Source organism: Streptomyces sp. NPDC059524 (genome assembly GCF_042749255.1).
GTDB classification, from domain to species: domain Bacteria; phylum Actinomycetota; class Actinomycetes; order Streptomycetales; family Streptomycetaceae; genus Streptomyces; species Streptomyces xanthii.
In genome coordinates, this window is the sequence record NZ_JBHYTK010000042.1 from 1 (window position 1) to 52,502 (window position 52,502).

Annotated in this window: 42 protein-coding genes and 1 tRNA gene; 21 read left to right on the top strand and 22 right to left on the bottom strand. The window is 73.2% G+C overall.

Features of this window, described 5'->3' with window-relative positions; all coding sequences use genetic code 11:
* Positions 1 to 115: 115 nt before the first annotated feature.
* From ACFW9D_RS14660 to ACFW9D_RS14675, 4 genes are all read right to left on the bottom strand, one after another.
* Positions 116 to 586, bottom strand: coding sequence for a PPOX class F420-dependent oxidoreductase (locus ACFW9D_RS14660; protein WP_384621828.1), 471 nt, complete (start codon positions 584 to 586; stop codon positions 116 to 118).
* A gap of 91 nt (positions 587 to 677) precedes the next feature.
* Complete coding sequence (locus tag ACFW9D_RS14665; protein WP_188337861.1) at positions 678 to 1,496, bottom strand: YceI family protein; 819 nt, start codon at positions 1,494 to 1,496, stop codon at positions 678 to 680.
* 214 nt (positions 1,497 to 1,710) lie between these two features.
* Complete coding sequence (locus ACFW9D_RS14670) at positions 1,711 to 4,254, bottom strand: MFS transporter (RefSeq protein ID WP_384621831.1); 2,544 nt, start codon at positions 4,252 to 4,254, stop codon at positions 1,711 to 1,713.
* Between the two features lie 19 nt (positions 4,255 to 4,273).
* A complete protein-coding gene (locus ACFW9D_RS14675) occupies positions 4,274 to 4,780 on the bottom strand; it encodes a MarR family winged helix-turn-helix transcriptional regulator (protein ID WP_188337859.1) in 507 nt (168 codons plus the stop codon).
* Between the two features lie 198 nt (positions 4,781 to 4,978).
* Between ACFW9D_RS14675 and ACFW9D_RS14680 the strand changes: the two genes are divergently transcribed.
* Positions 4,979 to 5,188, top strand: coding sequence for a hypothetical protein (locus ACFW9D_RS14680; protein WP_384621834.1), 210 nt, complete (start codon positions 4,979 to 4,981; stop codon positions 5,186 to 5,188).
* A gap of 31 nt (positions 5,189 to 5,219) precedes the next feature.
* Here ACFW9D_RS14680 and ACFW9D_RS14685 read toward each other — a convergent pair whose 3' ends face one another.
* From ACFW9D_RS14685 to ACFW9D_RS14715, 7 genes are all read right to left on the bottom strand, one after another.
* The gene (locus tag ACFW9D_RS14685) at positions 5,220 to 6,014 is read right to left on the bottom strand and encodes a hypothetical protein (RefSeq protein ID WP_384621837.1); all 795 of its coding nucleotides are present in this window, start codon (positions 6,012 to 6,014) and stop codon (positions 5,220 to 5,222) included.
* A gap of 109 nt (positions 6,015 to 6,123) precedes the next feature.
* Positions 6,124 to 7,053, bottom strand: coding sequence for an RNA polymerase sigma factor SigF (locus ACFW9D_RS14690; RefSeq protein ID WP_188337856.1), 930 nt, complete (start codon positions 7,051 to 7,053; stop codon positions 6,124 to 6,126).
* A gap of 246 nt (positions 7,054 to 7,299) precedes the next feature.
* On the bottom strand, positions 7,300 to 8,124 hold the full coding sequence (locus ACFW9D_RS14695; RefSeq protein WP_188337855.1) for an RNA polymerase sigma factor SigF: 825 nt from the start codon (positions 8,122 to 8,124) through the stop codon (positions 7,300 to 7,302).
* Positions 8,125 to 8,339: 215 nt separating this feature from the next.
* Positions 8,340 to 8,633, bottom strand: coding sequence for a Dabb family protein (locus tag ACFW9D_RS14700; protein ID WP_188337854.1), 294 nt, complete (start codon positions 8,631 to 8,633; stop codon positions 8,340 to 8,342).
* A gap of 52 nt (positions 8,634 to 8,685) precedes the next feature.
* Positions 8,686 to 8,859, bottom strand: coding sequence for a hypothetical protein (locus tag ACFW9D_RS14705; protein WP_188337853.1), 174 nt, complete (start codon positions 8,857 to 8,859; stop codon positions 8,686 to 8,688).
* A 379-nt stretch (positions 8,860 to 9,238) separates the two neighbouring features.
* Positions 9,239 to 9,323 (bottom strand) — tRNA-Ser (locus ACFW9D_RS14710).
* 10 nt (positions 9,324 to 9,333) lie between these two features.
* Entirely contained in the window at positions 9,334 to 9,744 is a 411-nt protein-coding gene (locus ACFW9D_RS14715) for a nucleoside deaminase (protein ID WP_384621842.1), read from the bottom strand.
* Between the two features lie 304 nt (positions 9,745 to 10,048).
* Here ACFW9D_RS14715 and ACFW9D_RS14720 point away from each other — a divergent pair, with 304 nt between their 5' ends.
* The 5 genes from ACFW9D_RS14720 to ACFW9D_RS14740 all read left to right on the top strand — a co-directional run bounded on the left by ACFW9D_RS14720 (position 10,049) and on the right by ACFW9D_RS14740 (position 16,229).
* Positions 10,049 to 11,005, top strand: a complete 957-nt coding sequence (locus ACFW9D_RS14720) for a hypothetical protein (protein ID WP_384621845.1) — start codon at positions 10,049 to 10,051, stop codon at positions 11,003 to 11,005.
* Positions 11,006 to 11,074: 69 nt separating this feature from the next.
* Positions 11,075 to 12,181 carry a multiple monosaccharide ABC transporter substrate-binding protein gene (chvE, locus tag ACFW9D_RS14725; RefSeq protein ID WP_188339115.1) on the top strand — a complete coding sequence of 369 codons (1,107 nt, stop codon included), beginning with the start codon at positions 11,075 to 11,077 and terminating at the stop codon, positions 12,179 to 12,181.
* A 62-nt stretch (positions 12,182 to 12,243) separates the two neighbouring features.
* On the top strand, positions 12,244 to 13,794 hold the full coding sequence (mmsA, locus tag ACFW9D_RS14730; protein WP_384621848.1) for a multiple monosaccharide ABC transporter ATP-binding protein: 1,551 nt from the start codon (positions 12,244 to 12,246) through the stop codon (positions 13,792 to 13,794).
* Positions 13,791 to 15,023 carry a multiple monosaccharide ABC transporter permease gene (mmsB, locus tag ACFW9D_RS14735; protein ID WP_188339113.1) on the top strand — a complete coding sequence of 411 codons (1,233 nt, stop codon included), beginning with the start codon at positions 13,791 to 13,793 and terminating at the stop codon, positions 15,021 to 15,023. Before mmsA ends, mmsB begins: the two co-directional genes overlap by 4 nt.
* 51 nt (positions 15,024 to 15,074) lie before the next feature.
* On the top strand, positions 15,075 to 16,229 hold the full coding sequence (locus ACFW9D_RS14740) for an aldose epimerase family protein (protein ID WP_384621853.1): 1,155 nt from the start codon (positions 15,075 to 15,077) through the stop codon (positions 16,227 to 16,229).
* 67 nt (positions 16,230 to 16,296) lie between these two features.
* On the opposite strand, the gene ACFW9D_RS14745 is transcribed toward ACFW9D_RS14740, so the two are convergent.
* The 4 genes from ACFW9D_RS14745 to ACFW9D_RS14760 form a co-directional block, all read right to left on the bottom strand.
* Positions 16,297 to 17,142 carry an SMP-30/gluconolactonase/LRE family protein gene (locus tag ACFW9D_RS14745; protein ID WP_384621856.1) on the bottom strand — a complete coding sequence of 282 codons (846 nt, stop codon included), beginning with the start codon at positions 17,140 to 17,142 and terminating at the stop codon, positions 16,297 to 16,299.
* A complete protein-coding gene (locus ACFW9D_RS14750) occupies positions 17,139 to 17,912 on the bottom strand; it encodes an IclR family transcriptional regulator (protein WP_384621859.1) in 774 nt (257 codons plus the stop codon). Before ACFW9D_RS14750 ends, ACFW9D_RS14745 begins: the two co-directional genes overlap by 4 nt.
* A 114-nt stretch (positions 17,913 to 18,026) precedes the next feature.
* Complete coding sequence (locus ACFW9D_RS14755) at positions 18,027 to 19,268, bottom strand: helix-turn-helix domain-containing protein (protein ID WP_384621861.1); 1,242 nt, start codon at positions 19,266 to 19,268, stop codon at positions 18,027 to 18,029.
* Positions 19,269 to 19,271: 3 nt separating this feature from the next.
* Positions 19,272 to 19,424 (bottom strand): DUF2613 family protein, encoded by a 153-nt coding sequence (locus ACFW9D_RS14760; protein ID WP_384621864.1) that lies wholly within the window; start codon positions 19,422 to 19,424, stop codon positions 19,272 to 19,274.
* 182 nt (positions 19,425 to 19,606) lie between these two features.
* On the opposite strand from ACFW9D_RS14760, the gene ACFW9D_RS14765 reads away from it, so the two are divergent.
* The 10 genes from ACFW9D_RS14765 (at position 19,607) to ACFW9D_RS14810 (ending at position 31,740) form a co-directional block, all read left to right on the top strand.
* Entirely contained in the window at positions 19,607 to 20,665 is a 1,059-nt protein-coding gene (locus ACFW9D_RS14765; RefSeq protein ID WP_384621866.1) for a DUF3068 domain-containing protein, read from the top strand.
* A gap of 285 nt (positions 20,666 to 20,950) precedes the next feature.
* Positions 20,951 to 22,105: a glycosyltransferase family 4 protein gene (locus tag ACFW9D_RS14770; RefSeq protein WP_384621869.1), complete on the top strand. Its 1,155-nt coding sequence runs from the start codon at positions 20,951 to 20,953 to the stop codon at positions 22,103 to 22,105.
* On the top strand, positions 22,102 to 22,839 hold the full coding sequence (locus tag ACFW9D_RS14775; protein ID WP_188339105.1) for a class I SAM-dependent methyltransferase: 738 nt from the start codon (positions 22,102 to 22,104) through the stop codon (positions 22,837 to 22,839). The genes ACFW9D_RS14770 and ACFW9D_RS14775 overlap by 4 nt, the downstream gene beginning before the upstream one ends.
* Positions 22,836 to 26,936, top strand: a complete 4,101-nt coding sequence (locus ACFW9D_RS14780; RefSeq protein WP_384621872.1) for an alpha-(1->3)-arabinofuranosyltransferase family protein — start codon at positions 22,836 to 22,838, stop codon at positions 26,934 to 26,936. Before ACFW9D_RS14775 ends, ACFW9D_RS14780 begins: the two co-directional genes overlap by 4 nt.
* A gap of 139 nt (positions 26,937 to 27,075) precedes the next feature.
* Positions 27,076 to 28,392: a condensation protein gene (locus ACFW9D_RS14785; RefSeq protein WP_384621874.1), complete on the top strand. Its 1,317-nt coding sequence runs from the start codon at positions 27,076 to 27,078 to the stop codon at positions 28,390 to 28,392.
* Positions 28,389 to 29,159 (top strand): class I SAM-dependent methyltransferase, encoded by a 771-nt coding sequence (locus ACFW9D_RS14790; RefSeq protein WP_384621877.1) that lies wholly within the window; start codon positions 28,389 to 28,391, stop codon positions 29,157 to 29,159. Before ACFW9D_RS14785 ends, ACFW9D_RS14790 begins: the two co-directional genes overlap by 4 nt.
* A gap of 15 nt (positions 29,160 to 29,174) precedes the next feature.
* A complete protein-coding gene (locus tag ACFW9D_RS14795) occupies positions 29,175 to 30,101 on the top strand; it encodes a hypothetical protein (protein ID WP_384621915.1) in 927 nt (308 codons plus the stop codon).
* Positions 30,091 to 30,312 (top strand): Trm112 family protein, encoded by a 222-nt coding sequence (locus ACFW9D_RS14800; RefSeq protein ID WP_188339102.1) that lies wholly within the window; start codon positions 30,091 to 30,093, stop codon positions 30,310 to 30,312. Before ACFW9D_RS14795 ends, ACFW9D_RS14800 begins: the two co-directional genes overlap by 11 nt.
* On the top strand, positions 30,309 to 31,157 hold the full coding sequence (locus tag ACFW9D_RS14805) for an FkbM family methyltransferase (protein ID WP_384621880.1): 849 nt from the start codon (positions 30,309 to 30,311) through the stop codon (positions 31,155 to 31,157). The genes ACFW9D_RS14800 and ACFW9D_RS14805 overlap by 4 nt, the downstream gene beginning before the upstream one ends.
* The gene (locus tag ACFW9D_RS14810; RefSeq protein ID WP_384621883.1) at positions 31,117 to 31,740 is read left to right on the top strand and encodes a hypothetical protein; all 624 of its coding nucleotides are present in this window, start codon (positions 31,117 to 31,119) and stop codon (positions 31,738 to 31,740) included. Before ACFW9D_RS14805 ends, ACFW9D_RS14810 begins: the two co-directional genes overlap by 41 nt.
* A 300-nt stretch (positions 31,741 to 32,040) precedes the next feature.
* Here the strand turns inward: ACFW9D_RS14810 and ACFW9D_RS14815 are convergent, their stop codons facing one another.
* Together ACFW9D_RS14815 and ACFW9D_RS14820 are read right to left on the bottom strand one after the other, a co-directional pair.
* Positions 32,041 to 32,916: a RimK family alpha-L-glutamate ligase gene (locus tag ACFW9D_RS14815; protein ID WP_384621886.1), complete on the bottom strand. Its 876-nt coding sequence runs from the start codon at positions 32,914 to 32,916 to the stop codon at positions 32,041 to 32,043.
* A gap of 39 nt (positions 32,917 to 32,955) precedes the next feature.
* Positions 32,956 to 34,425 (bottom strand): hypothetical protein, encoded by a 1,470-nt coding sequence (locus ACFW9D_RS14820; protein WP_384621889.1) that lies wholly within the window; start codon positions 34,423 to 34,425, stop codon positions 32,956 to 32,958.
* Between the two features lie 192 nt (positions 34,426 to 34,617).
* Between ACFW9D_RS14820 and ACFW9D_RS14825 the strand changes: the two genes are divergently transcribed.
* Positions 34,618 to 35,979: a carboxyl transferase domain-containing protein gene (locus ACFW9D_RS14825; protein ID WP_384621893.1), complete on the top strand. Its 1,362-nt coding sequence runs from the start codon at positions 34,618 to 34,620 to the stop codon at positions 35,977 to 35,979.
* 347 nt (positions 35,980 to 36,326) lie between these two features.
* On the opposite strand, the gene ACFW9D_RS14830 is transcribed toward ACFW9D_RS14825, so the two are convergent.
* The 5 genes from ACFW9D_RS14830 to ACFW9D_RS14850 form a co-directional block, all read right to left on the bottom strand.
* Complete coding sequence (locus ACFW9D_RS14830) at positions 36,327 to 37,118, bottom strand: ABC transporter ATP-binding protein (protein WP_384621896.1); 792 nt, start codon at positions 37,116 to 37,118, stop codon at positions 36,327 to 36,329.
* Complete coding sequence (locus ACFW9D_RS14835) at positions 37,105 to 38,142, bottom strand: glycine betaine ABC transporter substrate-binding protein (protein ID WP_188339097.1); 1,038 nt, start codon at positions 38,140 to 38,142, stop codon at positions 37,105 to 37,107. Before ACFW9D_RS14835 ends, ACFW9D_RS14830 begins: the two co-directional genes overlap by 14 nt.
* Before the next feature lie 79 nt (positions 38,143 to 38,221).
* A complete protein-coding gene (locus ACFW9D_RS14840; protein ID WP_384621899.1) occupies positions 38,222 to 39,085 on the bottom strand; it encodes an ABC transporter permease in 864 nt (287 codons plus the stop codon).
* Positions 39,082 to 40,176: an LLM class flavin-dependent oxidoreductase gene (locus ACFW9D_RS14845; protein ID WP_384621902.1), complete on the bottom strand. Its 1,095-nt coding sequence runs from the start codon at positions 40,174 to 40,176 to the stop codon at positions 39,082 to 39,084. Before ACFW9D_RS14845 ends, ACFW9D_RS14840 begins: the two co-directional genes overlap by 4 nt.
* A 422-nt stretch (positions 40,177 to 40,598) precedes the next feature.
* Positions 40,599 to 44,288 (bottom strand): S8 family serine peptidase, encoded by a 3,690-nt coding sequence (locus ACFW9D_RS14850; RefSeq protein ID WP_384621905.1) that lies wholly within the window; start codon positions 44,286 to 44,288, stop codon positions 40,599 to 40,601.
* A gap of 174 nt (positions 44,289 to 44,462) precedes the next feature.
* Here ACFW9D_RS14850 and ACFW9D_RS14855 point away from each other — a divergent pair, with 174 nt between their 5' ends.
* The 4 genes from ACFW9D_RS14855 to ACFW9D_RS14870 all read left to right on the top strand — a co-directional run.
* Positions 44,463 to 44,819, top strand: a complete 357-nt coding sequence (locus tag ACFW9D_RS14855; RefSeq protein ID WP_188339093.1) for a CU044_2847 family protein — start codon at positions 44,463 to 44,465, stop codon at positions 44,817 to 44,819.
* Complete coding sequence (locus ACFW9D_RS14860) at positions 44,816 to 46,468, top strand: trypsin-like peptidase domain-containing protein (protein WP_188339092.1); 1,653 nt, start codon at positions 44,816 to 44,818, stop codon at positions 46,466 to 46,468. The genes ACFW9D_RS14855 and ACFW9D_RS14860 overlap by 4 nt, the downstream gene beginning before the upstream one ends.
* A 59-nt stretch (positions 46,469 to 46,527) precedes the next feature.
* A complete protein-coding gene (locus ACFW9D_RS14865; RefSeq protein ID WP_384621909.1) occupies positions 46,528 to 47,529 on the top strand; it encodes an AAA family ATPase in 1,002 nt (333 codons plus the stop codon).
* Positions 47,530 to 47,534: 5 nt separating this feature from the next.
* Positions 47,535 to 52,502: SAV_2336 N-terminal domain-related protein (locus ACFW9D_RS14870; protein WP_384621912.1), on the top strand; the 4,968-nt coding region annotated here is incomplete at its 3' end.

Below are 52,502 nucleotides of genomic sequence, written 5' to 3' on the forward strand. Positions count from 1 at the left end.
GTGCTCTCGGTGTGCCGGGCGCAGGCCCTCGTAGCGGAGCTACTTGGGTCTTCGCCCGGTGCGGCGAGAGTACGTGCCAGGCGCCGTGGAGCAGGCGGGAGTTTGAAGACACGGCCTAGTCCTGCTGTGCCAGCCGGGCCGGGAAGCCTCCGGTGGCCACCGGGCCCCAGCGCTCCGGCGTGACCCGGATGAGGGACTTCCCCTGCTTCACCATGGCGGCCCGGTACTCGTCCCAGTCCGGGTGCTCGCCCGAGATGTTCCGGAAGTACTCCACGAGCGGCTCGACGGACTCGGGTGCGTCGATCACCTCCGCCGTGCCGTCGATCTGCACCCAGGGCCCGTTCCAGTCGTCGCTCAGCACGACGACGCTGACCCGCGGATTCCGCTTCGCGTTACGGGTCTTGGCCCGCTCGGGATAGGTGGACACGACGATCCGCCTCGAGTCGTCGACCCCACAGGTCAGCGGGGAGGCCTGCGGGCTGCCGTCGGCGCGGGCGGTGATGAGCAGGGCCCGGTGCCGGGGCCGCACGAAGTCGAGCAGCTCGTCGCGGCTGACCCGGTCATTGGACGCGATGTTCGAAGCCATACGGCCACCGTATGACCTGGAGGGCGCTCGAACCCCGGCGCACGCCCGACCGCGAGCGAGGGGGCGCGGGGCCGACAGGGAAGGGCCCGGATCAGGCGGCGGGGAGGGTGTCGCCCTGGACGGCCTGGATGTCGAGTTCGACCTTCAGGGTCGCACCGATGGCCGCGATGCCGGCCTGCACGACCTGGTTGTAGTTCATGGCGAAGTCCTCCCGCTTGAGCTCGGCGGTCGCCTTGAACGCGGCCCGGGTGCCACCCCACGGATCGGCCCCGGTACCGAGATAGCTGAGCTCCAGGTCGACCGGCCGCGAGACCCCGCGCATGGTCAGCTCCCCGTGCACGGTCCAGCGATCGGTCCCGGCGGGCTCCAGCCCCGTCGACCGGTACGTGATCTCCGGGTACGCCTCGACGTCCAGGAAGTCCGGCGACTTGAGGTGACCGTCCCGCATGCCGTTGCCGGTGTCGATGGACGCGGCCTTGATGACGGCCTCGACCCGCGACTTCTCGACGTCCTGCGCGATCTCGACGCGCGCGCCGAAGTCCGTGAACCGCCCGTGCACGGACGTGATCCCGAGGTGCTGCGCGGTCGCCGCGACCGTGGAGTGCGCGGGGTCGACGGTCCACGGGCCGGGCGGCGGCAGCTCGGCGCCGCCCTGCCGGGCCAGGACGACGGTGCCGACCTCGGCCCGCCCCGTGGCCGTCACCAGCGCGGTGGAGGCGGCCGGCGCGTACCCCACGGCGGTGACGATCACGGTGTACGGGCCGGGCGTCAGCGGGCTCGCGTCGTGCACGGCGCCCTCGTCGTCGGCCTCGGCCCGCAGCACCTGCGCACCGGTCATGTCGGTCACGGTGACGACGGCGTGCGGCAGAGCCCACCCGTCCCGCGTACGGATCCGCGCACTGAGTCCCATCGTTCACATCTCCTAGCTCAAGCTCACGTTCTCGCCTCCGTGCGGGAGTCGGTCGTCTCCCGCACGGGAAAGGGCCCCGGACCGTGGCGTCTCCGGCCGTCCCCTGCCGTTCAACGACGCCGCACCGTCCGGGGCCCCTTTCCCACATCCGGGCCGGCACGGCGCGCGTCTCCGCTCGAAGCGCGCGCCGGCCTTCAGGTGGCCCGGGGTCTCGCTACTCGCCCGGGTGGGCGAGTTCGATGTCGTGGCCGTCGACGCCACTGCCCTGCACCGAGAGGTGCGTGGCCACCGGCGGGTACCCGGTCGCGATGACCGTGTAGTCGCCGCCGTCCAGGTCGGTGAAGGCGTACGCGCCGTCCTCACCGGTGGTCGAGGTCGCGACCACGTTGCCCGCGGCGTCGATCAGCGTGACCCGGGCGTCGTTCAGCGTCCGGCCCCCGGCGCGCACCGTGCCCTGCACCTGCGAGCCGGAGTTCAGCTCGATCTCGACCCGGGTGACGCCCGTGCCTCCGACCTCGACGGGCAGCGCCATCGGACGGTGGCCCGCGGCGTTCACCGCGACGGTCACCGTGCCGGGCACCAGCTCGGCGAAGGTGAACTCGCCCTCCTGGCCGGACAGTCCGGTGGCGAGCACGTCACCGCGCACGTCCGTGACGATGACCATGGCGCCGGTGACCGGGGCCTTGGTCTCGGCCGCCTTGACGACACCGCTGAGACCGCTGGTGCCGCTGAGGAGGATGTCGTACGTGACGGGCTCCTCGCCGACGACCACCGTGGAGGCCTGCGGCTGGTAGCCGTCGGCCGAGGCGATCAGCACGTACGAACCGGCGCCGGGGGCGTCGACCGCGTAGGCACCGTCGCCCTGGGCGACCGCGCGGCCCAGCTGCCGTCCGCCGAGGGAGATCAGCGTGACCGCGGCGCGGGCGACCGGGGCGGACTCGGCGCCGCGGACGAAACCGCGGACCGGGGTGCCGCCGCCCGTCGCACCGGCGGCCTGCGCCGGAGCGTCACCGGCGACCGAGGCCACCGCGGCGAGCTGCTGCGTCTGCGTGTCGGCGACGGGAGCGGAGGAGGCGGCGACCAGGCTGGGCACCTTCTCCTCGGCGGCCGGGGCGACCGGGGCGGAAGCCGCGGCGGCGGGGGCCGGGGCGGACTCGCCCTGGGCGGCCTGCTCGAGGGCACCGGACGTACGCAGCGGAACCTCCTTGATGAAGAGCGTCACGATGAACGCCAGCAGGGCGATCGGGGCGACGTACAGGAAGATGTCGGCGATGCCGTGCCCGTACGCGCTCTCCAGCCAGTTGCGGACCGGGGCGGGCAGCAGGTCCATGTCCGGGATCTGACCGGAACCGGCGGCCTTGCCGGCCGCGGCCTGCGCCTGCGGGTCGAGCTGGCCGATGGTGTCCTTCGCGTAGTGCGAGATACGCGTGGTCATCACGGAGCCGAGCGCGGAGACGCCGATCGCGCCACCGAGGGACCGGAAGAAGGTCACGACGGAGGAGGCGGAACCGAGGTCCTGGGGGGCGACCTGGTTCTGGGTGCAGAGCACGAGGTTCTGCATCATCATGCCGACGCCGAGGCCCATCAGCGCCATGAAGATGGCGAGGTGCCAGTACGGGGTGTCGTAGCGCATCGTGCCGAGCAGGCCGAGACCCGCGGTCAGCAGGACGCCGCCGGAGACCAGCCACGCCTTCCACTTGCCGGTCTTGGTGATGACCTGGCCGGACACGGTGGAGGAGACGAACAGACCCGCGATCATCGGGATCGTCATGACGCCGGACATCGTCGGCGACTTGTCCCGGGCGAGCTGGAAGTACTGCGAGAAGAACACGGTGCCGGCGAACATCGCGACACCCACGAGCAGCGAGGCCAGCGAGGCCAGCGTGATCGTGCGGTTCTTGAACAGGCGCAGCGGGATGATCGGCTCGCTGGCCTTGGACTCGACGAACAGGAAGACCAGCGCCAGGACGAGCGCGCCGCCGACCATCGAGTAGGTCTGCCACGACAGCCAGTCGTACTTGTCGTCGGCGAAGGTGACCCAGACGAGCAGCAGGCAGACGGCCGCGGTGACGAAGAAGGCGCCGGCCCAGTCGACCTTGACCTTCCGCTTGACCACCGGGAGGTGCAGCGTCTTCTGCAGCACGAACAGCGCGATCAGCGCGAAGGGCACACCGACGTACAGGCACCAGCGCCAGCCGAGCCACGAGGTGTCGGTGATGACGCCGCCGAGCAGCGGACCGCCGACGGTCGCGACGGCGAAGGTGGCGCCCAGGTAGCCGGAGTAACGGCCACGCTCACGCGGGGAGATCATCGCGGCCATGATGATCTGCGCCAGGGCGGACAGACCGCCGGCGCCGATGCCCTGGATGGCGCGGGCGCTGATCAGCATCCCCGGGTTCTGCGCGAGACCGGCGATGACGGAGCCCACGACGTAGACGACGAGGGCTATCTGGACGAGGGCCTTCTTGCTGACGAGGTCGGCCATCTTGCCCCACAGGGGCGTGGTGGCGGTCATAGCGAGCAGCGAGGCGGTGACGACCCAGGTGTAGGCGGACTGGCCGCCGCCCAGGTCGCCGATGATCTCCGGCAGCGCGTTGGAGACGATCGTCGAGGAGATGATGGCGGCGAACATGCCGAGCAGCAGCCCGGACAGCGCCTCCATGATCTGACGGTGCGTCATCGGAGCGCCGGAGTCGGGGGCGGCGCCTCCGTGCTTGGCATGGCTGCCCCGCACACCGGCCGGTGTGGATGTTGCCATGGGATTCCTTTTCTTACGTCTATGCGGGTGTACGGGTGGGGGACTGCGCCGGGACGGCGTCGGCGGCCGGGACGTGGGCTCGTGCGGAGCCCGTGGTCCGGCAGTCGCCGAAGCTGTCGCGCAGCCGGGTCATGAGGGTGATCAACTGGTCGACCTCGTCGTCGGACCAGTCGCTCAGCCGGTCGGCGAGCAGCTGAGTGGTGCGCTCGTTGAGCACTTCCAGCTGCTTCGAGCCCATGTCGGTGAGGCTGAGGATGCGCGAGCGCTTGTCGGCCGGGTCGGCGTTCCGCTCGATCCAGCCGCGGTCGGCGGCGTGCGCGACGTGCCGGCTGGCGACCGACACGTCGACGGCGAGCAGCTCGGCCATGCGGCTCATCCGCATGGCGCCGTAGCGCGAGAGCAGGGTGAGCACGGCGGCGGTGCCGGCCGGGCAGTCGTGCGGCAGGATGCGCGCCATGTCCCGCTTGACGGCGCCGAAGGCGCTGAACTGTCGCGTGAGCTCGTCGTAACGACGCTGTGCGGCCACAGCTGCTCCTCCTGACCAAAACCTTATTCGTTGCTTAGGGCAACCATAGAAGCAGTTGGTTGCCGCAGGCAAACGAAATGGGGGTGCGGAAGCCTAAAATCACGGCAAAGGGGAAGTGTGAAGGGGTAAAGCTGCAGCTCAAGTGGCGTTTGTGCAGGCTGTGGCGCCTGTCGCGCCGATTCGCTAGGGTCCTGCCCCATGGCACACAACCCCCAGGGCCCGGGCCCCGAAGGCAACTACGACCCGGCGGGCAGCACCCAGATGTTCCGCGCATTCGTCGACGAGCAGCCCCAGGGCGCGGCCCGGCAGGCGGCCCCGGCGAAGTCCGGCCCCGGTGCGGGCCTGATCATCGGCATCGTGGTCGCCGTCGCGGTGATCGCGGCGGTCGCGTGGCTGGCGCTCGGCTAGTGCCGGCTGCGTGAGCTCCGGTTCCCGGGGCTCAGCCGGCGTCCACGGTGACGTCGCGCGTCTCCAGGTGCATGCCCAGCGGTACGCGCCAGGAGTCGACGCACACCTTCCACGTCTTCTCCTTCTTCTCCCCGGCCTCGATCGGCACGGGGAGCTTCTCCGTGTTCTCGATCGTGGCCCAGTCGACCCCGAGCGCGCCGATGATGTGCGTCTCGAAGGTCACAGTGCCCGAACGGACCGCGCTGCCGCCGGAGTTGAGCAGCGTCAGGGTGACGTCCTGGCACCAGCGCCGGTCGGTGTCGTCGAGTTCGGGATCGCCGACGAGCTTGAGCAGCGCGGGGCCGCCAGTGGACGGCTCGTCCGAGGGATCCGGCGTCGGCGTACCGGGCGCGCCCGGGCTCGTACCCGTACCGCTGCCCGTACCTGATCCTGTACCCGTGCCGCTGCCGGAACCCGAGCCCGATCCGGAGCCTGTGCCACCGGCCCCCGGAGTGTGCGCGCCCGGCGATGCCGAGCCTTCGCCGCCCGCCGCGCCGCCTCCGTCCGGGGCGCCCGGCGCTGCCGGTCCGCCGTCCCCGGAGCCGCCCGAACCGCCGCCGGACGCGGATCCGGCGGAGCCGTCCGCGTCCCGGGCCGCGCCGGACGGGCCGGGTGGGTCCAGCGGGACCAGTTCGACCTTGCCGCGGGGAGCCGTGCCGCGGACCGAGGCGCCGGCGGGGCCGCCCGCCGCGCCCACCGCCACATAGCCGGCCCGTGGAGCGTCACCGCCGAGTGTGAACGCGGCGGTTCCTCCCAGGCAGACGGCGGCGACCGAAGCAGCCGCCACAGTCGCCCCTCTACGACCTCGCACCCATGCGCGCACCATCGCGCCAGTGTGTCTGACGGGTCGTCAATTAGGAACCCCGCGACGGGAATCCCGGCGCGGGGCCGCGGGGTCAGTCGGCGATCAGGCCTTCCCTGAGCTGGGCGAGCGTGCGGGTGAGCAGCCGGGAGACGTGCATCTGCGAGATGCCGACCTCCTCGCCGATCTGGGACTGCGTCATGTTCCCGAAGAAGCGGAGCATGATGATGCGGCGCTCGCGCGGCGGCAGCTTGGCCAGCAGCGGCTTGAGCGACTCCCGGTACTCGACGCCCTCCAGGGCCGTGTCCTCGTACCCGAGGCGGTCGGCGAGGGAGCCCTCGCCGCCGTCGTCCTCGGGGGCCGGCGAGTCGAGGGAGGACGCCGTGTACGCGTTCCCCACCGCCAGGCCGTCGACGACGTCCTCCTCGGAGACGCCGAGCACGGCGGCGAGCTCCGGGACGGTCGGCGAGCGGTCCAGCTTCTGGGAGAGCTCGTCGCTCGCCTTCGTCAGCGCGAGCCGCAGCTCCTGGAGCCGGCGCGGCACCCGCACCGACCAGGAGGTGTCCCGGAAGAAGCGCTTGATCTCGCCGACCACGGTCGGCATCGCGAAGGTCGGGAACTCCACGCCCCGCTCGCAGTCGAAGCGGTCGATCGCCTTGATCAGGCCGATCGTGCCGACCTGGACGATGTCCTCCATCGGCTCGTTGCGGCTGCGGAAGCGGGCCGCCGCGTAGCGCACCAGCGGCAGGTTCAGCTCGATGAGGGTGTCGCGCACGTAACCCCGCTCGGGGCTGTGCTCGTCGAGGGTGGCCAGGCGCAGGAACAGGGAGCGGGACAGGGTGCGGGTGTCGAGGGGCCCCGACGCCTCAGGGCTCTCCGGAGCCTGGGCCGGCACGGCGGCCGGGGCAGGAGCGGGCGGAGTGTCGATCAGCGCGGCGGTCGCGGACTCGCTCAGGTCGCCGGACGCGACGGACGCGTCGGGCGTGAGCGTGAGCACCTTCGAGCTGCCCTGGTCTGCGGACATGCCACCCCCTTGAGGTCGCGGACGGTCGCGGCGGGCGCTCCCGTCATTTAGGAGCGCAGCCTCCACCTGAATACCGGAGGGGAGGCCGCGCCAAACGCGGTTCCAGCAGAATGTCACATGTCGGCAACGCGCTGTAGTGACATGTCGACATGGATGGGGCGAAAACGCGCTGATAACAGGGGGTGTGGCCGAAGTTGGAGGGGTTTCTGTCGAGAAATCTCCGCCGAAGCGGTCTACCCGATTCAGCTATGCGTCGATCCTGTTTGCGGATCGAAGTCGCGCAAAACTACGCGCGAGGAGCCTTGACACATGCATCTGCGAGACACCGAGTTCGGCGCTGATCTGAGACTGCGTCAAGTTCGAGTAGTAGCGCAGGAGAAGGATCCGCTGCTCGCGCTCGGGGAGCTGGACGAGGAGGTGCCGGACGAGGTCGCGGTGTTCCACGCCGTCGAGTTCGGGGTCCTCGTAGCCGAGCCGGTCGAGCAGCCCGGGCATCCCGTCGCCCTCCTGTGCGGCCTCCAGCGAGGTCGCGTGGTACGAGCGTCCGGCCTCGATGCAGGCGAGCACCTCGTCCTCGCCGATGCGCAGGCGCTCGGCGATCTCGCCGGTCGTGGGCGAGCGCCCGAAGGCGGTGGTGAGGTCCTCGGTGGCGCTGGTGACCTGCACCCACAGTTCGTGCAGGCGCCGGGGCACGTGCACGGTCCGCACGTTGTCGCGGAAGTAGCGCTTGATCTCGCCGACGACGGTCGGCATCGCGAAGGTGGGGAACTGGACGCCCCGGTCCGGGTCGAACCGGTCGATGGCGTTGATGAGCCCGATCGTGCCGACCTGGACGACGTCCTCCATCGGCTCGTTGCGGCTGCGGAAGCGGGCCGCCGCGTACCGCACGAGCGGCAGGTTCGCCTCGACGAGCGCCGAGCGCACGCGGGTGTGCTCGGGGCTGCCCGGCGGCAGGTCCTTGAGTTCGGCGAACAGCACCTGGGTGAGCGCTCGGGTGTCGGCCCCGCGGGTCTTCGCGGTCGGTGCTTGCGGCGCCTGAGGCGCAGTACTGGCCGGCACGGTCAACCCCACCTCTATCCGTCAACTGTTTGCGTCAACTCATCGGTCAAAAGCGGTCATAGCATCACAAGACATGTGCACTGTGTGCAAGCACCGCATCACTACGTGTTGAAGGGTGAGTTGGGGTGTTAAACCTGGCGCCGGACATGGAAAGGCCCCTCACCGTTCCCGGTGAAGGGCCGTTCGGTCGTGCGAGAGGAGGCCGCCGCACGGCGGCCCCGGCCGGCTCAGAACTCGTAGTCGGCGATCACCCAAGTGGCGAACTCGCGCCACTGCGCCACGCCCGCCTGGTGGGCCGGGTGCTCCAGGTAGCGCTTGAGGGCGTCGGCGTCGTCGACCGCCGAGTTGATCGCGAAGTCGTACGCGATCGGCCGGTCGGTGATGTTCCAGTCGCACTCCCAGAAGCGCAGCTCGGGGATCTGCTCGCCCAGCGCGCGGAAGGCCTTCACGCCCTCGGCCACGCGGGGTTCGTCGCGGCTGACGCCGTCGTTGAGCTTGAAGAGGACCAGATGGCGGATCACAGGTGCTCCAGGCGGTGCCGTACGCGCGCGCGGGACGCACGCGTGGATGAACTCACTGGCCGCCGTTGGCGACCCATGTCATGAAGTCACCGACCGCCTGGGCGGCGGAGGATATGCCCTCGAAGCCTATCTGGACGTAGTCCGCGGCCTTGGCGGGGTCCGTGATGACCACGTAGAGGACGAAGACCACCGCGACGTACAGACCCACCTTTTTCGCCTGCACCACGCTCGGCCTCCCCTGTACCTGTAGCCCCTGATCGCCGGCGGCGAGTGTATCCCGGACATCTGTTCACCCGGCCTTTAAGGACCAACGGCCCTGCGGTACGGGCCGTTTGCCGCGCTCGCGGGCGGATCCGGTGGCGCAGGATGGATGACGAGCCCGGAGGGTCTGGCAGGAATCCGAAGGGCAGGGACGAGCCCCGACTGCGGGGTCCGCGCCGCGCTTTCCCCCCGAGAAAGCGGCGCGGGCTACGGGGATCGTCCTCACCGGGGGGAGCGGCTTGTCCCCCCGATGCCGCACCCCCCGACCTGCTTTTTCCTTGGTGCGCGGAGATGCAGAACGCCCCCTCTTCCTGGGAGAACCCGGGAAGAGGGGGCGTTGTCAGCGGTAGCGGAGGGATTTGAACCCTCGGTGACTTGCGCCACACTCGCTTTCGAGGCGAGCTCCTTCGGCCGCTCGGACACGCTACCGAGAGGAACTCTAGCCCAAAGATGGCCGAGGTCTGAAATCCGTATCCCTGAAGAAGTGGATCAGGGGCTGTGCGCACTCCTCGGCGAGCACGTCCGCGATGACCTCGGGGCGGTGGTTGAGGCGCCGGTCGCGGATCACGTCCCACAGCGAACCGGCCGCGCCGGCCTTCTCGTCACGGGCTCCGTAGACGACCCGGTCGAGACGGGACTGCACGATGGCGCCCGCGCACATCGTGCACGGCTCCAGCGTGACGACGAGGGTGCAGCCGGTCAGCCGCCACTCGCCGAACGCCTCGGCGGCCCGGCGGATCGCCAGGACCTCGGCGTGCGCGGTGGGGTCGCCGGTCAGCTCGCGCTCGTTGTGCGCGACGGCCAGCACGGTGGTGCCGTCCGGCGCCAGTACGACGGCGCCGACCGGCACGTCACCGGCCGGCCGGGGCGGCCCCGCCGCCGCCCGGGCCCCCCGCGGGCGGCGGGGCCGCCGCGGGAGGCCCCGGCCCCCGCCCCCTGGTGACCCATGAACTCCCCCTGGACGGCTTCGAGAAGGCGATGGACCTGACCGTCTCCGGCGATCCGAAGGTGGGCAAGGTGCTGCTGCGCCCCTAGCGGGGGCGCCCCGCGCCGCGGCTGCGGGCCCCACCCGGGCCCGCGTCCCGCCCACCGATCCGAACCACGTTCGAGATACCGAACAACGGAAACACCGAACCGCACAAGAAGGGCCCCGCGTGACCGACACACCCCGCCGCCCCGGCGAACCCGCACTGTCCGCCCTGGGCCTGCACGCCCCACCCGCCGACCCCGGCGACACCAGCCCCCACACCTTCCCCGACGGCGGCACCTGGCGCGTCGAGATACCGTCCGTGGAGGGCCCGGAGGCCCTCGCCGCCGTACTGGCCGAGTCGGCCCGCCTCGACGTGCCCGTGCACCGCGTCAGCCAGGGCAGCGGCGTCTGGATGCTGCGGGACGCCGAGATCACCGAGATGGCCGAGGCGACCGCCGCACGCGGCATCGAGCTCTGCCTGTTCACCGGCCCCCGCGGCACCTGGGACACCGGCGGTTCCGTGCGCACCGACTCGGGCGGCGCGGGTCTGCGCTCCCGGGGCCACGACGCCGTCGCCGGCTGCGTCGAGGACGCCGTCCGCGCCACCGAACTGGGTGTGAAGTGCCTGCTCGTCGCGGACGAGGGCGTGCTGTGGACCCTGCACCGGGCCCGTACGACGGGCGTGATCCCCGCCGACACCACGCTCAAGGTGTCCGCGCTCATCGGCCCCGTGAACCCGGCCGCGTACGCCGTCTACGAGCGCCTCGGCGCCGACTCCCTCAACGTGCCGAGCGACCTGACCCTGGCCCATCTGACCGAGATCCGCCGGGTCTCGGCCGCCCCGATGGACATGTACGTGGAGGCTCCGGACGACCTCGGCGGGTACGTCCGGATGTACGAGATCGCCGAACTGGTGCGCCGCGGCGCCCCGTTGTACCTGAAGTTCGGCCTCGCCAAGGCGCCCTCGATCTACCCGTACGGCGCCCATCTGCGCGACGTCACGCTGGCCACCGCCCGGGAGCGGGTGCGGCGCGGCCGGCTCGCGCTCGACCTGCTCGAACGGCACGGCGCCGGGGGCGGCATGTCGCCCCTGGGCACCCGGCTGCCCGGCTCCCTCCGGCGTTTCGACATGGCCTCCTGACGCCCCTCGCTCTACCCGATCGAAGCCGTACCCCGACCGAAATCCGTACCCGACCCAAGGATGATGACCATGGCACACCGCCGAGCCGCATTCGCCGCGACCGCCGCAGGAGCGGCCCTCGCCCTCACCCTCACCGCCTGCGGCCAGAGCGGCGAGGGCGGCAGCGAGGAGAAGGCGGGCGGCGCCGAGGGCGGCACGATCGGCATCGCGATGCCGACCAAGTCCTCCGAGCGCTGGATCACCGACGGCAAGAACGTGGAGAAGGACCTCAAGGCGAAGGGGTACAAGACCAAGCTCGTCTTCGGCGAGGACGACCCCGACCAGCAGGTCTCGCAGATCGAGAACCTCATCACGCAGGGCGTCAAGGCGCTGATCGTCGCCGCGATCGACAACAAGTCCCTCGGCAACGTGCTGCAGCAGGCCGCCGACGCGAAGATCCCCGTCATCTCCTACGACCGCCTGATCCTCGGCACGGAGAACGTCGACTACTACGCCTCGTTCGACAACGCGAAGGTCGGCGAGCTGCAGGCGAACTACATCGTCGACCGGCTGGGCCTGAAGAAGGGCAAGGGCCCCTTCAACATCGAGCTGTTCGCCGGGTCGAACGACGACAACAACACGCGGTACTTCTTCAACGGCGCGATGAGCGTGCTCAAGCCGTACATCGACGACAAGAAGCTCGTCGTCCGCTCCGGGCAGACCGCGCTCAACAAGGTCACCACCCTGCGCTGGGACGGCGCGACCGCGCAGAAGCGCATGGACGACATCCTCACCAAGTCGTACAAGAGCGCCAAGGTCGACGCGGTCCTGTCCCCGTACGACGGCATCTCGATCGGCATCCTGTCGGCGCTGAAGTCCGACAACTACGGCTCCTCGTCGAAGCCGCTCCCGGTGATCACGGGGCAGGACGCCGAGCTGGCCTCCGTGAAGTCGATCATCGCGGGCCAGCAGACGATGACCGTCTACAAGGACCTCCGCAAGCTCGCCGAGGTCGCCACGAACATGGTGGACGACGCCCTCAAGGGCAAGAAGCCCGAGGTCAACGACACCAAGTCGTACGACAACGGCACGAAGGTCGTCCCGGCCTATCTGCTCCAGCCGGTGAGCGTGGACAAGGCGAACTACCAGTCGGTGCTGGTGGACGGCGGCTACTACACCGAGGGCCAGCTCAAGTAGCGCGCGGCGGTCCGACCGGACCCCCCGACCGCCCCACCCCACTCTCACCGGAAGGCAGGACCATGGCGGGACCCGTCCTGGAAATGCGCTCGATCGTCAAGACCTTTCCCGGCGTCAAGGCGCTGTCGGACGTCAGCCTGACCGTCCGCAGGGGCGAGGTCCACGCCGTCTGCGGGGAGAACGGCGCCGGCAAGTCGACCCTGATGAAGGTCCTCTCCGGCGTCCACCCGCACGGCACGTACGGAGGCGAGATCCTCTTCGACGGAGAGGTCTGCCGCTTCAAGGACATCCGCGCGAGCGAACAGCACGGCGTCGTCATCATCCACCAGGAGCTGGCACTCGTGCCGTTCCTCTCCCTCGCCGAGAACATCTTCCTCGGCAACGAGCACGCCCGGCGCGGGCTCGTCGACTGGCGCGAGACGCTGCGGCACGCGAGCGCGCTGCTGCGCCGGGTCGGCCTCGACGACCACCCGGAGACCCGGGTGTGCGACATCGGGGTCGGAAAGCAGCAGCTCGTGGAGATCGCCAAGGCGCTCTCCAAGGAGGTGAAGCTGCTCATCCTCGACGAGCCGACGGCGGCGCTCAACGACGAGGACAGCGGCAAACTCCTGGACCTCATCCTGGAGTTGAAGCAGCAGGGCATCACCTCGATCATCATCTCCCACAAGCTGGGCGAGATCCGCCGGGTCGCCGACTCGGTGACGATCATCCGCGACGGCCGGTCCATCGAGACGCTCGACGTCAAGGACCCGGGGACGACCGAGGACCGGATCATCTCGGGCATGGTCGGGCGCGATCTCGACCACCGCTTCCCCGAACGCACCCCGCACCAGCCCGAGGAGGGGGTCCCGCCCGCCCTGGAGATCCGCGACTGGACCGTGCACCACCCGATCGACCAGCAGCGCAAGGTCGTCGACGACGTGTCGGTGCGGGTGCGGCGCGGGGAGATCGTCGGGATCGCCGGGCTGATGGGCGCGGGCCGCACCGAGCTCGCGATGAGCGTGTTCGGCCGCTCGTACGGGCGGCACGCGAGCGGCACCGTCCTCAAGGACGGCCGGGAGATCCGTACGCGGACCGTCGCGGAGGCGATCGGGCACGGGATCGCGTACGTCACCGAGGACCGCAAGCACTACGGCCTCAACCTCATCGACACGATCAACCGGAACATCTCGCTGACCGCGCTCGGCAAGGTGGCCCGGCGCGGGATCGTCGACGAGCACGACGAGCGGCAGGTCGCCGAGGAGTACCGCACGTCGATGAACATCAAGGCGCCGACCGTGTTCGAGCCGGTCGGCAAGTTGTCGGGCGGCAACCAGCAGAAGGTCGTCCTCAGCAAGTGGATCTTCGCGGGGCCCGACGTGCTGATCCTCGACGAGCCGACGCGCGGCATCGACGTCGGCGCCAAGTACGAGATCTACACGGTGATCGACCGGCTGGCCGCCGAGGGCAGGGCGGTCGTCTTCATCTCCTCCGAACTGCCCGAACTGCTCGGCATGTGCGACCGGATCTACACCATGGCCGCCGGGCGGCTGACCGGTGAGTTCGCGCGGGCCGAGGCCACGCAGGAAGTGCTGATGCGCCAGATGACGAAGGACAAAGAGGTAACGCGATGAGCACCGAAGTGACCGACAAGAGCCCGGCGGCCGCGCCGCCGGGGGCCTCGGCCGGCGGGCTGCTGCCTCTCGTGCTCGACGGCCTGCGCCGCAACATGCGCCAGTACGGCATGCTGATCGCGCTCGGCCTGATCATCGCGCTCTTCGCCGTGTGGACCGACGGGGACCTGCTGCTGCCGCGCAACGTCTCCAACCTGGTCCTCCAGAACAGCTACATCCTGATCCTCGCGATCGGCATGATGCTGGTGATCATCGCGGGCCACATCGACCTGTCGGTCGGCTCGCTCACCGCGTTCACCGGCGCGTTCGCGGCCGTGCTCACGGTGCAGCACGGTGTGGCGTGGCCGCTCGCGCTCGTCCTGTGCCTGCTGGTCGGCGCGGTGGCGGGGGCGCTTCAGGGCTTCCTCATCGCCCAACTGGGCATCCCCTCCTTCATCGTGACGCTCGCGGGCATGCTGCTCTTCCGCGGGCTCACGGAGATCCTGCTGAAGGGGCAGACGCTCGGCCCGTTCCCCGACGGGCTCCAGAAGATGGGCAACGGTTTCCTCCCGGAGACCGGCCCGGAGACCAACTACCACAACATCACCCTGCTGCTCGGGCTCGCCCTGATCGTGTTCGCGGTGCTCCAGGAGGTCCGCGACCGCCGGCGGGAGCAGGAGTTCTCGCTCCAGGTGCTGCCGCGCAACATCTTCCTGCTGAAGCTGGTCGCGATCGTCGCGGCGATCCTCGTCGTCACGCTGCTGCTCGCCAGCTACAAGGGCGCGCCGATCGTGCTGCTCATCCTCGGCGCGCTGATCGTCGGCTACGGCTATGTGATGCGCAACGCCGTGTTCGGCCGCCACATCTACGCGATCGGCGGCAACCTGCCCGCGGCGAAGCTGTCCGGCGTCAAGGACAAGAAGGTCACCTTCCTGGTCTTCCTGAACATGGGCGTCCTCGCGGCGCTGGCCGGTCTGGTGGTCGCGGCGCGCCTGAACGCGGCGTCGCCGAAGGCGGGCCTGAACTTCGAACTCGAGGCCATCGCCTCGTCGTTCATCGGCGGCGCGTCCATGAGCGGCGGCGTCGGCACGGTCCTCGGCGCGATCATCGGCGGCCTCGTCCTCGGCGTCCTGAACAACGGCATGAACCTGCTGAGCGTCGGCACCGACTGGCAGCAGGTCATCAAGGGCCTCGCCCTGCTGGCGGCGGTCGGCTTCGACGTGTGGAACAAGCGCCGGTCGGGCTCGTAGGCCTCCCTCACGTACGCCCTCACGATTTCTCACGAGAAAAGGGAGTCACAGATGGAACCGAGCAGACGAACGGTCATCGCGTCGGCCGCGGCGGCCGGCGTGGCCGCCACGGCCCTCGGCGGCACGGCGCACGCCTCTCCCGCCCAGGGGCGAAAGCCGGTGCGGGAGGAGTTCGGCAGGCTCGCCGACGGGACACGGATCGACCGCTGGTCCCTGGAGAACGGCGGGACCCGTCTCAAGGTTCTGTCCTACGGCGGCATCGTCCAGTCCCTCGAACTCCCGGACCGGCACGGCCGGTACGCGAACGTGTCCCTCGGCTACGACCACATCGAGGGGTACGTCACCGGGACCACCTTCTTCGGCGCCACGATCGGACGCTACGGAAACCGCATCGCGAAGGGCCGGTTCACGCTCGACGGCAGGACGTACCAGCTGTCCGTGAACGACGGGGAGAACTCCCTGCACGGCGGCGCCAGGGGCTTCAACACCCGGGTCTGGGACGTGGAGGGCTTCGTCTCCGGCTCCGACGTGGGGCTGCGGCTCCACTACACGTCGCCCGACGGCGAGATGGGCTACCCGGGCACGCTGCGGGTGCGGGTCACCTACACGCTGACCGCGCGCGGCGACTGGCGCATCGACTACGCGGCGGTGACGGACAAGGCGACCGTCGTCAACCTCACCAACCACACCTACTACAACCTCGCGGGCGAGGGCAGCGGCGGCGTCTACGACCACGAACTCACCCTGGACGCCTCCCGGTTCACACCCACCGACTCCGGGCTCATCCCGACCGGAGAGCTGGCGAAGGTCGCGGGCACGCCCTTCGACTTCCGCCGCGCCAAGCCGGTCGGCCGGGACATCCGCACCGCGCACCCGCAGCTGGTCACCGCGAAGGGCTTCGACCACAACTGGGTTCTGGACAAGGGCGTCACGGACCGGCCGGTGCCCTTCGCGACGCTGCGCGACCCGGGTTCCGGCCGCACCCTGAAGATCGCCACCGACCAGCCGGGCGTGCAGTTCTACTCCGGCAACTTCCTCGACGGCACCCTCGCCGGCCCCTCCGGCCGGACCTACCGGCAGGGCGACGGGCTCTGCCTGGAGACCCAGCACTTCCCGGACTCCCCGAACCAGCCGTCGTTCCCGTCCACGGTGCTGCGTCCCGGTGAGACGTACCGGACCACGACGGTGCACTCCTTCAGTGCCTGAGTCCCGCCCCGCGAGCCCCCGGCCCCGCCCTGTTTCCACCACGGGCGGGGCCGGAGCGCTTGACGAACTACCGCTCGCCGTAGGCCGGTTGCGGAAGGCCTTGCCCCGCGTCCGGGAGCACGAGGAGGGAGCCCTCCAGAGGGGCCGCCGCGGCGAGCCCGACGCGGGCCGTCGTCACGTACAGGTCGGTCAGGCCGGGGCCGCCGAAGGCGCAGGAGGTGGGGCGGCGGACCGGGAGCGGGACCACGCGGTCGAGGGTCCCGGACGGGGTGTAGCGGTGGAGGGCGCCGCCGTCCCACAGGGCGACCCAGACGCAGCCGTCGGCGTCCACGGTGAGCCCGTCGGGAAAGCCGGCGCCTTCCTGGATCCGCGCGAACTCCCGCCGCTCGCCGAGCTGTTCACCGCGTACGTCGAAGACGTCGACGCGGCGGGTCGGGGAATCCACGTAGTACATGAGGCGCCCGTCGGGGCTCCAGCCCGTGCCGTTGGAGACGGCGACGCCGGTGAGGATCTCGGTGGTCGTGCCGTCGGGGGCGACGCGGATCAGATGACCGCCCCCCGGCGCCTCGTCGTAGCGCATGGAACCGGCCCAGAGCGCGCCGTCGGGGGCGACGGCCGCGTCGTTGCCGCGCCGGCCCGCCACCGGGTTCCGGTGCAGCCAGGAGAAGTCACCTTCCGGGGACCAACTCCCCACGCCGTCGCGGAGGTTGAGCACGAGGCCGCCGTCGGTGCGCGGCTTGGCGGCGCCCACGTGCTGCTCGGTGACGCGGACCGTGCGGCGGCCGGTGGCGGGCTCGTAGGTGTGGACGCGGGAGCCGAGGATGTCGACCCAGATCAGCCGGCCGCCGGCCGGGTCCCAGGTGGGACCCTCGCCCAGCCCGGCGTGGGCGGCGACGGCCTGCTCGGCCCTCACGGCCGGCCCCGGTGGCCGAGCCGCTCCGACAGGTCGGCGGCGCCCTTCACGACCAGCTCGGCGAGCTCGGCCTCGCGGGCCTCGCTCCAGCGGACCATCGGTACGGAGACGGAGATCGCGGCGACGACCCGGTTGGTGCGGTCACGCACAGGGGCGGCGACGCAGGACACGTCCGGGTTGGACTCGCGGCTCTCGACGGCGACCCCGCGCGCGCGGATCGCGGCGAGGTGGGCGCGCAGGGCGGCCGGGTCGGTGATCGAGTTCTCCGTCATTCCGGCCAGCTCGGCGTCGTCCGGGATGCGGGCGTCCAGCTCCGGCTCGGGCAGCGAGGCGAGCAGCATCTTGCCGACGGACGTGCAGTGGGCGGGCAGCCGGCGGCCGGCGGCGGAGACCATGCGCACGGCGTGCGTGGAGTCGACCTTGGCGATGTAGATGACGTCGGTGTCCTCGAGGATCGCGACGTGGACGGTCTCGTCGCAGGTCTCGGCGACGGCGCGGGCCACCTCCCGCCCCTCGGCGGCGAGGTCGAGCTGCTCCGCGTAGCGGCTGCCGAGCTGGTAGGGGCGCACGCCCAGCCGGTAGCGGCCGGGCTGACCGGGCTCCTGCACGAGGTACTGCCGCGCGGCGAGCGTGGAGACCAGCTCGTGCACGGTGGTGCGGGGCAGCTGCAGCTTGCGGACGATGTCGGGGGCGGTCAGCGTGCCGTCCCCGTCCAGGAAGAGCTCGAGGATGTCCAGAGCCCGGGTCACGGCCGGCACGAGGCGTCCCATCACCGACCCCCTCCCTTGTTCGAAATTTCAACCGTCATTCGGCATCGCGAACACAGGGTACGTACAGGCTCTCCCTCGGGGCAATGGATCGTCGGCGCCGGTCCCGCGCGGGGTCTACGGCGGGCCGAGTTCTCCTCGTAAGCGGCGGGCCCTCAGGACCAGTTCGAGTTCGAAGCGGCGGTCCGGGTCGTCGACCTCGTCGCCCCAGAGTTCGCGGATCTGGCGCAGGCGGTAGCGGACGGTCTGGGGGTGGACGCCGAGGCGGGTGGCGACCTCGGGGGCGCCGCCTCGCGTCTCCAGCCAGGCGAGGAGGGTCTCGGCGAGGCGGCGGGCGTGGGCGGGGCCGCAGTGGGTGAGGGGGGCGAGGGCGCGGCGGGCGAGGTCGTCGACGAGTTCCTCGGGCTGGAGGAGGACGAGGGCCTGGGTGTGCTCGGTGCAGCGCAGGACCTCGGTGGCGGGGAGCAGGCCGCGTTCCATGAGGGCGACGGCGGACTCGGCCCAGCGCAGCGACTTCGCGGCGTCGGCCGGTGCGACGGGCGGGCCGATCGCGCCGGACCAGCCGGTGAGGGCGCGGCGCAGCAGGTCGGGCCGGCCGCCGGTGTCGGGGTCGGGGACGACAAGTCGGGGCCGTTCGGTCTCCATGTCTAGGAGGACGTCGGGGCCGACGGCGGGGGCGACGGCGTCGCGCGCGGGGCGCAGCAGGACGCCGACGGCGACCTGGTCGGGGACGGGCCAGCCGATGCGGGCGGCGCGTTCGGTGAGGGCCTTGACGGGGTCGGGCGGGGCGACGGCGTGCCCGTCGAGCAGCAGGTCCATGAGTTTGCGCTGCTGGCGCAGGCGTTCCCCGGCCTGCCGGGCGGCGGCCTCGGCGTAGCCGCGGACGGACTGGTCGACGAGGCTGTCGAGGTACTCGTAGCCGGACTCGGCGAGTTCGTACATGGCGGGGGGCGGGATGCGCAGGCGCTGGCCGATGTCGGCGAGGCGGCGCCAGGCAAGTTTGACGCCGAGCCGGTACATGGCCTGGAGGGCGTCGAGGCTCTGCCCGTGCAGACTCTGGCCGCGTCCGAACTCCTGGAACATGGACGGGAGCTGGTCGGCGCCCTGTGTGTCGCCGTCGGCGCCGGAGACGGTGGCGAGGTGGCGGACGAAGCCCTCGATGGCGCGCCGGATGCCGACGAGCGCCATGGGTTCGCCCGACGCGTCGATGACGAGGGGCAGCTGAGGGAACTCGCGGCGGATCTCCCGCAGGATGTCCTCGGCGAGCCGCGGCGCCTCCTCCAGGGAGAGCGCCGAGAACTGCCGCACCTGCGGGCGCGGCACGTCGCACCAGGCGGAGCGGGTGGTGGTCGTGGGCACGGGTCAGCGCCCCGATCCGGGTGTCTCATAGGTGAGCAGCGGCGTGTTGGGCTGCTCGGGGGTCGCGTCGATCAGCGCGAGCACGCCGAAGGCCGCGGCGACGGCGAGGGCCACACCGGCGGCCACGGACAGCGCCGCGGCAAGCAGTCGGTTCATCGCAGGGTCAGCCTCTCGTCCAAGTTCTCGGAGTTCTGAGGTCGGTCCCCACCCTGTGTGTTCCGGCAAGTCCCCAGTGTTGTCGGGAGATTGACACTGCGTCAAGAGCGGGTCTACGGTTCCCGGCCCATGACCGGCCGACCACGGCCATGCCGTGGCGCCCTACCCCCCAGGAGCGCCCCATGAGTCGCAGTGCCTCGCATGCTTCCCCGACCTCGACCCGGGCCGCGTCCCGGACGTTTCCGCTGGTGGCCATAGGTGTGGGCGCGTTCCTTCTGGTGCTCGCCGGGCTGCTCGCGTGGTACGTCGAACCGCGTGCCGAACGCACTCCGCTGAACACCGACACCACGACGGTGTTCACCGGAACCGGCAGCTATTTCGACACCGGAAAGATCCGGACCGTGCACGACAGGCGGATCACGATCACCCGCCAGGTGCGCGGTGACGTCGCGGACGGCGAGCGCGGCGATGCGGCGGTGTGGGACGTGACGACCTCGGTCGACACGGACGCCTCGCTGCCGGCCGCGGATCCCCACGACGCGCTCCAGTGGACCCAGGAACGCTGGGTCACGGACCGGAAGACGAACCTCCCGGTCCACTGCTGCGGCGAGAGCCCCGCCTTCAGGGGCGAGGCCTACCTGAAGTTCCCGTTCCGGGTGGAGCGGCGGACGTACACCTGGTGGGACAACACGCTGGGCGCGACGATCCCGCTCCGCTTCCGCGGCACGACGCGGGTCCAGGGCTACGAGGGCTACCGGTTCACCGGCATCGTCGCCCCGGCCAGGACGGGCTCCCGCCTGGTGCCCGGAAAGCTCGTCGGGCAGCCGAAGCGCGGCCAGGTCCTCGCCGAGGAGTGGTACGCCAACCACGGCGTCGAGCTGGTCGTCGACCGGCGCACGGGCCGCGTCCTGTACGCGGCGATCGGCCCGCGCAAGACGCTGCGCGCGCCCGGCACGGACCGGGACGCGGCGGTGCTCCTGGACAGCCGGAAGATCGCGTTCACCCCGGCGACGCAGCGCGCGCAGGTGGCGCTGGCGCAGGACGACAACGACCGGCTGACGCTGCTCGGCACGACGGTCCCGCTGGTCGCGGGCGGCGCCGGGCTCCTCGCCCTGGCGGCCGGCGCGGTGCTGCTCGCGGTGCGGGGCGGGCGGGGAACGGGTGGCGGGCGGCGACCCGAGGGGCTTCGGCGGCCTGATCCCGATACGTCCCCGACGGCCCTGGAAACGTCCACGATGTGACGGTACGTCAGGTCGCGAAAGCCCGAAACTTGTCACGCGGGTGAGTAGCCGCGGCGAACCCCGCGGCGAAAACTGTGCCACCCCACCCCGTGCACAGTCCCCGCACAGCCCCGGCACAGTACCCACCGGTACGGACCAGTACCGACCCGAGTACGGACCCAGCACGCACCCCGTACGGACCCAGCGCACTCCCCGTACGGACCGGTCGCGGCCCCCGACCAGCGCCGCGCACCTCTCGCAAATGCCCCCACAGAGCTCCGCACCCCGAGACGAGTTGGAGCAAGGATGCCCCAGCACGTGCCGTCCCCCCTGCGCGTCGCGTCCCCACCGGGCGCGCAGCACCCTCCGGCCGCACCGCCCGCACCACGCCGGATCGTGTTCCTCGCCCACCGCGATCTCGGCAATCCGAACGCGGGCGGCTCCGAACTGCTCATCGACCGGCTCGCCGACGGGCTCACCCGCGCGGGCCACGAGGTGACCCTGCTGTGCGGCGGCCCCGCCGCCGAGCGCGACTACCGGGTCGTCTCCGCGGGCGGCCAGACCGCCCACTACCTGCGCGCCCGCTCGGCGTTCGCCCGTCAGGTGGGCGCCTGCGACCTGCTCGTCGAGGTCTGCAACGGCATGCCGTACCTGGCACCGCTGTGGCACGACGGACCCACGCTCTGCCTCGTCAACCACGTGCACACCGACCTGTGGCGGATGCGGCTGCGCGGCCCGCTCGCGCCCGCCGCCCACCTGGGCCGCAGGCTGGAGCACTGGGCCCTGTCCGGGGTCGCCCAACGCCGCAATCTGCTCGTCGCCGTCTCGCCGTCGACGGCGCAGGCCCTGCACGGGATCGGCGTCGACCCGGCGCGGATCCGTCTCGTCCCGAACGGGGTCGAGGAGCCGGGCCCGCGCGCCGGCCGATCCCCCGAGCCGCTGTTCCTCGCGATGGGCCGGCTCGTGGAGTACAAGCGGATCGACATGCTCCTGCGCCTGTGGGAGCGGGTCCGGCCGGTGACCGGCGGCCGGCTCGTCATCGTCGGCGACGGACCCGAGGCCCCGCGCCTGCGCGAACTCGCCGGGCCCGGCGTCGAGTTCGCCGGTCATGTCTCCGAGGCGGACAAGCACCGGCTGCTGTGCGAGGCGTGGATGCTGCTGCATCCCTCGGCCGTCGAGGGCTGGGGCCTGGTGATCACCGAGGCGGCCGCGCGCGGCACGCCCGCCGTCGGCTTCGACGTGCCCGGGGTGCGCGACTCCGTCGAGGACGGGGTGACCGGGCTGCTGGCCAGCGGCCCGTCCGGGTTCGCCGCCGCCTGGTGCACGCTCGCCCTGTCCGCGCGGCGCCGCGAACTGATGGGCAAGGCCGCCGAGGAACGGGCCGCCGGCTACCGCTGGGCGCACTCCGTCCGCCGCTTCCAGTCGGTCGCGGCGGAGGCGGTGCGGGGCTGGACGCCATGACGGGTACGGGATTCAGGGACCCGTCGCCGCGCCGCTCGCTCGCCCTGTTCAAGGCGTTCATGGCCGAGCAGCGCGACCCGGAGGCCTGCTACCGGCTGCTCGCCCGGGACGCCGCCGACCAGGTCGAGGCGTACGGGAAGGTCGCGGGCAAGGTCGTCGTGGACGTGGGCGGCGGCAGCGGGCACTTCACGCGGGAGTTCCGGGCGCGCGGCGCCCAGGGCGTCCTGTTCGAGCCGGACACCCGGGAGCTGGGCGGCGCGCCGCCGAGCTCCACCGTGGTCGCCGACGGCTATCTGCTGCCGCTGCCCGACGGCTGCGCCGACGTGACGTTCACGTCGAACGTCCTGGAGCACGTCGCCGACCGCGACACGTTCCTGAGCGAGCTGGTCCGGGTCACCCGGCCCGGCGGCCTCGTCTACGTCTCGTTCACCAACTGGCTGTCCCCGTGGGGCGGTCACGAGTGGGCGCCCTGGCACTACCTGGGCGCGGGCCGCGCCCAGGAGCGCTACCGGCGGCGCACCGGCCGGCCGCCCAAGCACACCCTCGGCGAGAACCTCTTCCGGCACCACGTCGGGTCCACGCTGCGCCATGTGCGGGCCCGCGACGACGTCTCGGTCCTCACCGCGCGCTCGCGCTACTGGCCGTTCCTCACCGAGACGGTGACGCGGGTGCCGGGCCTGCGCGAGTTCGCGACGTGGAACCTTCTCCTCATCCTCAGGCGGTGTCCCCCATGACGACCACGGTCCAGGCCCCACCGGCCGCCCCGGCACCCCCCGAGCCCGAACCGGGCCCGTGCCCGCGCCGCCGGCTGCTGACCTTCTGGGCCGTGCTGTTCGTCGCGTTCTGCGCGGTGCACCCGGGCCGGGCCACGTTCGAGACGAAGCTCGGCGTGGCCCAGGACCCGTGGCAGTTCCTCGCGGACCTCGGGCAGCTGTGGCACGACCGGGCGGGCTTCGGCGGCATCGCCGACCAGTACATCGGCTACGCCTTCCCGATGCTGCCGTACTACGGCCTGACCGATCTGCTGCACGTCCCGGTGTGGCTGGCGGAACGCCTGTGGATGTCGATCGTGGTGAGCGTCGCCTTCTGGGGCGCGCTGCGGCTCGCGGAGCGGCTCGGCGTCGGCGGCCCGCGCAGCCGGCTGCTCGGCGCGGCGGCGTACGCGCTGTGGCCGACGTTCACCATCGTCGTCGGGTCGACGTCGGCGGCGGCGCTGCCCGGCGCGTTCCTGCCCTGGGTGCTGCTGCCCCTCGCCAACCCGCACACGTCGGCGCGGGTCTCGGCGATGCGCTCGGCCCTGCTGATCCCGTTCATGGGCGGCGTCAACGCGGCGTCGACGCTCGCCTCGCTGCTGCCCGTGGGCCTGTACCTGCTGTCCCGGCCGGCCGGGCCGCGCAAGCGGCGCCAGATCGTCTGGTGGATCCCCGGCGTCGTGCTGGCCACCGCCTGGTGGATCGTGCCGCTGCTCCTCCTCGGGACGTACGGCGAGAACTTCCTTCCCTACGTGGAGAGTTCACGGACCACGACCGATCCGATGGCGGCTACGGAGGTGCTGCGCGGCGCCGGGAACTGGGTCGCGTACCTGCATCTCGGCGAGGCCTGGCTGCCCGCGGGCTGGACCGTGGCGACGGCCGCGGTCGCCGTCGTCGGATCGGCGCTCGCCGCGGGGCTCGGCCTCGCGGGCCTGGCCCGGCGCGATCTGCCCGAGCGGCGCTGGCTGCTGCTCACCGTGCTCGCCGCGCTGCTCATCACCCTCGCCGGGTACGGGGGCGCGCTCGGCGCCCCCTTCGCGGGCACCGTGCAGGGCTGGCTGGACGGCGGGCTCGCCCCGTTCCGCAACATCTACAAGTTCCAGACCGGGCTCGCCCTCGCGCTCACGCTCGGCCTCACCCATCTCGTGGGCGTGGCCGCCGATCCGCGCGGCGCCCGGCCGCTGCGGGTGCGCCGGTACGCGCCGCTGCTCGCGGCCGTGCTGGTCCTGCCGGGCCTCGCCTGGCCGTATCTGAACGGGTCGATCCTCCAGCCGGGCTCCTTCCAGAAGCTGCCCACGTACTGGAAGGCGACCGCCGACTGGCTCCACAAGTACTCCCCCGACTCGCGCGCCCTCGTCGTGCCCGCGACCGCGCACGGCGTCTACACCTGGGGCTCCCCCATCGACCAGCCGCTCGACGTGCTCGCCGAGTCCCGGTGGGCGCAGCGCGACTACGTGCCGTTCGGCACCGCGGGCAACCGGCGCGCCCTCGACGCCGTCGAGCAGGCCCTCATGTCGGGCGGCCGGGTGCCGGGCCTCCAGGACTTCGTCTCCCGGGCGGGCCTGCACTACGTCGTGGTCCGCAACGACCTCGACCCCGACCAGTTCGGTTACGTACCGACCGCGACCGTGAAGCGCACGCTGACCGAGTCCGGCTTCCACCGCGTCACCGGCTTCGGCCCCGTCGTCACCGGCGGGCGCATCGCCGAGGACACCCCCATCGCCATCGAGGGCCTGTACCCGCGCCAGCGCTCCGTCGAGATCTACGCGCCGGACGACAAGGCCCGACGTCCCGGCCAGGCAGGGCTGTTGCCGGTGCGGAACACGGCCGAGGTCAGCGGCGGGCCCGAGGCGCTGCTGCGGCTGTCCGCCGATCCGGAGTTCCGCGACCGGCCCGCCGTGCTCACCGGGGACAACCATCCGGGGATCGGCGACCCGGCACTGCGGATCGCGGCGGACGGGCTGCGCCGCGCCGACACGCGCTTCGGCCTGGTCAACACCAACACCTCGTACCCGTACACGCCGACGGAGCGCAACAGTCCGAAGGCGGCGGAGAACCCGGGCGAGGAGCCCAAGCAGATCCTGCCGACGCGGGGCGTCGAGCGGCAGACCACGGCCCGGATCGAGGGAGCCCGCGCCGTCAGCGCGTCCTCCAGCGGCAACTGGCTGCTGCACCTGCCCCAGTTCGACCCCGTGAACGCCTTCGACGGCGACCCCGCCACCGCCTGGGCCGAGGGCGCCCCCGACTCGGCGCGCGGCGAGTGGCTGCGCATCGACTTCTCCGGGCCCACCGACATCCCCGGCCGGCTCAGGCTCACCCCGCTGCCGCAGGAGGGGGTGCGGGCCGCGCCCACCCGGATCCGGATCGAGACCGACCGGGGCAGCGCCACCGCCGAGATCCAGCCCGACGGCACCCGGCAGACCGTGAACGCGCCTGCGGGCGAGGCCCGTTGGCTGCGCGTCACGATCCTGGAGACGCAGCGCGCCAAGCCGGGGCTCACCGGTGCCGGGTTCCGTGACATCGACGTGCCGGGGGTGCGGGCGCACCGCGCGCTGCGGCTGCCCGCGGACTCGGCGGGCGCCGACCGGTTCAGTTTCCACCGCGCGGTCAGCGGCAGCGGGCTCACGCTCACCGACACCGAGCCCTCCCTGAACCGGGTGTTCACCAGCTCCGGCTCGGGCCGCTACACGTTCAGAGCGACCGCGACCCCCACGGCCGGTGATGCCCTCGACCGGCTCCTCTACGACGTGGCGCCCAGCCAGAAACGGAAGATCACCGCCACCGCCGACTCCACGGCGGCGCTCGGCACGAACACCTCCGCGCGCAATCTCACCGACGGTGATCTGACCACGGCCTGGATCGCGGGCGACCGTCCCACGATCCACCTCCGCTGGCCGGACAAGCAGCCCGTGTCGTCGCTCGTCCTGGCCCCCGCGGGCGGCCTGTCCACCCGGCCCGAGCAGATCGAGATCAGCAGCCCGGACGGGGCGGCAGTCGCGGGCGTCGACGTCAACGGCATGGCCCGCTTCGACACCATCACCACGGACCGCCTCGACATCACCGTCACGAAGACGGCCCCGCTGACCGTCCACAACCCGGTCGCCGACGAGGACATGCAGCTGCCGGTCGGCCTGACCGAGGCGTACGTCCCCGGACTCGACCGCTACCGCCTCCAACAGCCCGACCCCGAGTGGCAGTTCAAGCTGCCGTGCGGCAAGGGACCCTCGGTGACCGTCGACGGCACCCGTCACCGCACCTCCGTACGCGGCACGGTCGCCGACCTCACCGAGCGCCGGCCCGTGGACGTCACCCTGTGCGGCCCGCTCGACCTGGCCGCCGGCGAGCACACGCTCACCACGAGCGGCAAGGGCGCCCTGACCGTCACGGACCTCACCCTGACCCGCGCGGACACGTCCGCGACCGCCGAGACCGCCACCCGCGGCATGACCGTACGGGACTGGCTCGGCGACCGGCGCAGTGTGCGGGTCGAGGCGGGCGCGGCCGCGTACCTGACCACGTACGAGAACGCGAACGACGGCTGGCAGGCCACGCTGAACGGCAAGAAGCTCACGCCGCTGCGGCTGGACGGCTGGCAGCAGGCGTGGCTGGTCCCGCAGGGGGCGAGCGGCACGGTCGAGCTCTCCTACGAGCCGGCGACCACCTATCAGGCGGGCCTGTTCGCGGGCGGGGCGGGCATCGTGGCCCTGATCGCCCTGGCCCTGTGGCGCAGGCGCGCCCCCGACTCCGCGCCACCGTCACCGGCTCCTCCGGCCCCCGGCTGGATCCTCGGCACGCTCGCCCTGACCCTGGTCGCCGTGGTGATCGCGGGCCCCTGGGCGGCCCTGGTCCCGGCCCTGGCCCTCCTGGCCCGATGGCGCCGAGCCCTGCTGGTCCCGCTGGCGTTCCTGGCGATGGCGGCGGCGGGCGTACTCGCGGCAACGGGAGCCGGCGAACCGGTCCGCGCGGGCGAGGGCCCCTTCAGCGCCCCGGCCCAACTCCTGGCCTTGCTGGCGGTGTTCGCGGCCCTGGTGACAACCGGCGGAGAGTCCCCGGGTTCGGACGGGGAGGCGCGACGATGACTGACGTGCCCCGTAAGGGGCGCGGGGCTGTACCCATCAGCGGCTCCGCCGCGGGGCGCGACCAGCCACGACGGCGCCGCACCCGGCAGCGACGCCCCGCCCCTACGGCGGCCCCCCGCCCCCACCGGAAGGGGACCCGATGACGACAGTCGAGGGCCGACACCATGGCCAGGTCAACCCAGCGGAGCGCCACCGCATCGCGTTCCCCGTCGTCGACGAAGTCGCCCGGCACTGTCTGCAGGACGACGAGCCGGAGACCGTACACATCGAGGTGCACCTGAGCGGGCGCCTGGACAACGAGCGGCTGACCGGCGCGTTCGCGCGGGCCCTCGCCCGGCACCCCCGGATCCTGATGCGCGAAGCCCCCCGCCGCTGGTACGCACGCCGGTACGAGTGGGAGCTGACCGGCGCCCCGGACGCGCCGCCCGTCTCGTTCCCGCCCCCGGCCCCCGACGCCCTGGAGGCGGCCCGCACCCGCTCCCTCGCCCACGCCCCGGCACTGACCAGCGCACCCCCCGTCCGCCTGGAAGCCGTCCCGCACCCGGCCACGGGCGACACCGTGCTGTTCCTCACCGTCAACCACACGGCCCTGGACGGCCCGGCCTGCCTGCGGGTGCTGGCCACCGCCGCTCAGGAGTACGGCGGCCCCGACAACACCCCGTCCACCACCACGGCACCGCCCCCGCCCGCCGCACACCCCCCGGCCCACCCGCCCATGCCGTCACCTTGGCGGCCCCCCGCCCGGGTCGCGCCGGGCGCCCGCCCCGAAACGTCCCCGGGCAACGGCCTTCTGGTGTGCGAGCTGCCCGTGCCGCGCCGCCCGAAGGGCGCCCCGTACACGGTGAACGACCAGCTGATGGCCGCCACCGCTCGCACCCTCGTCGACTGGAACACGGCGCGCGGCGCGCACGATCCGCGCCGCCCGCTGCGCATCACCATGCCGGTGGACGACCGCCCCCGGGACGTCTCGATGCCGATCGGGAACGGCACGCGCCTCGTCGAAGTCGCCTTCAGTGCCACCGAGTTGTCCCGTCCCACGAGCGAGCTGCTCCAAGTGGTCGCGGCGCGCACCACCGCGCTCAAGAGCATGCCGCGTCCCCAACTCGGTCACGGTGCCGCCCTGTTGACGGCTCCGTACGCCCCCGTCGCCTGGCGGGCCGCCGCCACGAGGGTGCTGCGCCGGGCCGCCGCGCCCTGGACCTCGACGACGCTGCTGAGCAACATCGGGCGCGTCCCGTACCCGCTGGACTTCGGCGACGGGATCCGGGCGAGCGCCGTCTGGTTCTCGGCGCCCGCCCGCACCCCGCGCGGTCTGACCGTGACGACGGCGTCCACCGCGGGCCGGCTCCATCTGGCCCTGCGCTGGTCGCGGACGCTGCTGGGCCCCGGTGACGGCGTCCGGCTGCGCGACCTGTTCGAGGAACATCTGCGCGCGACCCACGAGGAGGCACGATGACGGCACCCTCCACGCCACCGAACCTCACACCTCCGCATCTCACCCCGCCGAAGGCCCGCACGCCCGGCCTGCGCGACTTCTACGAGAACCCGGACGTGCCGGTCGCCTCCGGCACCCCGCGCACCGTCCGCCAGACCCGGATCCTCGCGCGGGCCCTCGCGGACACCCCGGGCGCGACCGTCCTCGACCTGGGCTGCGGCGACGGCTCGGCCGCCGCGACGGCCGCCGCGCTGCTGCCGGGCCACCGGCTGGTCGGCGTCGACTGGTCGCAGGACGCGCTGCGGCGGGCGGCGACCCGGATCCCGTACGTGGTGCGGGGCGAACTGTCCGATCACGGGCTGCCGTTCGCGGACGGGGCCGCCGACGCGGTGCTGTTCTCCGAGGTGATCGAGCACCTCGTGGACCCCGACTCCGCGCTGGACGAGATCCGCCGGGTGCTGCGGCCCGGCGGCCATCTGATGCTGTCCACGCCGAACCTTGCCGCCTGGTACAACCGGGGGCTGCTGCTGGCCGGGGTGCAGCCGGTGTTCTCCGAGGTGAGTCTGCGCGGGGTGCACGGCAGGCCGGGCCGGGAGGTCGTGGGGCACCTGCGCCTGTACACGGCCCGTGCGCTGCGCTCGTTCGTGGCCGCGTCCGGGTACCGGGTGGTCGGTGTCTCCGGGGCGCCGTTCCACGGGGTGCCGGGCCCGCTGCGCCCGCTGGACCGGCTGGCCTGCGCGGCCCCCTCGCTCTCCTCGATCCTGCTGCTGCACGCGCGGAAGGCGTGAGGGGCGGTGCCGGCCGTGGTGTGGGGCGTGGCCTCGGCGCTGCTCGCGAACACCCTGTACAGCGTCGGCTTCGTGCTGGAGAAGCGGGCGCTGGGGCGGCTGCCGGCGATCAGCGTCCGCCGCCCCGCGCGGCTGCTGCGGCACCTGGTGGGCAGTCCGCTGTGGCTGGCGGGTTCGCTGGCGCTGGCGGGCGGGTTCGGCGCCCAGCTCGCCGTGTACCGGACGCTGCCCATCGCCGCCGCGCAGGGCATCTTCGTGTCGGGTCTCGTGCTGCTGCTCCTGCTGTCCGCGCGGCTGCTCGGCGAACGCACCTCGGGCCGCGAGCGGTACGCGATCGGCGCGATCCTGGCCGCCCTCGTCATGGTGGTGCTCTCGCTGCGCGACACCGGCCGGAACCCGGACGCGGTCGGCGGGGCCGCCCCCGCGCCGCTCATCCTCCTCGTGTGCGTGCCCTCGCTCGCCGCCGGCCTGTACCTGTACGCGGGCGCGGAGCGGCGGGCGCGGCGCCGGCACCGGATGCCGAGCGCGGGCGTCGAGTACGGCGTCGCGGTCGGCCTGCTCTACGGCGTCAGCTCACTCGCCATCAAGGGGGTGTCGGGGCTGCTGTGGGACGTGCCCCGGCTGCTCACCTCCCCGTACCCGTACCTGCTGCTGTGCACGGGCGCGTGCGGGCTCGTCATGTCGCAGGCGGCGCTGCAGCGCTGCCGGGCCTCGCTGATCGTTCCGGTGTGCACGACGGTGACCTGCCTGTTCACGGTCGTGCTCGGCACGCTCGCGTTCGGCGAGTCACTGCCCTCCGAGCCGCTGCTGCTCGCGCTGCGCGTCGCGGGCACCGCGCTCGCCGTCGCCGTCCTGCTGCTCATGCCCAAGCACGACCCGCCCCCGGCCACGACGACACCGTCCATGGAACCTCCGAAGGAGTTGCTGTCCCATGAAGCCTGACGACCCGCTGCTCACCCTGCTCGCCTGTCCGCTCGACAAGGGGCCGCTGCGCCTCCTGCCGGACGGCGACGCGCTCTACAACCCGCGTCTCCAGCGCCGCTATCCGATCGTCGACGGGGTGCCGCAACTGCTGCCCTCGTCCGGCGAGCAGCTCGCGGAGGACGAGCACGAACGCCTCCTGAAACAGTTCGAGGGAGGCGGTGTGACGTGACCACGATCGCCGCCCGCCTCGCCCCCTGGCTGCCCGCCCGCCTCACCGCGGCCACGGCCCGCGCTCTCTACCCGCGCTTCGAACCGGAGCTGGCCCGCCTGTCCGACATGGTCCCCGGCGGCTCCGGGTGCGCCACCGCGGTCGACGTCGGCGGCTGGTACGGGCCGTGGACCCACCGCCTCGCCGCCCGCGCCCGGCGCGTGGTCACCCTGGAGCCCGTACCGCACCTGGCCCGTACGCTCGCCGCGACGGCGCCCGCGAACGTACGGGTGGTGCGGGCGGCGGCCAGCGACCGGCCCGGCACCGCCCCGCTGTGGCAGCCGCCGCACGACACGCGCGGGGACCGCGGGGTGTCCTCGCTGGTCCGCCGCGACGGCCTGCACGCCACGACAGGCCAGTCCGTGGACTGTGTCACCCTCGACGAACTCGCCCTGGACGAGGTCGAGTTCGTGAAGATCGACGTGGACGGGGCGGAACTCGCCGTTCTGCGCGGCGCCGAGGCCCTCCTCGCCCGGGACCGCCCGGCGCTCTTCATCGAGCTGGAGACCCGCATCCAGCCGATCACCCCGGTGGTACGGCATCTGCGCGCTCGGGGCTACGAGGGCTGGGTGCTGCCCGGCGCCGACTGGCTGCCGCTGCCCTCGTTCGATCTGGCGGCGCACCAGCGCGGCACCGCGCACATCGCCTCGCAGGGCCTGCTGCGCCGGGCCCTGACCCCGGCGGCCCGCCGCCCGCGCTACGTCAACTCGGTGCTGTTCCTGCCGGACGGCCGCACCCCGGGCTCCGTGCGCGACCATGAAAGACATGGCACCCGCGCGACGCACCCCGCCCACCGGTCCCGCTGACCCCTTCGGCCCGCTCGAGTTCCAGCTCGTCCTGCTGCGCCGGATGGCGGACCACAATCCGGAGCTGGTCGAGACGGCCCGCGCGGACCTCGGCGTCTCGGTGGCGGACATGCGGGAGGCGAACCGGCGCTGGCAGGCGATGCTGCACGCCCCGCGCTCCCGCGCGGCGGCGTCGCGGTACCGCTCGGTCCTCGGCGCCCCCGCGTCCGAACGCCCCCGCCGGCTGGGCGACCTGACCTGCACGGCGCTCCAGTGGCCGGTGCCGCTGTGGCCCACGCTCCGGTTCGAGGTGCTCCTGGCCCCCACGGGCGCGGTCTGGAACGAATGGCTGACCCGCGCCCCCGGCGCCCCGGGCCCCGCCCTGCGCACCCTCGCCGACCTGACCCCCTGGTCCTGCACGGTCGACGAGGCGGCCCGCGCCTTCGCCCCGGCCCGCCCCCTGGAGGGCTCGGCCCCGACCCGCTGGGGCCTGGAGTTCACGGCCCCGGACGAGGACGGCACCCCGCGCCGGATCCGGGCCGAGTTCACCTGGGGCCTGCTCCAGCGCTGGACGGAGATCACGCCGGAACGTCTGCGCGGCTGAAGTCTCGTCGCCCGGTGCGGTAGGTGGGGGCTGGTCTTCGGGTGCGGGCCCGGTGAGGGCTGGTCGCGCAGTTCCCCGCGCCCCTGAAATGCAGGCGCTACGCGCCGCATTTCCCCGATAGAGGTACGGGGGCCTGATTCCCCCGATCAAGGTGCGGGGTGCCTGTGATCTGGGGAAGGCGCGGCGAAGCCGCATACCTTCCAGGGGCGCGGGGAACTGCGCGACCAGCCCCCACGCACCCGCACCCGGCGACGAGACCGCAGCCACGCAGACGCCCCCCGGTTCAAGCTCAGCGCAGCGCTACGCCGACTTCACGATCGCCTCGGCGACCGCGTCCACGGACCCCGGATGCACCGCGCTCAGGAACAGGTTCGGCTCGACGAGCTCCAGCTCCATGACACACGGCCGCCCATCGGCCCCGTCGACAAGATCCACGCGCGCGTAGAGCAACTGCTCGGGCCCACCGGGCACGGCCGCGAGGGCCCGCTCGGCGACGGCGAACTCGGCCTCGGTCGGCTCCCACGGTTCGAGGGAGGGGTGCGGGACCTTGCGCGCGTCGAACGCGACCCCGGCGGAGAGCACCGCGCCCTTGCGGATCGCGTGCAGGAACCGGCCGCCGTAGAAGAGCACGGCGCGCTCCCCGCTGACGTCGATCCCGTCGACGTAGGGCTGCACCATGGCGGTCAGCCCCTCGTCGTGCATCCGCGCCAACTGCCGCAGCGCGACGTCCTGTTCGGCCGGGGCGTAGCGGGCCGCGTAGCGGGCGCCGGCGCTGGAGGTCGGCTTGATCACGAAGGCGCGGTCGGCGGGCAGCTCGGGGGCGGCGCCCGGCGGCACGTACGCCGTCGGGACGATGGGCACGCCGGCCTCGGCGAGTTCGCCGAGGTAGCGCTTGTCGGTGCTCCAGCGGATCACGCCGGGCGGGTTGGCGAGGCGGGTCGCGGCGGCGCAGCGCTCGGTCCAGGCGAGGAACTCGTCGCGGCGCCAGCTGTAGTCCCAGGTCGAGCGGACGACAGCGAGGTCGTACGCGCTCCAGTCGACGTCGGGGTCGTCCCACACGACGACGTCGGCGCGGGCGCCGAGCCGCTCGATCCCCTCGACGAGCAGCGGCAGGTCCGCGTCCACGGGCCCGCCGTCCTCGCCGACCCGATACGTGACCAGTGCTATCCGTGCCAACGCCTTCTCCTCACCTTGTCCGCCCAGGCCGGTCCGGGCTCATCCTCTCAAGGTGACCCCGAGGCGGTCGAAGGTCATCGTCTCGTCGGTGACCCGCACGTCGGTGCCGGTGAACCGGTCGGCCCCGAGCCGGTCCCGGACGAACGCCCGCAGTTCAGGCCCGTAGGAGTCGAGCCGGTCGAGCACGGCCCGGGGCACCTCGATCGTTCCGTAGAAGAGGCGCGGACTTGAGGTGAGGCCGGGGCTCTGGACACTCTGTCGCAGACCGTCGACGGTGTGCAGGGTGAGCCGGAGCTCCTCTCCCCCGGCACGCAGGACCAGCGGGGTGGCCTCGACGGCCACGGCGAACGGGCCGACCTCGGCCGTCACGTCGCCGATCGCACCGGTGTAGCGGTAGGGCGACGGTGCGGCGAGGGTGTCGTCGGAGCGGTCCTCGGGGGTGTTCTGGAGGGTACGGCCGGTGACCGGCTCGTCGGTGGGCTCGAAGGTCCACTCGGTCGCGGTGAGGGCCTTCTTCCAGTAGCCGGTGCGGCCGTGATCCTTGCCCTCGACGCGCAGTTCGCGGGCGTCCGACCCGGTGCCGGTCTTGTGGATCGAGATGCGGTCGGTGACCTGGCCGGGGATCTTGGGCTGATGGATCCAGTCGGGGGCGGGCAGCTGGATCTTGGGGACCGCGGCCCCGCGCTGGTCCTCGTAGGAGTAGGAGAAGAAGACCTTGTCGGAGCCGGAGATGTCGAAGTCGTACAGGCGCGTGTACATGTCGCCGTAGCGGTTGACGACGAACGAGGTGGACGCGGCGGTCGACAGGGCGCGCGCCTGGAAGCGGCCGCGGAGCGGGGTCGCCATCTCGTAGCTGTGGTCGGCGGGGAGCCAGGGGTCGACGTAGGTGATGCGGCTGCCGTCCTCGTTGAGGGCGAAGACGTGCGACACCTTGGCCAGGCCGACGGGGTGGTCGTTGCCCGCGGTGTCGCGCCACACCTTGTCCTCGCCGAGGGAGAGGACGGACCAGGTCCAGCGGTCGGTGCCGTACGGGACGGTGTTGCCCTCGCCTAGCCAGAGCGGGGCGCCGTAGCGGTAGGTCCAGTTCCAGGCCCAGGGCGCGTTGAGGGCGTGGTCCATCGTGTAGATGCGGTGGCTCTCGTCGACGGCGACCATCTCGTCGTCGTCGACGGAGATCCCGGTGACGTGCCCGGCGAGGCAGCCGGGCAGCACCATCTCCCGCCAGCCGCCCCGCTTCGCCGCTTCCTTGACGTAGACCAGGCCGTCGCGCAGGACGAAGGACCAGCGCCGGTTGAACGTCCCGGTGGTGCCGCGCAGATGGATCTGTGGGGGCAGGTCGACGGTCGCGGGCTTGAGTGCGGACAGGCCCAGGGTGCTGTCGCCGGGGGCGAGATCGGCGAGCCCGGCGGTGCCGACCGGCCGGCAGTCGGTACCGGCCGCGGCGGGTGCGGCCGGGGCGAGTGCGGCGGCCGTGAGGAGGGCGGCGGCGGCCAGCGAGCGTCTCAGCATGTCAGTTCCGTCCAGGGAGGGGAGCTGGAGTCTGACACCGGCGGGGTGGCGACAGCAGCAGCCGCCTTATTACTGTTAGGTAACAGGTTACCGGCGGTTACCCGAGGCTCCGCGCGGCGCCCGTCCACCGCCCCGCGACCGGCGCCCCGCATGCTGGACCGGGACCGGCCCCGTCACCCCTCAGGAGCGCACGTGCCCACCCTTCCGAAGTCCGATCCGCGGGGCGCCGCGCACCCCGAGCTGGTGTGCGACCCCGGTATCTTCCGGCCGCTGCCGGACCCCGCGCCGCCCGCCGAACCGAATCCGCTGGGCTGGCCCGGGTACGAGGAGTCGAAGGCGCGGGCCGTCGCGCGCAGTGGTGCGTCCGAGTCGGTGGTGGCCGGCACGGCGACGGTGTGCGGTGTCCCGGCGGTCGTCGTGGCCTTCGCCTTCGGGCACCTGGGCGGTTCGCTCGGCCGGGCCACCGGCGACCGGATCGAGGCCGCGCACGCGCACGCCCGCGCGCACGGCCTGCCGGTCGTCTCCCTGGTCGCCACGGGCGGCAGCCGGATGCAGGAGGGCATGCTCGCGCTGACCCAGCTTCAGCGCGCTGCCCGGCAGTGCGCGCTGACCCGGGCCGCCGGGCTGCCGCAGATCGCGGTGGCCTGCGACCCGACGACCGGGGGCGGCTGGGCGACGCTCGGCGCGGGCGCGGACGTCACCCTGGCGCTGCCCGGCGCGCAGATCGGCTTCGCGGGGTCCCGGGTGCGCCCGGCGGACGCGGACCCGGCGGCGTACACGGCGGAGGGGCAGCGGGCGGCGGGCGCGGTCGACGCGGTCGTGGCGCCGGACGTGCTGCGTGAGGACGTCGGGCGCCGGCTGCGGCTGCTCACGGCCCGCACCCCGGACCCGGAACCGGCCCCGGTGCCCGCCGCGCTGGGCCGCACCGACCTGCCGGCCACCGGCTGGGACGCGGTGCTGCGTGCGCGAGCCCCCGAACGGCCGCACGCTCCCGCCTACTTGGACGCCTGCTTCACGTACCGCGAGGAACTGCGCGGCGACCGGGCGGGCGGCGTGGACGACGGCATCCTGTGCGGCTTCGGGGCGCCCCGGCCCGCGTACGGGGATCCGGGGCGGACGGTCGCGTACGTGGCGCAGTGCGGCACGGCGACGACCCCGGCGGGCTACCGGACCGCGACGCGGCTGATCCGGCTCGCGGGCCGGCTCGGCATCCCGGTGCTGACCCTGGTCGACACCCCGGGCGCCGCGAACGGCGCGGAGGCGGAGCGGGCGGGCGCGGGTCCCGCGATCGCGGAGCTGTTCGTCGCGGTCGCGGAGTGTCCGGTGCCGGTGACGACGCTGGTGATCGGAGAGGGCGGTTCGGGCGGGGCGCTGGCGCTCGCGGCGCCGGGGAACACCTGGGTGACCCCGGACGCGCACTTCTCGGTGATCGCCCCCGAGCTCGCGGCCGCGATCCTCAAGCGGCCGGCCGACCAGGTCCACGAGACCGCCGCTCAACTGCGGCTTCGTCCACAGGACTTGGTGGATCTGGGGGTGGTGCGGGGCATCGCCTGACATGACCCCGCAACCGAACAGGCGAGCAGTTGTTCCCTTGAACAGGTGATCGTCGCCTCAGAGTTTGCATGTGACCCAGGTGAACAACGATGCTTACGGAGCGCAAGCAACGGGCTGCAGACCGTAGCGAAACGCATCGCGATGCACGTGCAAGTCCCACACACATGCAACACCTCTAGGAGAACGCGACACCATGAACCTGCTTACCGACATCCTCGCCGGCGTCTTCAACTTCGTCGGCTGGCTCGTGTAACACGCCTGTCGGGCGCACGCATGCGGCGCCGTCTCCCCCGGTCCCACGGGGAGGCGGCGCCTTCCGCGTTCTTCGGGTGTCTCCTCGGGGCCGGTCAGCCCTGCGCCGCCGCGCGCATCACCTCCGCCAACTCGCCCCGCAACCGGGAGAATTCGGGGGTCGTGCGCAGGCTCGCCACATCGGCGGCGCCGCGCGCGAGCGCGACCGGGACCTCCGCGACGACCCGGCCCGGACCCGCGGCCATGACGAGGACCCGCGAGCCGAGCAGCACCGCCTCGTCGACGGAGTGCGTGACGAACAGGACGGTCGTGCCCGTGGTGTCGGCCAGGTCCCGCACCTCCTCCTGGAGCCGTTCCCGGGTCAGCGCGTCCAGCGCGGCGAACGGCTCGTCCATCAGCAGGACTTGGGGCTCGGCCGCGAGCGCCCGCGCGAGGGCGACCCGCTGCTGCTGACCGCCGGACAGCTGCCAGGTGCGCCGCCGTGCCGTACCGGCGAGGCCGACCCGCTCCAGCAACTCCGCGACCCGCTCCGCCCGTTGCCCCCGGGGCACCCCGTGCCGGGCCAGCGCGAACGCGATGTTCCCGCCGACGGTGCGCCAGGGGAACAGACGGGGCTGCTGGAAGACGACCCCGACCGTGCGCCGCACGTCGACGCCGCCCGTCGCGGGCCGTTCGAAGCCCGCGACCAGGCGCAGCAGCGTCGTCTTGCCGCAGCCCGAGGGGCCGACCAGGACCACGAACTCGCCCGCGCCGACGCTCAGGGACACCTCGCAGACGGCGGTCACGGCGTCGGAGCCCTTGCCGCCGTACCGGACGCCGACCCCGTCGAGCACGATGTCCGCGAGGTCGCGGCCGGCGTCCTTCTCCGCCGTCTCACTTCGCGGCACGGTTCAGCTCCTTCACGGCGAGGGCCCGCTCGAACACCGGGCGTCCCGGCACCGCGTCCACGGCCTTCTGCCCCTTGAGGAACACGGCGGCGTCCCGCAGGTTCGCGGCGAGGGCGCCGGGTGCGCCCGGCCGTCCCAGGTACTGTGCGCCCCGCTGCTCCTCGGCGCTGAGCAGCACGAGCTGCCTCAGCTGGCGCTTCGCCTCGCCGGCGGGGATGCCGAGCTCGGCGCCGATCGACGCGGCGGCCTTGTCCGGCTGGTTCTTCGCGCGGGCGACGGCCCGGTCCTCGGCCTTCAGCCAGGCGGTGACGATCTCCGGGTGCTCGGCCGCGAAGTCGTCGGTGACGACGCCCAGGTCGGCGGTGGGCTTGCCGGCCGCCGCGATCTTCCGGCTGGTGGTGAGGACGGTGCCGTCCTTCTCCAGTTCGCCGAGCGTCGGCGTCCACACGTACGCGGCGTCGATGTCGCCGCGCTGCCAGGCGGCGAGCGCGTCCTGCGGCTGGAGGTCGACGAGCGTCACGTCGGAGGTCTTCAGCCCGGCGTCGTCGAGCGCGGCGAGCAGCGAGTAGTGCGAGGTGGAGCCGAACGGCGCGGCGATTTTCTTCCCCTTGAGGTCCTTCACCGCCTTGACGCCCGTGCCCTTCTTCGCGACGAGGGCCTCGTTGTCGCCGATGACGTCGTGGATCCAGAGCACCTTGTACGGGATGTCGAGCGGGGCGGACAGGCCCTTGGCGACGGGGCTGGAGCCGGCGAGTCCGAGGTCGACCGCGCCGGAGATCACGGCGGTGTTCACGTCGCCGCCCGAGTCGAACCTCACCCACTTCACGTCGGCGTCGGGCAGCGCCTTCTCGAGGAGCCGCTCGTGCTTGACGACGAGGTCGGCGTTGGGGATCGCCTGGTAGGCGATGCGCACCTGGGTCCGGCCCGAGGCGCTGTCGGAACCGCCGGTGCCGCAGGCGGTCGCGGTGGCGGCGAGGGTGAGCGCGGCGGCGGCCGCGAGGAGCGTACGGCGGTGGGAGGGCATGACGGATCTCCAGAAGCAGACAGGACAGGGGCGGCAACAGGCGGGAAAGGGGGGCCGGAAGCAGAAGGGGCAGGCGAGTTCAGGCGCGTCCGCGCCAGGGGACGGCGGCCCGTTCGACGGCCTTCAGCAGTGCGTCGAGCACGATGCCGGAGACGCCGATGGCGAGGATGCCCGCGATGACGACGGCGGTCTGGTTGTAGCGCTGGGCGTCACGGATCATGCCGCCGATGCCGGGCACGCCGTTGACGGTCTCGGCGGCGACGACGGAGGTGTAGGCGACGCCGACCGCGATCCGGACGCCGGTGAGGATCTCGGGCAGCGCCGCGGGCAGCCGCACGGCGAGCAGCAGGGTCGCCGGCCCGGAGCCGAGGGCCCGCGCGGCCTCGACGAGATCGCCGGGCACGTCACGGACGGCGGCTGCGGTCGCGGCGGCGATCGGCGGCAGCGCGGCGACGACCAGGAGCCAGATCTTCGGCGACTCGTCGATGCCGAACCAGATGACGAGCAGGGACAGGTACGCGAGCGGCGGCAGCGTCCGCAGGAAGGTGACCGCCGGTTCGAGGACGACGGCGACGGGCCGCACCGCGCCGATGACCAGGCCGAGCGGGACGCCGACCAGGGCCGCGTAACCGGTGCCGATGCCGATCCGGCGCAGGCTGACGGCCAGGTGCTCGGTGAGGAGGTGGCCACTGTAGCCGTCGGTCATCCCGACGGCGAAGGCGTGCCCGACGTCGCCGGGGGACGGTACGAGGACGCGGGGCCACAGTTCGGCGGCGACGGCCGCCTGCCAGGCGGCGAGCAGGACGGCGAGGGCGATCAGCCGCAGGGCCAGCCACTGTGCGGCCTCCCGGCCGGGTCGTGCGGGGCGCGGGACACGCGCGGCGGCCGGGCGCGTCCCTGGCCCGGTGTCCGGGGACCGGGTCTTCAGCTGTGCGGTGCTCATGCCTGGGCACCCACCAGGCGCCGCAGCCGCGGGGCGACCTCCTCGCCGACGCGGAACGCCTCCTCCAGGTGCGGGTAGCCGGAGAGGATGAACTCGGAGATGCCGAGTTCGGTGTACTCGTGGAGGCGTCGGGCCACCTCGTCGTGGCTGCCGACGAGGGCGGTGCCGGCGCCCTCGCGGACCAGGCCGATGCCCGCCCAGAGGTTGGGCGCGACGGTGAGGCCGTCGGCGCTGCCGCCGTGCAGGGCCGTCATCCGGGCCTGGCCGGTGGAGTCCATGCGGGCGAAGCGTTCCTGGCTGGCGCGGATCGCCTCGGGATCCATCGCGGCGAGGATCCGGTCGGCCTCGGCCCAGGCCTCGGCGGCGGTGTCGCGGCTGATGACGTGCAGGCGCAGGCCGAAGCGCAGCGACGGGTTGCGGCCGCGGAGCCGCTCGACGCGCTCGGCGACGGCGGCGGGCGGTTCGCCCCACAGGAGCTGGACGTCGGCGCGGCGCGCGGCGACGGCCTCGGCGGCGTCGGACGCCCCGCCGAAGTACAGCGGGACCTTGAACTCGACGGCGGGGTCGGTCAGTTGGGCGCCCTCGACCTGGACATGCTGGCCCTGGAAGTCGATGCGCTTGCCGTCGAGGAGGTCGCGGAGCACGGCCATGACCTCGTCGGTGCGGCCGTACCGCTGGTCGTGCGCCAACTGGTCCCCGTAGGAGCGCTGTTCGACGGAGTCGCCGCCGGTGACGACGTTCAGGCGCAGGCGTCCTCCGGTGAATCTGCGGAAGGCGTCGGCCTGTTGGGCGAGCAGGGTGGGGCTGCTGAAGCCGGCCCGGAAGGCGACGAGGAAGCCGATGCGTTCGGTGTGCTGGGAGAGGGCCGAGGTGAGGATCCACGGGTCCACACAGCCGAGCCCGACCGGGGTGAGCAGGGAGGTGAAACCGGCCTGCTCGGCGGCGCGCGCCACCTGCGCGAGGTAGCCGATGTCGGCCCGCCGCCGGGTCGCGGCGCCGGTCCTGCCCTGCACGGACGTGACGCCGCCGGGGTCGCGTCCGTCGCCTCCGGTGGGCAGGAACCAGTGCAGCAGCGGGCGGTTTTCGGGCATGGGGCACCTCGGGCTCATGGCGTGATGACGTGCCGGCGGCGCAGGCCGCCGGACGGCCCGGGACGCGGGCACGGACACGGGCGGGGCGGCGCGCGGGAGCACGTCGGACAGGTGAGAACAGGGAAGAAGAAGGGGCCTTCAGCGAGGGAAGGCCCGGCGACGCCGCCTACGGGGCTGCTTCAGCAGCCGGACGGAGCGCGCAGACAGATGGCCCGACACAGCATCGTGGAGACACGCAGCAGATCCACGTGACGACGCGAGACGAGTACAGGGGCCATGCACGCATCCTTGCCGCGAACACGCCGCCGCGACAAGACATGTCCACATGGCGGGCGGTTGCGTACCGGCATACGAAACAGCCGGGGCCCGGCGCGGAGGTGCTCCGCGCCGGGCCCCGGCCTCGAACTCCCTTTTTCAGACGGTCACTTCACGCCGATCGCCCGCACGATCTCCTGCGTGACGGTCGCGCCCTTGTCGTCGTGGGCGGAGGCCCGCAGCGAGACGGACGCCGCGTCCTCGGGGATCCGCAGCTCGCCGGTCCAGGACGCCCCGGTGCCGTCGAGGGCGACGGACTTCCAGGTCTTGCCGTCGTCGTAGGAGACCTCCAGCCTGCCGCCGCCCAGGGTGCCGGTGCCGGTCGCGCCCTTGATGTACTCGGCGTACAGGCCGACGGGCAGCGAGGCGCCCGCGCGGACCTTTCCGGTGAGGTCGGTGTCGACGTCGAAGCCGAGGTTGATCATCGGAAGGAAGTGCCACTCGTCGTCGGCCGGCCGCGCCGAGCGGACCGTCCACTCGGTGTGCCCGGTGGTGCCGAGGCTCCACTTCTCGGGGTCGAGCGCCGTGTCGGTGACGACCTTGTACGTCTTCTCTTCCGGGGCCGCGTTCCACACGTACCCTGCGGAGCTGATCCTGCGGCCCTGGCTGACGCCGTCGGCGAACACCTCGGTGTACTGCTTCATCCCGCTCTCGGGGTCGTACGCGTCACCGAACCCCGTGTGGTCGGGACCCGAGTCGCCCCAGCCCGGCACGTTGAACTGGATCTGGTCGGCGGCGCGCTCCTGGCCCCAGCCGAGCCCGGTGCCGAGCCACGGGTGCCAGACCGGCTTGAACCAGTTGAGCTCCGTGTGCCGGCCGGCCTTGTAGGTGACCAGTCCGGAGCGCTCCTCCAGGCCCGGCACGATGACGGACTCGTGCCACTTCTGGCCCGGCTCCATGGACACGTAGTCGGTGCGCCGGTCAGGGAAGGTGTGGCGCTCCAGGAATCCGACGCCGACCTTGAAGGTGTCGGTGATCGAGAAGCGGAACTCACCGCCGTCGGCCTTCCGGTCGCCGCCGTAGTACGTGGTGTCGACGGTGGCGAGGTCCTTGCCGTCCGGGGCGTAGAGGAGGCCGCGGTCGGGCACGGCGCCCGTGTAGCCGTTCGACACGTCATACATGTACGAGGCGTCCTTGGTGCCGGTCATGTCGAGCGGGCGGCCGTCGCGGGCGCGGGTCTGGAGCCGGGCGAAGTCCTCCTTGTTCACGCTCGCGATCTGCAGCGGGCGGTCCTCGTAGTTCTCGTCGTAGAAGACGGTGTTGAGGCGGCCGGGCGCGTCGTCGCCGATGAACAGGGCCTTGGCGCCCGCGTCCTGGGCGGCCTGCGCGATCTGCGCCGGGGTGAGGGTGCCGTCGGCGTGCACGAGGACGGCCTTGCCCCGCACGTCCTTGTCCGCGTACGCGCCGGGCGCGCCGTTGCCCGCGTCGACGAGGCCGAGCCTGGTGCGGCCCTGGAGCAGCGTGGAGCCGGGCTGCTCGAAGGTCTCGCCGATGCCGTCCACGGCGACGCGAGGCTGTCCGTGCCGCCAGACGGTGCGGTACTCGAAGCTGCCGCCGGTGACCTTCTTCGTCGGCGCGGCGAACAGCGAGTCGTACTTGATCGGGACCTGGACGATGCCGAGGACGTCGGCGCCGTTCGCCTTGCGGTCGTACTCCATGAGGCGCTGGCGCGGGTCGGTGTCCTTGGGCAGCCGGAGCCCGGTCTCGCGCAGGGTGCGTCCGTCGAGGGTGATCTCGCGGTCCTGGTCGAGGGTGATCTCGGGGTTCGAGAGGTAGGCGAGGCCGAGCGAGTCGGGGCCGCTCGCGCCGCGCACGTCGAGGAAGGTGTCCGCGGTGTACGTGCCCGGCTTCAGGCGCAGTTGGACGGTGCCGGAGTCACCGACGGCGACGATGCCCGGGTCGGTGCCCTCGGCGAGCTCCTGAAAGACGATGTTCGCGGGGGTCGGCTCGCCGTCCCGGTCCTTCACGTGGACGGTGAGCGTGTACCGCTCCTCCTCCTTGACCAGGCCGAACGCCGTGTGCGCGACGGGGGTCCCGGCGGCGCTCGCCACGATCCGCCCGCTCACGTTGCCGACGGCGGCCTTGCTGCCGTCGCCGGTGACGGTGGTGGAGGCGGTGCCGTGCGCGGGCACGGTCAGCTTGTCGTCGGCGAGCGTCACGACCCCGTCGGAGGCGCCCTCCGCCGCGAGGCTCAACTCCACCGGCTGATCCGAGGAGTTGGAGTAGGTGACCTTCTTGGTGACCGGCTCATTGCTCTCGTAGGGCCACTTGAAGAAGCCCAGGTCGGCGCTGCCGGTCGCGGTGATCTTCGCGGCGACGGCGTCGGGAACCGAGACACGGCCCGCGCCGATGGCGTACGCCGAGTCGTCGAGCTGCTTCGAGGTCGACATCAGGGCGTCCTTGAGCTGCGCGCCCGTCCAGTCCGGGTGGGCCTGCGCGAGCAGCGCGGCGACACCCGCGACGTGCGGCGTCGCCATCGACGTACCGCTCATGGTCGTGTACGAGCCGGAGCCGGCGACGAGGGAGGAGCGGGCGGCGAGGATGCCCACGCCCGGGGCCGACACATCGGGCTTCAGCCCCTGGTCGCCGTAGCGCGGGCCCTGGCTGGAGAACTCGGCCCGCTCGTCCTGGCTGTCGACGGCGCCGACGGTGAGGGCGGAGTCGGCGGCGCCGGGCGAGCCGATCGTGCCGGGCCCGTAGGCGTTGCCGGCCGCGATCACGAACAGGGCGCCGGTCTCGGCGGACAGGGAATCGACGGCGGCGGCCATCGGGTCGGTGCCGTCGCTGCCCTCCGAGGAGCCGAGGCTCATGGAGACGACCTTCGCCTTGATGTCCTTGGCGGCCCACTCCATGCCGGCGATGATCTCGGACTCGGTGCCGAAGCCGTCGTCGCTGAGCACCTTGCCGACGGCGAGCGTGGCGTCCGGGGCGACGCCCTTCTCCTTGCCGTCGGAGGCGGCGCCGGAGCCGCCGACGGTCGAGGTGACGTGCGTGCCGTGGCCCTGACGGTCGGCGACCTCCTGACCGGCGATGAACGACTTCGACTCGCTCACGCGCGAGGCGAGGTCCGGGTGCGTCGTGTCGTAGCCGGTGTCGAGGACGGCGACCTTGACGCCCTTGCCGGTGAGCCCGGCCTCCCACGCCTTCGGCGTCCCGATCTGCGCGTTGGACTGCTCCATGTCGGCCTTCACCCGGCCGTCGAGCCACACCTTGGCGATGCCGTCGGCGAACGCGTCCTTCTCCGTGGCCGCGTTCCAGAAGGTGCGGCCCTTGGCGGCGGCGAGTGCGGCGCCACCGACACTGGACAGCTTCCGGGTGCGCTCGGAGCCCTTGGGGGTGAGTGCGGCGGAGCGCGCGCTCTTGCCCTTGTAGGTGACGATGAGCGGGGTCGCGTCGGCCTTGTTGTCGGCGAGGCCCTGCTCGATCAGGGCGCTGACGTCGAAGAGCCGGGGGTCGAGGGTCTTGGCGGCCAGGTAGGGCTGCGCCTCCTCGGGTACGACGGTGATCCGTCCGTCGCTCACCTGGGTGCGCACGGTGCCGTCGGCTCCCTGGGGCCGTTTCACGTCGACGGTCTTCCTGCCGCCGCCGAGGTCGGTGACGGTGACCTTGTCGCCGGTGACCAGCGTCACCGTGTGGGCGGCGCGGGCGGCCTTGGTGGTCTGCCGCGCCGGGGTGTCCGGGCCGGTCGGGCCGGTGCCGTCCGGTGCGGCGTGCGCTCCCGCCAACGGCAGCAGGGCGAGGGTGAGCCCTGCCGACAACAGCGCCGCGGTACGTCTCGCTACTGGTCCTCTGGTCATCTTGGCCTCTCTTTGCAGGCTTCCGATCGGGGGTGGTGCCAGAGTGCTAGGAGGAGTGTGAACGACCTTCTGCGTCAGCGGAGTTGAACTGTGGTGGCGGATGACCGCCGTGACACCTTCCCGCCAGGGCACAATGGCGGGGAGGCAGGGACGAGGCTGAGGGGGGACGAAGTCGTGGACGGGTTGGTGGAGTTCGAGGTCACCGAGGGTGCGCCGGTGCTGTTCGAGGCGGTCGGCGAGGACGCGGAGCCGGACGGCGCCCGGCATGTGAACCGGGACAACGACGCGGTGCGGGCCTCCCGCACCTTCGAGCAGTCCCTCGGCGCGGTCCGCTCGGCGGCCGAGTCGGCGCTGCGCGTGCTGCGGGACGGCGCGCTGAAGCCGGACGCGGTGGAGATCGAGTTCGGCGTGAAGATGTCGGCGGAGGTCGGGGCCGTCATCACGAAGGGCGCCGCCGAGGGGCATCTGGTGGTCAAGCTCAGCTGGTCCTCCGGCCCCGGCCCGGCGGAGGAGGACACGGCCGGCCGATGAACGACTGCCAGTGGCAGGCCCGCATCGAGCGGGCCGGGCGCATTCTCGGGTCCGGCTTCCTGATCGCCGGACGGACCGTGCTGACCTGCGCGCACGTCGTCGCCGGCGCGGACGGGCCACTGACGGTGACGTTCCCCAACCGCCGGTCCGAACGCCCGGTGGAGGCCCGGGTCCTGGTGGGCGCGGGCTGGCACGGCGACGCGACCGCGCCGGGTGACCTGGCGGTGCTGGAGCTGGCCCGGGAGGTCGACGTGGCACCGGCCCGGTTCGGCACGGAGAGCGAGGCGTACGCGGGCGCCGACGGCCGGGCGCCGACCCTGCACGCGTACGGCTTCCCGAAGAGCTTCGACGAGGGCACGCAGGCCGCGTACCGGACCGTGAGCCCGACCCGGGTCCGCGACGAGTGGGTCGAGCTGGTCGCGGACCTCGCGCACGGGCAGCCGCTGCGCTCCGGGTTCAGCGGCGCGGCCCTCACCGTCGCGGGCACGAACCGGGTCGTCGGCATCGTCACGAGCGTGACGGGCGGCGCGGGCACGATGACGGGCCGGATGATGCCCCTGTCGGTCATGGTCCGGTACTGGGAGGACCTCGTCCTGTACCTGCCGGGCCCGGCCCGGCTGAACGCGCTGGTGGAGAAGGCGCTGCGGACCGGGCTCGACTGCCGTCCGGAGCGGCTGTACCGGCAGGCGGCGGGCCCCTGGGCGCCGCCCGTCCCCTCGCACGAGCTGCGCTCCCTGCCGATGGCGGCGTGGCACGCGCTGAACGCGCCGGAGCCGGAGGTCGCCGAGCGGTTCGCGGACCGGCTCGAGGAGCTGCTCGGCGAGAGTGCGCGGGAGCGGCCGGGCCGGGCCCCGGCGGCCTGGACGCCGGTGGTGTTCACCGTGGAGCACAGCGGGGCCGGCGAGGACGAGGTGCGGGTGACCGTGTCGGCGTACCACGAGGGCCATCCGCATCTGGTCGAGGAGCCGCGCACGCTGCCGAGCTCGGAGGTGCCCGGCTACGTCGAGTCGGTCATCGACACCGCGATCGACCATCTCCCGGACGACACCGACGAGTTGGTGGCCTTCGAGCTGCCCCGGCCGTTCCTCAACTGGCCGGTGGACCGCTGGCCCGCGGGCGACGGCGACCCGACGCCGCTGGGCTGCGCCTACCCGGTGGTGGTCACCGCGCACAGCCGGCGCGAGGGTGGCCGGCGGCGCCGGCTCGCGAAGAGCTGGCGGGCGCGCGGGGACCGGCCGGCGTCCGGGGTGCACCGCGTCGACTGCTCCGACGGTCCGCCGCCCAGCCAGTCGGACCTGGCCCGGGCCGACGTGGTGGGCTTCGCCGCGCCGCCGGGGCCCGGTCCGCGGCCGCACTTCGACACGGCGCTCGCCAAGCCGGTCCCGGTGCTGCTGTGGCCGCGCACCGGCTGCGCGGGCGGCCACGAGGACGGCACGCCGTGCCCGGGCACGGCGTTCCTCGACGCCCTCGGCACGTATGTGTCCGGTCTGCCGCTCGACGAACTCCCGCAGCACATCATGGCGTTGCGGGAGCGGGCGAGCGCGCAGGAGCAGCACTGGGCGCACGACATCCAGCTGCTGTGGGACTCCCCGCGCTGCTTCCCGGCCCCGGACCGGGAGGCACTGCACCGCCACTGCCCGGTCGCCTGATCGACCCGCATCATCCACGAACGACGACGAATCGAACGACGTACGGAGACGAGCCGAACATGCCGCAGTGGTCCGTGTACACGGGAGCGTCCGCGCCGCACGACGGCATCGACCGGCTGCCCGCCCCGCCGCCCTGGCGCGCGTTCGACGGCGGCCCGGTCCTGCCGCCGCCTGCCGAGGACGCGGACACGGCGGCGGTCTCGCCCGACCGGCTGCACCGCGCCCACACCTACCGGCCGACGCCGGAGAGCGTCGACCTGGTGAACGCGGCGCTGTACCTGCGCCGTCCGCTCCTGGTCACCGGGCCGCCCGGCACGGGCAAGTCCTCCCTCGCCTACGCCGTCGCCCGCGAGCTGCGGCTCGGCCCGGTCCTGCGCTGGAACGTGACGAGCCGCTCGACGCTCGCGGACGGCCTGTACCGCTACGACCCGCTCTCCCGCCTGTACGCGGCCCGCGGAGAGCGGCGTCCGCCCACGGAAGGCGTGGCGGACGTCGCCGACCACCTGCGGCTCGGCCCCCTCGGCACCGCGCTCCTGCCGCACGAGCGGCCGCGGGCGCTGCTCGTCGACGAGATCGACAAGGGCGACCTCGACCTGCCGAACGACCTGCTGAACGTGCTGGAGGAGGGCCAGTACGAGATTCCCGAACTGCTGCGCGCGGGCACCGAGGCGCGGGTGCGGGCCGACGGTACGGACGAGACGGTGCCGGTCGCGGCCGGCCGGGTGCGCTGCCGCGCGTTCCCGTTCGTGGTGCTGACCAGCAACGGGGAGCGGGAGTTCCCGCCCGCGTTCCTGCGCCGCTGCGTCCGGCTGCGGCTGCGCCGCCCGGGCCGGGACCAGCTGGCCGCGATCGTCGACGCGCACCTGGGCGAGACCGACGGGTACGCCGAGGAGCTGATCGGCCGGTTCCTGCGGCGCGCCGACGCGGGCGAGCTGGCCACGGACCAGTTGCTCAACGCGCTGTACCTCACGGGCGCGGCGGGCCTGGACGCGGCGTCCCGCGAGGAGCTCGCCCAGCAGCTCCTGCCGGGGCTCGGCGCGCGTCCCGACGACGGCGGCTGACGACGATGGCAGGTGACCTCGACCGGCTCGCGGCGGCGCTGGCCGCGGCGGCGGACGGCGAGCGGCCCACCCCGGCCGAGCTGGCGGAACTGCTGTGGCTGGCCCGGGCGTTGGACCGCGCGGAGAGCGCCGCGGGCACGGGCGACGCGGGGCCCTCCGGCGCTTCCGCTCCCGGTGGCGCTTCCGGTGGCGCGGGGTCCGGCGACGGGTCCACGGCACCGGCGGGTCCGCCGCACCCGCCGCCCGGCCCGCGCACGCCACCGGCCCCCGTCGACCAGCCCGCGCCGGCACCGCCCGAGCCCCGGCCGCTCATGCCGGAGCCGCCCCGGGTCACCCTCTACGTGGCCGAGGACCAGGCCGCCGGTCCGGCCGGGCCGCTGGCCCCCACGCCGCCGATGCTGCGGCACCCGCTGCCCCTGCAGCGCGCGCTGCGACCCCTCAAGCGCCGGGTGCCGTCGCCGACGGGCGTGCCGGAGCTCGACGAGCACGCCACCGCCGACCGCATCGCCCGGCTCGGCGGCGGACCCGACGCCTGGCTGCCCGTGCTGCGCCCGGCGCCCGAGCGCTGGCTGCGGCTCGTGCTGGTCCACGACAACGGGCCGACCATGCCGGTCTGGCGCCCCCTCCTGCGCGAACTGCACGGACTCTTCGGGCAGTCGGGCGTCTTCCGTACGATCGCCGTCCACGAGGCGTCGCCGGACGGCCGGATCCACGGCCTGGTCGTGCCGCCCGACGGCCGGACCGCCGTGCTGGTCCTCAGCGACTGCTCCGGCCCGCAGTGGCACTCCGGGGAGGCGGGCGCCCGCTGGTACGGCACCCTGCACGCCCTGGCCCGGCGCGTCCCGCTCGCGGTGCTCCAGCCGCTCCCCGAACGCCTGTGGCCCGGCACCGCCCTGCCCGCCGTACCGGGCCGCCTCACCGCCCCGCACCCGGCGGCGCCCGCGTCCGCGCTGGGTTTCGCCCCGTACGATCCCGACGCCTGGCCACGGCCCGAGGACGCCCCGGACGCGCTCGCGCTCCCGGTCCTGGAGGCGGACCCCCGCTGGCTGTCCCACTGGGCCCGGCTGACGGCCGCGCCGGGCGGCGCGCGGGTGCCGGGCGCGGCGGCCTGGCTGACCCCCGCGGGGCCCGCCGACGCGACGGCCCCGGACCCGGGCCCGGACCTGTCGGAGGCGGGCCGGTACGGCGCGACGGACCGGTCCGGGACGGTGGACCAGTACAGGACGGTCGAGCGGTACGGGACCGTCGACCCCTACGGGACGGCCGGCCCGGACGACGATCCGGACCCGATGACCGACGCCGAGCGGCTCGTGCTCGGCTTCCGGGGATCCGCCTCGCCGGAGGCGTTCCGGCTCGCCGGGCATCTGGCGCTCGGAGTGCCGCACCTGCCGGTGATGCGGCTCGTCCACTCCGTCCTGGAACCCGATCCGCGCCCGGCGCACCTCGCCGAGATCATCGTCTCGGGCATGCTCGTGGAGGTCCCCGGTCCGCCCGGCTCCTACGCGTTCCGCCCCGGCGTCCGGGAGCTGCTGCTGCGCTCCCTGCCGCGCAGCGAACGCGGACGCACGGCCCGACTCCTCGCGGAGCGCGGCGCGTTGATCGAAGCGCTGGTCGACACGGTGCCGCCGGAACTGCCCGTGACGACGTCGCCGGGGGCGGACCCCGGCGGGGACGGGGCGGTGGCGGAGGTCAGCGCCGAGACGCTGGAGCGCATGGGCGGCTCCGCGGCGCCGGCCGTCCCCGCCCCGGGGGTGCTGCTCGGCGGGCGTTACCGGCTCGTGCGGCAGGTGCGGCCCGGCGGCTCGGTGTGGCGGGCGCGGGACACGGGGTCCGGGGCGGCCGTGGCGGTGAAGCTGTACCCGTCGCTGCCCGCGCGGGGGCGCCCCGCGTTCCGTCACATGGCCGAGCGGCTGCGGCAGTTGCGGCATCCGAACGTCGTCGCCGTGTCCGACGCCGACACGGAGGCTCCGGTCCCCTATCTGGTGATGGAGTACCTGGACGGCGTCCCGCTCGGTTCCCTCACCCCGGGGCGGCTGCCCGGTGCCCTGCTGACCCGGGTGGCCGCGGGCCTGGGCGGCGCTCTGGTGGCGGTCCACGACGCCGGGTTCGCCCATGGCGGGGTGCGCGGATCGCGGGCGATGCTGCTGCCCGACGGCACGGTGAAGCTCGTCCAGTTCGCCCCCGCGAGCGCCGGCCAGACCGGCGCCTTCGACCGCGAAACTGAACAACTGGCCGCACTGTGCCGTCAGTTGGGCTGCGCGCCCGGGTTCACGCAGACCCTGCTCTCGGGCGACGCCGGGCAGATGGAGAGCAATCTGCGCGGCCTCGCCGACGGCCACGCACGGCTCGCGCTCGTCGACGACGGCGCCACGATCCGCCCCCCGCTCGTCTACAGCCTGCTCGGCCCGCTCAAGGTCCTCCCGAACGACGGCGACGACGCCCCCGAGATCCCGCTCTACTCCCCCGTCGACGCGGCCGTGCTGTGCGCCCTGCTCCTGCGCACCGGCCACCCGCTGACCCGCACCGAACTGGCCGACGCCGTATGGGACCCCGAGGACCGCCCCGAGGACCCGGACGCGGCGCTCGCCGCCTGCGTGTCCCGGCTGCGCGGGGCCGGCGCCGGTCTGATCGCGGAGGTCGACGACGGGTACGCGGTGCACACGAGCGCCGACCTGCTCGACGTGACGGAGCTCCTGAACGCGGCGCGGACCGCGGACACCGCCTACACGAACCGCACGCCCCTGACCCTCGGCTCCACCCGCGCCCTCGTCCAGCACGTCCTCGACCTGTACGAAGGCACCCCACTGGACGGCGTCCCGGGCCCCGGCGCGGAGGCGGCCCGCGCCGAACTCACCGAGCTGCGCCTGACGTTGCTCGCGCTGCGGGCCGACCTGGACCGGGAGTCCCGGGTGCCGCTCGTCCCCGCCCCGTCGGCGAAGACGCCCTCGGAGCCCGAGCCGGCCGTGAGCGCGCCGAGCCACGCCTCCGTGCTGTTCAGTGCCCCGGACGGCCGGAGCAATCAACTGTCCGTGCTGGCCGGCCGGTTGGCCGCGAGCGCCGACCTCGCCGAGGCGGACCACACGGCGGCCACCTCCTCCCCGCATCTGCACGAGGAGCTCATCGCCACGCCCGAGGCACTGGACCGCCTCCTCGAAGCCGTCGTCACCCGGCTCGCCGGGACGGCCGCCGACCTCCAGCTCACGGGCGACCTCTCCGTGACGTTCTGGCCGAAGGGCGTCCGCATCCCCAAGGTCACTCCCGGCTTCTCCCCCGCCCCGCTGGAAGTGGCGGTCTCCGCGCGGCTCGTCACGGCGGACCGGGCCCGCGTCCTGGGTCTTCGCCCCGTAGGGGACCCGCCGACCCACTGGATCCACCAGCACCTCTCGGCGTCGGCGGAACGCCAACTGGCGTGGGTGCTCGACGAGTCGCTGCGCCACCGGGAGCAGGCGCGCTCCGCGCTGGTCGCCGACCTCAACGCCGAACTGCGCCGCAGCGGCCTGGCACCCACACTGGGCTCCCGCCCCCCGTCCCTGGAGATCGCCGCCGCCGTACTGAGCATGCCCCGGGGCCGGCGCGCCCTGATCGGCTCCCTGGGCCGCCACGCCCCGGACGCCGTGAGCGCCGCCGGTGAGGCACTCGACCGAGCGGAAGACCAGGGCCTCGACGTGTCCGACGTCGTCGCCGCCCTGCAAGGCCTCGCCGTCCAGCGCCACCGCGGCCACCGCGCCCTGTGCGCCTCGATCCTGGCCGACCGGCTCGACTGCACGATCCACCTGGGCGGCAGCAGCCGGCACGCCCTGGAGGAGGTGGCACGGGCCGCCCTCGGCCACGAGGACGGGCTCCGCGTCCTGGCCCAGCTGATCCGCTACACGGAGGGACCGGACGCGGCGGACCGCCTCAACGAACTGGTCCCCCCGGACCGGCTCCCCCTGATGGAGACCGTCCCGGGACGGCTCGACCGGCTCTTCCAGGTGGCCGACTCCCTGGTCGCGTACGAGGCCATGGGCGACCCGGCCCTGCGCCAGTACCTCGGCCGGGTCCTCGCCGACGCCACGAGCGACGCCGTCGTCCTGCCCGGCACCGACCTGCGCACCGATGCACTCGCCCTGGCCCACGCCGCCCTCTCGAACCGCTACGACACCGAGGCACTGCTCCGCCTGATCAGCCGTCCGGCCCCGACGACCGCCCCCGACGCGCCGGACGAGCCCGCCGGACCGCCCCCCGAGTCCCTCGTCCGAGGCCCCCTCGACCTCCCGGCCGAGGGCGTCCCGCCCGCCCCGGGCACGACCCTGGTCTACGTCCGCCCGGACGGCGTCCGCACCCTCGACCCGCCCGGCCCGCGCGAGGCGTACGTGGAGTGCTACGAGGTCGACCTGCGCGCGTACACGTACCCCCTGGACGAGGTGCTGCCCGGCGCCCGCGCCGTCGTGCAGATCACCGATCCTGTCGAGGCCGCCGCACGCCGGTCCCGGGGCCCGGACCTGCCGGCCCGGCTGGCCTGGAATCTCCGGCTGGGCGTCCCCCCGGCCGACCCGGCGCGCGTCCGCCCGATCCCCGGGCACACCGTGCGCTGGGTGCTCCCCGACGCGCAGGCCGCGCCCGCCCCGGAGACCGCCCGCCCGTCGTCCCCGCAGAAGCCGCCGCGCGACGACGTGGCCCGCCTGATCGACTCCGCCGAGTGCGCGCTCCTCGGCTTCGACGGCCTGCTCGTGCACCTGTATCCCCGCCAGGGGGACGCCCGCCGCGCCGCGCTGGAACTGACCGGGCTGGTGGCGGAGCTGCGCGATCCGGAGGAGGCGCTGAGCGGCGCCCCGCTCGACCCGCACCCGGGCGCCGAGCCGCATCCCCTCGACGTCCTGCGCGCCTTCGCTCGCCACCCTCGCCTGAGCCGCCCCCGGCGCGAGCGGCTCGACGCCGTCGAGTCCCGCGCGCTGCGCACCGCCCGCCGTGTCGAGGGCGCGGACGGCCTGGTC

Excerpts from the sequence above, each read along its gene's own strand:
- ACFW9D_RS14860 (WP_188339092.1), top strand. The coding sequence starts at position 44,816 with ATGAACGACTGCCAGTGGCAGGCCCGCATCGAGCGGGCCGGGCGCATT.
- ACFW9D_RS14780 (WP_384621872.1), top strand. The coding sequence starts at position 22,836 with ATGACGACCACGGTCCAGGCCCCACCGGCCGCCCCGGCACCCCCCGAG.
- ACFW9D_RS14765 (WP_384621866.1), top strand. The coding sequence starts at position 19,607 with ATGAGTCGCAGTGCCTCGCATGCTTCCCCGACCTCGACCCGGGCCGCG.
- chvE (WP_188339115.1), top strand. The coding sequence starts at position 11,075 with ATGGCACACCGCCGAGCCGCATTCGCCGCGACCGCCGCAGGAGCGGCC.
- ACFW9D_RS14845 (WP_384621902.1), bottom strand. The coding sequence starts at position 40,176 with ATGCCCGAAAACCGCCCGCTGCTGCACTGGTTCCTGCCCACCGGAGGC.
- ACFW9D_RS14810 (WP_384621883.1), top strand. The coding sequence starts at position 31,117 with ATGGCACCCGCGCGACGCACCCCGCCCACCGGTCCCGCTGACCCCTTC.
- ACFW9D_RS14690 (WP_188337856.1), bottom strand. The coding sequence starts at position 7,053 with ATGTCCGCAGACCAGGGCAGCTCGAAGGTGCTCACGCTCACGCCCGAC.
- ACFW9D_RS14750 (WP_384621859.1), bottom strand. The coding sequence starts at position 17,912 with ATGGGACGCCTCGTGCCGGCCGTGACCCGGGCTCTGGACATCCTCGAG.
- ACFW9D_RS14770 (WP_384621869.1), top strand. The coding sequence starts at position 20,951 with ATGCCCCAGCACGTGCCGTCCCCCCTGCGCGTCGCGTCCCCACCGGGC.
- ACFW9D_RS14790 (WP_384621877.1), top strand. The coding sequence starts at position 28,389 with ATGACGGCACCCTCCACGCCACCGAACCTCACACCTCCGCATCTCACC.
- ACFW9D_RS14775 (WP_188339105.1), top strand. The coding sequence starts at position 22,102 with ATGACGGGTACGGGATTCAGGGACCCGTCGCCGCGCCGCTCGCTCGCC.
- ACFW9D_RS14660 (WP_384621828.1), bottom strand. The coding sequence starts at position 586 with ATGGCTTCGAACATCGCGTCCAATGACCGGGTCAGCCGCGACGAGCTG.
- ACFW9D_RS14850 (WP_384621905.1), bottom strand. The coding sequence starts at position 44,288 with ATGACCAGAGGACCAGTAGCGAGACGTACCGCGGCGCTGTTGTCGGCA.
- ACFW9D_RS14865 (WP_384621909.1), top strand. The coding sequence starts at position 46,528 with ATGCCGCAGTGGTCCGTGTACACGGGAGCGTCCGCGCCGCACGACGGC.
- ACFW9D_RS14840 (WP_384621899.1), bottom strand. The coding sequence starts at position 39,085 with ATGAGCACCGCACAGCTGAAGACCCGGTCCCCGGACACCGGGCCAGGG.
- ACFW9D_RS14740 (WP_384621853.1), top strand. The coding sequence starts at position 15,075 with ATGGAACCGAGCAGACGAACGGTCATCGCGTCGGCCGCGGCGGCCGGC.
- ACFW9D_RS14835 (WP_188339097.1), bottom strand. The coding sequence starts at position 38,142 with ATGCCCTCCCACCGCCGTACGCTCCTCGCGGCCGCCGCCGCGCTCACC.
- ACFW9D_RS14820 (WP_384621889.1), bottom strand. The coding sequence starts at position 34,425 with ATGCTGAGACGCTCGCTGGCCGCCGCCGCCCTCCTCACGGCCGCCGCA.
- mmsA (WP_384621848.1), top strand. The coding sequence starts at position 12,244 with ATGGCGGGACCCGTCCTGGAAATGCGCTCGATCGTCAAGACCTTTCCC.
- mmsB (WP_188339113.1), top strand. The coding sequence starts at position 13,791 with ATGAGCACCGAAGTGACCGACAAGAGCCCGGCGGCCGCGCCGCCGGGG.
- ACFW9D_RS14670 (WP_384621831.1), bottom strand. The coding sequence starts at position 4,254 with ATGGCAACATCCACACCGGCCGGTGTGCGGGGCAGCCATGCCAAGCAC.
- ACFW9D_RS14760 (WP_384621864.1), bottom strand. The coding sequence starts at position 19,424 with ATGAACCGACTGCTTGCCGCGGCGCTGTCCGTGGCCGCCGGTGTGGCC.
- ACFW9D_RS14800 (WP_188339102.1), top strand. The coding sequence starts at position 30,091 with ATGAAGCCTGACGACCCGCTGCTCACCCTGCTCGCCTGTCCGCTCGAC.
- ACFW9D_RS14665 (WP_188337861.1), bottom strand. The coding sequence starts at position 1,496 with ATGGGACTCAGTGCGCGGATCCGTACGCGGGACGGGTGGGCTCTGCCG.
- ACFW9D_RS14680 (WP_384621834.1), top strand. The coding sequence starts at position 4,979 with ATGGCACACAACCCCCAGGGCCCGGGCCCCGAAGGCAACTACGACCCG.
- ACFW9D_RS14785 (WP_384621874.1), top strand. The coding sequence starts at position 27,076 with ATGACGACAGTCGAGGGCCGACACCATGGCCAGGTCAACCCAGCGGAG.